59 protein-coding genes and 1 pseudogene (1 of these 60 cut by a window edge) are annotated in these 55,273 nt (G+C 67.1%); 41 read left to right on the forward strand and 19 right to left on the reverse strand.

What is annotated here, in order from left to right; all coding sequences use genetic code 11:
* Nucleotides 1–449: 449 nt before the first annotated feature.
* Genes HNO80_RS09315 through HNO80_RS09325 form a run of 3 tightly spaced genes read left to right on the forward strand, consistent with a single transcriptional unit; the run spans nt 450 to nt 1,452 of the window.
* A complete protein-coding gene (locus HNO80_RS09315; protein WP_175322577.1) occupies nt 450–782 on the forward strand; it encodes a hypothetical protein in 333 nt (110 codons plus the stop codon).
* The gene (locus tag HNO80_RS09320; RefSeq protein ID WP_349627302.1) at nt 763–1,071 is read left to right on the forward strand and encodes a hypothetical protein; all 309 of its coding nucleotides are present in this window, start codon (nt 763–765) and stop codon (nt 1,069–1,071) included. The genes HNO80_RS09315 and HNO80_RS09320 overlap by 20 nt, the downstream gene beginning before the upstream one ends.
* Before the next feature lie 6 nt (nt 1,072–1,077).
* Nucleotides 1,078–1,452, forward strand: a complete 375-nt coding sequence (locus tag HNO80_RS09325; protein ID WP_349627303.1) for a hypothetical protein — start codon at nt 1,078–1,080, stop codon at nt 1,450–1,452.
* A 101-nt stretch (nt 1,453–1,553) separates the two neighbouring features.
* Here HNO80_RS09325 and HNO80_RS18150 read toward each other — a convergent pair whose 3' ends face one another.
* Nucleotides 1,554–1,739, reverse strand: coding sequence for a YegP family protein (locus HNO80_RS18150; protein ID WP_175322578.1), 186 nt, complete (start codon nt 1,737–1,739; stop codon nt 1,554–1,556).
* Between the two features lie 769 nt (nt 1,740–2,508).
* Here HNO80_RS18150 and HNO80_RS09335 point away from each other — a divergent pair.
* Together HNO80_RS09335 and HNO80_RS09340 are read left to right on the forward strand one after the other, a co-directional pair.
* Complete coding sequence (locus tag HNO80_RS09335) at nt 2,509–3,450, forward strand: ParA family protein (RefSeq protein ID WP_175322579.1); 942 nt, start codon at nt 2,509–2,511, stop codon at nt 3,448–3,450.
* Nucleotides 3,447–4,178 carry a hypothetical protein gene (locus HNO80_RS09340; protein WP_175322580.1) on the forward strand — a complete coding sequence of 244 codons (732 nt, stop codon included), beginning with the start codon at nt 3,447–3,449 and terminating at the stop codon, nt 4,176–4,178. The genes HNO80_RS09335 and HNO80_RS09340 overlap by 4 nt, the downstream gene beginning before the upstream one ends.
* Nucleotides 4,179–4,310: 132 nt before the next feature.
* On the opposite strand, the gene HNO80_RS09345 is transcribed toward HNO80_RS09340, so the two are convergent.
* The gene (locus HNO80_RS09345; protein ID WP_502707835.1) at nt 4,311–6,164 is read right to left on the reverse strand and encodes a MarR family transcriptional regulator; all 1,854 of its coding nucleotides are present in this window, start codon (nt 6,162–6,164) and stop codon (nt 4,311–4,313) included.
* 193 nt (nt 6,165–6,357) lie between these two features.
* Nucleotides 6,358–6,591 (reverse strand): hypothetical protein, encoded by a 234-nt coding sequence (locus HNO80_RS09350; protein WP_011689691.1) that lies wholly within the window; start codon nt 6,589–6,591, stop codon nt 6,358–6,360.
* Nucleotides 6,592–6,953: 362 nt separating this feature from the next.
* On the opposite strand from HNO80_RS09350, the gene HNO80_RS09355 reads away from it, so the two are divergent.
* From HNO80_RS09355 to HNO80_RS09370, 4 genes are all read left to right on the forward strand, one after another.
* Nucleotides 6,954–7,430, forward strand: a complete 477-nt coding sequence (locus HNO80_RS09355; protein WP_175322582.1) for a hypothetical protein — start codon at nt 6,954–6,956, stop codon at nt 7,428–7,430.
* A complete protein-coding gene (locus HNO80_RS09360) occupies nt 7,427–8,428 on the forward strand; it encodes a hypothetical protein (protein WP_175322583.1) in 1,002 nt (333 codons plus the stop codon). The genes HNO80_RS09355 and HNO80_RS09360 overlap by 4 nt, the downstream gene beginning before the upstream one ends.
* The gene (locus HNO80_RS09365; RefSeq protein WP_175322584.1) at nt 8,425–9,048 is read left to right on the forward strand and encodes a phosphatase PAP2 family protein; all 624 of its coding nucleotides are present in this window, start codon (nt 8,425–8,427) and stop codon (nt 9,046–9,048) included. Before HNO80_RS09360 ends, HNO80_RS09365 begins: the two co-directional genes overlap by 4 nt.
* A gap of 149 nt (nt 9,049–9,197) precedes the next feature.
* Nucleotides 9,198–9,647 carry a hypothetical protein gene (locus HNO80_RS09370; protein ID WP_175322585.1) on the forward strand — a complete coding sequence of 150 codons (450 nt, stop codon included), beginning with the start codon at nt 9,198–9,200 and terminating at the stop codon, nt 9,645–9,647.
* Between the two features lie 272 nt (nt 9,648–9,919).
* Here the strand turns inward: HNO80_RS09370 and HNO80_RS09375 are convergent, their stop codons facing one another.
* Nucleotides 9,920–10,246: a helix-turn-helix domain-containing protein gene (locus tag HNO80_RS09375; RefSeq protein WP_175322586.1), complete on the reverse strand. Its 327-nt coding sequence runs from the start codon at nt 10,244–10,246 to the stop codon at nt 9,920–9,922.
* A 152-nt stretch (nt 10,247–10,398) separates the two neighbouring features.
* On the opposite strand from HNO80_RS09375, the gene HNO80_RS09380 reads away from it, so the two are divergent.
* Genes HNO80_RS09380 through HNO80_RS09435 form a run of 12 tightly spaced genes read left to right on the forward strand, consistent with a single transcriptional unit; the run spans nt 10,399 to nt 22,813 of the window.
* A complete protein-coding gene (locus HNO80_RS09380; RefSeq protein ID WP_249777262.1) occupies nt 10,399–11,457 on the forward strand; it encodes a CHAP domain-containing protein in 1,059 nt (352 codons plus the stop codon).
* Nucleotides 11,454–11,963 carry a hypothetical protein gene (locus HNO80_RS09385; protein ID WP_175322587.1) on the forward strand — a complete coding sequence of 170 codons (510 nt, stop codon included), beginning with the start codon at nt 11,454–11,456 and terminating at the stop codon, nt 11,961–11,963. The genes HNO80_RS09380 and HNO80_RS09385 overlap by 4 nt, the downstream gene beginning before the upstream one ends.
* A 43-nt stretch (nt 11,964–12,006) precedes the next feature.
* Nucleotides 12,007–13,443, forward strand: coding sequence for a chromosome partitioning protein ParA (locus HNO80_RS09390; RefSeq protein ID WP_175322588.1), 1,437 nt, complete (start codon nt 12,007–12,009; stop codon nt 13,441–13,443).
* 34 nt (nt 13,444–13,477) lie between these two features.
* Nucleotides 13,478–14,080: a DUF6668 family protein gene (locus HNO80_RS09395; RefSeq protein ID WP_175322589.1), complete on the forward strand. Its 603-nt coding sequence runs from the start codon at nt 13,478–13,480 to the stop codon at nt 14,078–14,080.
* An 11-nt stretch (nt 14,081–14,091) separates the two neighbouring features.
* Nucleotides 14,092–14,361 (forward strand): hypothetical protein, encoded by a 270-nt coding sequence (locus HNO80_RS09400; protein ID WP_011689681.1) that lies wholly within the window; start codon nt 14,092–14,094, stop codon nt 14,359–14,361.
* A gap of 25 nt (nt 14,362–14,386) precedes the next feature.
* On the forward strand, nt 14,387–15,139 hold the full coding sequence (locus tag HNO80_RS09405; protein WP_175322590.1) for a DUF8175 domain-containg protein: 753 nt from the start codon (nt 14,387–14,389) through the stop codon (nt 15,137–15,139).
* 1 nt (nt 15,140) lies between these two features.
* Nucleotides 15,141–16,436, forward strand: coding sequence for a TrbL/VirB6 family protein (locus HNO80_RS09410; protein ID WP_175322591.1), 1,296 nt, complete (start codon nt 15,141–15,143; stop codon nt 16,434–16,436).
* Nucleotides 16,423–17,931 carry an SCO6880 family protein gene (locus HNO80_RS09415; RefSeq protein WP_175322592.1) on the forward strand — a complete coding sequence of 503 codons (1,509 nt, stop codon included), beginning with the start codon at nt 16,423–16,425 and terminating at the stop codon, nt 17,929–17,931. The genes HNO80_RS09410 and HNO80_RS09415 overlap by 14 nt, the downstream gene beginning before the upstream one ends.
* On the forward strand, nt 17,931–19,517 hold the full coding sequence (locus tag HNO80_RS09420; RefSeq protein WP_175322593.1) for a putative type IV secretion/conjugal transfer ATPase: 1,587 nt from the start codon (nt 17,931–17,933) through the stop codon (nt 19,515–19,517). Before HNO80_RS09415 ends, HNO80_RS09420 begins: the two co-directional genes overlap by 1 nt.
* On the forward strand, nt 19,514–21,286 hold the full coding sequence (locus tag HNO80_RS09425; RefSeq protein WP_217500763.1) for a type IV secretory system conjugative DNA transfer family protein: 1,773 nt from the start codon (nt 19,514–19,516) through the stop codon (nt 21,284–21,286). The genes HNO80_RS09420 and HNO80_RS09425 overlap by 4 nt, the downstream gene beginning before the upstream one ends.
* The gene (locus tag HNO80_RS18070) at nt 21,279–21,719 is read left to right on the forward strand and encodes a DUF4913 domain-containing protein (RefSeq protein WP_349627309.1); all 441 of its coding nucleotides are present in this window, start codon (nt 21,279–21,281) and stop codon (nt 21,717–21,719) included. The genes HNO80_RS09425 and HNO80_RS18070 overlap by 8 nt, the downstream gene beginning before the upstream one ends.
* A gap of 47 nt (nt 21,720–21,766) precedes the next feature.
* On the forward strand, nt 21,767–22,813 hold the full coding sequence (locus HNO80_RS09435) for a PDDEXK nuclease domain-containing protein (protein ID WP_175322594.1): 1,047 nt from the start codon (nt 21,767–21,769) through the stop codon (nt 22,811–22,813).
* 201 nt (nt 22,814–23,014) lie between these two features.
* Here HNO80_RS09435 and HNO80_RS09440 read toward each other — a convergent pair whose 3' ends face one another.
* Genes HNO80_RS09440 through HNO80_RS09450 form a run of 3 tightly spaced genes read right to left on the reverse strand, consistent with a single transcriptional unit; the run spans nt 23,015 to nt 25,465 of the window.
* A complete protein-coding gene (locus HNO80_RS09440) occupies nt 23,015–24,007 on the reverse strand; it encodes a zinc-binding dehydrogenase (protein WP_175322595.1) in 993 nt (330 codons plus the stop codon).
* A 46-nt stretch (nt 24,008–24,053) separates the two neighbouring features.
* A complete protein-coding gene (locus tag HNO80_RS09445; RefSeq protein ID WP_175322596.1) occupies nt 24,054–24,599 on the reverse strand; it encodes an NAD(P)H-dependent oxidoreductase in 546 nt (181 codons plus the stop codon).
* Nucleotides 24,596–25,465: an SDR family NAD(P)-dependent oxidoreductase gene (locus HNO80_RS09450; protein ID WP_249777263.1), complete on the reverse strand. Its 870-nt coding sequence runs from the start codon at nt 25,463–25,465 to the stop codon at nt 24,596–24,598. Before HNO80_RS09450 ends, HNO80_RS09445 begins: the two co-directional genes overlap by 4 nt.
* A 200-nt stretch (nt 25,466–25,665) precedes the next feature.
* On the opposite strand from HNO80_RS09450, the gene HNO80_RS09455 reads away from it, so the two are divergent.
* The 3 genes from HNO80_RS09455 to HNO80_RS09465 all read left to right on the forward strand — a co-directional run bounded on the left by HNO80_RS09455 (nt 25,666) and on the right by HNO80_RS09465 (nt 27,700).
* Complete coding sequence (locus HNO80_RS09455) at nt 25,666–26,286, forward strand: L-threonylcarbamoyladenylate synthase (RefSeq protein ID WP_175322598.1); 621 nt, start codon at nt 25,666–25,668, stop codon at nt 26,284–26,286.
* Between the two features lie 160 nt (nt 26,287–26,446).
* A complete protein-coding gene (locus HNO80_RS09460; protein WP_175322599.1) occupies nt 26,447–27,064 on the forward strand; it encodes a hypothetical protein in 618 nt (205 codons plus the stop codon).
* 54 nt (nt 27,065–27,118) lie between these two features.
* Nucleotides 27,119–27,700, forward strand: coding sequence for a dihydrofolate reductase family protein (locus HNO80_RS09465; RefSeq protein ID WP_175322600.1), 582 nt, complete (start codon nt 27,119–27,121; stop codon nt 27,698–27,700).
* Between the two features lie 52 nt (nt 27,701–27,752).
* Here HNO80_RS09465 and HNO80_RS09470 read toward each other — a convergent pair whose 3' ends face one another.
* The 3 genes from HNO80_RS09470 to HNO80_RS17945 form a co-directional block, all read right to left on the reverse strand.
* Nucleotides 27,753–28,631 (reverse strand): hypothetical protein, encoded by an 879-nt coding sequence (locus HNO80_RS09470; protein WP_175322601.1) that lies wholly within the window; start codon nt 28,629–28,631, stop codon nt 27,753–27,755.
* Between the two features lie 87 nt (nt 28,632–28,718).
* Nucleotides 28,719–29,375 (reverse strand): response regulator, encoded by a 657-nt coding sequence (locus HNO80_RS09475; protein WP_349627310.1) that lies wholly within the window; start codon nt 29,373–29,375, stop codon nt 28,719–28,721.
* On the reverse strand, nt 29,372–30,631 hold the full coding sequence (locus HNO80_RS17945) for a sensor histidine kinase (protein ID WP_249777264.1): 1,260 nt from the start codon (nt 30,629–30,631) through the stop codon (nt 29,372–29,374). Before HNO80_RS17945 ends, HNO80_RS09475 begins: the two co-directional genes overlap by 4 nt.
* Nucleotides 30,632–30,907: 276 nt before the next feature.
* Here HNO80_RS17945 and HNO80_RS09480 point away from each other — a divergent pair, with 276 nt between their 5' ends.
* The 3 genes from HNO80_RS09480 (at nt 30,908) to HNO80_RS09490 (ending at nt 33,115) form a co-directional block, all read left to right on the forward strand.
* Nucleotides 30,908–31,207: a hypothetical protein gene (locus HNO80_RS09480; RefSeq protein ID WP_175322603.1), complete on the forward strand. Its 300-nt coding sequence runs from the start codon at nt 30,908–30,910 to the stop codon at nt 31,205–31,207.
* A 169-nt stretch (nt 31,208–31,376) separates the two neighbouring features.
* On the forward strand, nt 31,377–31,808 hold the full coding sequence (locus tag HNO80_RS09485) for a LexA family protein (RefSeq protein ID WP_175322604.1): 432 nt from the start codon (nt 31,377–31,379) through the stop codon (nt 31,806–31,808).
* A 17-nt stretch (nt 31,809–31,825) separates the two neighbouring features.
* The gene (locus tag HNO80_RS09490; RefSeq protein ID WP_175322605.1) at nt 31,826–33,115 is read left to right on the forward strand and encodes a Y-family DNA polymerase; all 1,290 of its coding nucleotides are present in this window, start codon (nt 31,826–31,828) and stop codon (nt 33,113–33,115) included.
* A gap of 82 nt (nt 33,116–33,197) precedes the next feature.
* Here HNO80_RS09490 and HNO80_RS09495 read toward each other — a convergent pair whose 3' ends face one another.
* A complete protein-coding gene (locus tag HNO80_RS09495) occupies nt 33,198–34,055 on the reverse strand; it encodes an AfsR/SARP family transcriptional regulator (RefSeq protein ID WP_349627312.1) in 858 nt (285 codons plus the stop codon).
* A gap of 495 nt (nt 34,056–34,550) precedes the next feature.
* Between HNO80_RS09495 and HNO80_RS09500 the strand changes: the two genes are divergently transcribed.
* Nucleotides 34,551–34,991, forward strand: a complete 441-nt coding sequence (locus HNO80_RS09500) for a cupredoxin domain-containing protein (RefSeq protein WP_217500764.1) — start codon at nt 34,551–34,553, stop codon at nt 34,989–34,991.
* Nucleotides 34,988–35,452 (forward strand): hypothetical protein, encoded by a 465-nt coding sequence (locus HNO80_RS09505; protein ID WP_349627314.1) that lies wholly within the window; start codon nt 34,988–34,990, stop codon nt 35,450–35,452. The genes HNO80_RS09500 and HNO80_RS09505 overlap by 4 nt, the downstream gene beginning before the upstream one ends.
* Before the next feature lie 49 nt (nt 35,453–35,501).
* Here the strand turns inward: HNO80_RS09505 and ligD are convergent, their stop codons facing one another.
* The 4 genes and pseudogenes from ligD to HNO80_RS09520 form a co-directional block, all read right to left on the reverse strand.
* The gene (ligD, locus tag HNO80_RS09510) at nt 35,502–36,524 is read right to left on the reverse strand and encodes a non-homologous end-joining DNA ligase (RefSeq protein WP_175322607.1); all 1,023 of its coding nucleotides are present in this window, start codon (nt 36,522–36,524) and stop codon (nt 35,502–35,504) included.
* Between the two features lie 46 nt (nt 36,525–36,570).
* Complete coding sequence (locus HNO80_RS18205; RefSeq protein ID WP_502707836.1) at nt 36,571–36,738, reverse strand: cation transporting ATPase C-terminal domain-containing protein; 168 nt, start codon at nt 36,736–36,738, stop codon at nt 36,571–36,573.
* Between the two features lie 61 nt (nt 36,739–36,799).
* Nucleotides 36,800–39,022: pseudogene (locus HNO80_RS09515) on the reverse strand (cation-translocating P-type ATPase); the annotation flags it as partial.
* Nucleotides 39,022–40,305 (reverse strand): SAM-dependent methyltransferase, encoded by a 1,284-nt coding sequence (locus HNO80_RS09520; RefSeq protein WP_175322608.1) that lies wholly within the window; start codon nt 40,303–40,305, stop codon nt 39,022–39,024. The gene HNO80_RS09520 and the pseudogene HNO80_RS09515, both read right to left, overlap by 1 nt.
* Nucleotides 40,306–40,459: 154 nt before the next feature.
* On the opposite strand from HNO80_RS09520, the gene HNO80_RS09525 reads away from it, so the two are divergent.
* The 5 genes from HNO80_RS09525 (at nt 40,460) to HNO80_RS09545 (ending at nt 43,130) form a co-directional block, all read left to right on the forward strand.
* Complete coding sequence (locus tag HNO80_RS09525) at nt 40,460–40,795, forward strand: hypothetical protein (protein WP_175322609.1); 336 nt, start codon at nt 40,460–40,462, stop codon at nt 40,793–40,795.
* Nucleotides 40,782–41,474, forward strand: a complete 693-nt coding sequence (locus HNO80_RS09530) for an alpha/beta hydrolase family protein (RefSeq protein ID WP_175322610.1) — start codon at nt 40,782–40,784, stop codon at nt 41,472–41,474. The genes HNO80_RS09525 and HNO80_RS09530 overlap by 14 nt, the downstream gene beginning before the upstream one ends.
* A complete protein-coding gene (locus HNO80_RS09535; protein WP_349627315.1) occupies nt 41,471–42,406 on the forward strand; it encodes an amidohydrolase family protein in 936 nt (311 codons plus the stop codon). Before HNO80_RS09530 ends, HNO80_RS09535 begins: the two co-directional genes overlap by 4 nt.
* 64 nt (nt 42,407–42,470) lie before the next feature.
* The gene (locus HNO80_RS09540; RefSeq protein ID WP_175322611.1) at nt 42,471–42,692 is read left to right on the forward strand and encodes a hypothetical protein; all 222 of its coding nucleotides are present in this window, start codon (nt 42,471–42,473) and stop codon (nt 42,690–42,692) included.
* A gap of 42 nt (nt 42,693–42,734) precedes the next feature.
* Entirely contained in the window at nt 42,735–43,130 is a 396-nt protein-coding gene (locus HNO80_RS09545; protein WP_175322612.1) for a VOC family protein, read from the forward strand.
* Nucleotides 43,131–43,159: 29 nt separating this feature from the next.
* Here the strand turns inward: HNO80_RS09545 and HNO80_RS09550 are convergent, their stop codons facing one another.
* Nucleotides 43,160–45,844 carry an ATP-dependent RNA helicase gene (locus tag HNO80_RS09550; RefSeq protein WP_349627316.1) on the reverse strand — a complete coding sequence of 895 codons (2,685 nt, stop codon included), beginning with the start codon at nt 45,842–45,844 and terminating at the stop codon, nt 43,160–43,162.
* Nucleotides 45,845–45,977: 133 nt separating this feature from the next.
* Here HNO80_RS09550 and HNO80_RS09555 point away from each other — a divergent pair, with 133 nt between their 5' ends.
* The 7 genes from HNO80_RS09555 to ggt all read left to right on the forward strand — a co-directional run bounded on the left by HNO80_RS09555 (nt 45,978) and on the right by ggt (nt 53,328).
* Nucleotides 45,978–46,244, forward strand: coding sequence for a hypothetical protein (locus HNO80_RS09555; RefSeq protein ID WP_175322613.1), 267 nt, complete (start codon nt 45,978–45,980; stop codon nt 46,242–46,244).
* Nucleotides 46,245–46,567: 323 nt separating this feature from the next.
* Nucleotides 46,568–47,611: an NAD(P)-dependent alcohol dehydrogenase gene (locus HNO80_RS09560; protein ID WP_175322614.1), complete on the forward strand. Its 1,044-nt coding sequence runs from the start codon at nt 46,568–46,570 to the stop codon at nt 47,609–47,611.
* Nucleotides 47,612–47,911: 300 nt separating this feature from the next.
* Complete coding sequence (locus HNO80_RS09565; RefSeq protein ID WP_175322615.1) at nt 47,912–48,952, forward strand: class I SAM-dependent methyltransferase; 1,041 nt, start codon at nt 47,912–47,914, stop codon at nt 48,950–48,952.
* A 155-nt stretch (nt 48,953–49,107) separates the two neighbouring features.
* Nucleotides 49,108–49,611 (forward strand): GNAT family N-acetyltransferase, encoded by a 504-nt coding sequence (locus HNO80_RS09570; RefSeq protein ID WP_175322616.1) that lies wholly within the window; start codon nt 49,108–49,110, stop codon nt 49,609–49,611.
* 68 nt (nt 49,612–49,679) lie between these two features.
* Entirely contained in the window at nt 49,680–50,615 is a 936-nt protein-coding gene (locus tag HNO80_RS09575) for a hypothetical protein (RefSeq protein ID WP_175322617.1), read from the forward strand.
* Between the two features lie 303 nt (nt 50,616–50,918).
* Entirely contained in the window at nt 50,919–51,392 is a 474-nt protein-coding gene (locus HNO80_RS09580) for an NUDIX hydrolase (RefSeq protein WP_175322618.1), read from the forward strand.
* Between the two features lie 109 nt (nt 51,393–51,501).
* Nucleotides 51,502–53,328: a gamma-glutamyltransferase gene (ggt, locus tag HNO80_RS09585; protein WP_175322619.1), complete on the forward strand. Its 1,827-nt coding sequence runs from the start codon at nt 51,502–51,504 to the stop codon at nt 53,326–53,328.
* Here ggt and HNO80_RS09590 read toward each other — a convergent pair.
* The 3 genes from HNO80_RS09590 to HNO80_RS09600 form a co-directional block, all read right to left on the reverse strand.
* Nucleotides 53,312–53,821, reverse strand: coding sequence for a mycothiol transferase (locus HNO80_RS09590; protein WP_175322620.1), 510 nt, complete (start codon nt 53,819–53,821; stop codon nt 53,312–53,314). The genes ggt and HNO80_RS09590 overlap by 17 nt on opposite strands.
* Nucleotides 53,822–53,974: 153 nt before the next feature.
* Complete coding sequence (locus HNO80_RS09595) at nt 53,975–55,261, reverse strand: FAD-dependent oxidoreductase (RefSeq protein WP_175322621.1); 1,287 nt, start codon at nt 55,259–55,261, stop codon at nt 53,975–53,977.
* On the reverse strand, nt 55,254–55,273 hold the final stretch of the coding sequence (locus HNO80_RS09600; RefSeq protein WP_175322622.1) for an MFS transporter. The gene runs 1,306 nt beyond the window's last position; 20 of the gene's 1,326 nt are visible here — the last part of the coding sequence; its start codon lies beyond the right edge, outside the window; the stop codon is at nt 55,254–55,256. The genes HNO80_RS09595 and HNO80_RS09600 overlap by 8 nt, the downstream gene beginning before the upstream one ends.

Here is a 55,273-nt window from a genome sequence, read left to right on the forward strand (position 1 = left end):
GACGCCGCACCCGGCTGGCGGGCCGGTCGGGGCCGCGGCCGCCCGGCCCGCCGGTGAACACGCCACCGTCCCGGAAACTCCCCCGTCCCGTCGTTCCCTGCCAGTAAACTCGTGAAGGCTCTCCAGTCCCCCCAGCGTGGAGAGCCGGGAGCCCCCACGCTTGAGTCCTTGGATTCGCGCGGGGGCTTCCTCATGCCCTGTCCCCCACCGCGGCCAGGTCATCCTGAGCACATTCCCCCACTGTCCTTGCGGGTTGTGCCCATTGGGGTCAGGTGGAGCCCTCCGCACAGCTCAAAGCTGTCCCCGCTGGCGTGCAACCCGGCAGCTGTCCCGGCCTTGCCGGGGACGGTGGCAGAAATGTCACAGGGGTAGCCCATACTTGATTCAGCGGCCGGAGAGGCCGCTTTTCTTTGGCGTGTCTATTCGAACATATGTTCTAAAGTGGTGGTATGGGACCGGAGCAGGCGAGCAGGCTGCAGGCGCAGTACGCGCGGCGGGCCGGCCCGATAGGGCTGACGGTGGAAGAGCTCGATTTCGAGCACTTTCCCGTCAAGAACGGCTTCCCCGGGATCCCTGTGAAGGCGTGGATCCGGTTCCCGAACTGCGCGGAGCTGGTGGACGGCGAGGTGTACGCCTGGACAGCGAAGGCCGCTGAAGTGACGTGGAAGGACGGGCCGGTGACGTACCGGACCTGGGTGTGGAACTCGGCAGTGACCCGCCGACAAGACATGATGACCAGAAATTTGGGAGAGCGCGTAGACCGTGACCGCAGTAGCGAATGAAACAACCCTGGACGTCGAGGTCGACCTCCGCTTTACCGCCGCCGACGCTCCCCTCGCCGTCCGGTTCGACGGACGCATTTGGGCCGTGGCTGCGGACCCGGTGCACTGGTTCGCCCGGGACGCCTGGTGGGACACCCGCCGGACCGCGGCCGTCGGCGCCGGTGACGTCGTCAGCGTCGAATACTGGCAGGTCCAGGTCCGCCTCGGATCCAACTCCGCACTGCGGACCTTCACCCTTCGCCGAAACCCCCTTTCGACCCAGTGGCTGCTGGAAAGCATCAGCGACTAAGCCACAGTGATCCATCAAACGATCAGCGATCAGACCTGGGCGGGAATCCGCACCGAGTTCACCTTGCCAACCCTCGCCCAGGTGCACCGCCGGCTCTCTGAACTCGGGGAAGACCCGGAACCGATCATGCGCCAGCTCGTCCGCGTCTTCATTGATGACGGGACCTTCTGCCCGGGATTCCAGTTCCTCCCCGGTGGCCAACTCCACCCAACAGTAACGCCCCTGTTCCGGCGCGCGATGGAACTGAAGCTCCCGCACAACTACTTCACGGTATGGATGGTCACCAAGTCCCGAGACCTGGCCGGAGCCAGGCCCGTGGACCGCTTGAACGCCGCCTCCACTCCCCTAATGAAGGCCCTTGAGTCGTTTCACTGCCAGTAGTCCCCTTTGAAAGCACGTGTGGAGTGCCCAGCTGGGCCTGGACGAGGAAGAACCCGGCCGCCCTTTGGGGCGGCCGGGTTCTTTAGAGACCTGGACTACGGTCAGGACTCTTCGGTCACGTCCACGACCGCGGCGTCTGCGTTCTTCTTCACGGACTCGACGCCGTTCAGAGCGCTGGCCTTGGACTTGTAGCTCTCCGATGAGGCGATCACTTCGCCGTTACCGGCCTTGAGGCGGAAACGGTATCCACCGGATTTGTCTTTGTAGACCTCGAACTTGCCTGCCACAGGTGCTCCTTCGGTTGATTTGCCGGCCGCCGGGGCCGCTGGGCCAAAGACTACCGCCCGGGGCGCGGCGAGTCCGGAACTTCGCGCGGCATGCCCTTCCAACCCAGGCAGATGGTGACTAGGTGGAAATTTTCGGCACAATCCAAGCACCCGACAGGAGTGAGGAGCGCGTGAGCGCCCAAGGTGCAACTTATGAAGATGCCCGCGAAGCTCTCAGTGGGAGCATGCCAGAGGGTCATAAGCTTCTCGTGATCCGAACCAGCGACTAGTCCGCTCCGGATAGCCCGTCCTAGAGAGGGGCCCCCTCCGCCATTCCTTTGACGTCAATGACGTCATTGACGTCTTTACTGTCAAGGCAGCATTGGCTGCGTCCGGACTGGATCTCACGTCCGGGACCAAGGTGATGGAGACCTCCGGGGAAACCCGGCCTCTCCCTGCGCCATAAGTAGTGCCATAAGCCACGTTGGAAATACCGCCTTACCTGCAATTGCGCGGCCTACCCGATAATTAGCGGGGTGCCACGCAGGTTCACCTGCCCATGGGCAAGCCCGAACCTGAGCCAGCGATTCAATGTGCTCGCGCATTGGCACTACCGCGTGATGCTCAGCGCTTCTTCCAACAGACCACGAGATGCGCCTTCCAGTGCTACGCCCGCCCGGAAGCACCGTGTAACTTCTTGTGCGTGTCACTGCCGGAAATCACGCAGCAGCGCACATAGCCTTAGAAGCAGGAACGTCCGCCTTCCAGCACGTAGGAGAATTACCGGCCGATGGCACGATCACTGCAAGCCCCAGCAAGCCCGAGAACCCGTGAAACACGGGCAATTGACCGGGTCATTTCCCTGGCGAACGGCAAGGGGGGAGTGGGGAAGACCACGACCGTAGCCAACGTTGGCGGGTACGTGGCGCTGGCCGGCTCCCGCGTCCTAATGGTGGACCTGGACCCACAGGGTGACTTGGCTCGGGACCTCGGCTATGAACGTCAGAGCGGACGGGAACTGTTCCAGGCTCTCATCGCCGGGACCGCGCCGATGATCCTCCGGAACGTCCGGGAGAACCTTGATGTCATCCCCGGCGGGCAGGACCTCGAGGACATCCAAGGAATTATGCTCTCGCGTTCCAGCCGCTCGGACGCCGGCGACTTCGGCGACATGCTGTACACCGTCCTGGCGCCCTTGGCTGACGATTACGACCTCATCCTGATCGACACCCCACCGGGGGAGCGGATCCTCGTTGAAGGTGCCTTCGCAATCTCCAGCGCCGTCGTCATTCCGACACGTTCCGATGACGCGAGCATCGACGGTGTGGAACGCATAGCCCGCCGATTCATGGCCGTCCGGGACCGGAACCCGAACCTGCAGCTGGCCGGCATCGTCCTGTTCGGTGTCGGACCGCGTTCGTTGCGCTTGGAACGCAGTGTCCGCGACACACTGGAGGAGATGCTGGGCACCGTCGCCCCGGTTTTCGAGACCCGGATCCGGAACCTGGAGAGCGCCAGCGCGGACGCACGCCGCAAGGGCCTGCTGTTCCACGAGCTGGAGGGCGCAGTCACTGACGCCCAAAAGAAGCGCCTGAAGGCCCTCCGGGCGGGGGAAAAGCCCGCCGAAGGGTTCTTCTCGCGCAACGCCGGAGGACTGGCTGAAGAGTACGAGCAGCTGACCGGGGAGATACTGGCCCGCCTCAACGAGATCGAGAGCGAGAACCAGGCATGAGCGGCCGCCCAAACCTTGCCGGGGCTTTCGCTCCTGCAGCAGCTCCCGTGCGCGGCGCAGCGCTGCAGGGCCTACTGGCACCGAAGAGGCGGGGGAGTGGCACCCAGGCGCCGGAACCCAAGGTACATGAGGAATCAGTTGGAGCGCCGACACGGGAAGCCTTCCAGGCTACCTCCCCGCCCGAGAGCGAACCCGAAATCGACCAGGACATCACCGTCGGGCAGGCACCCCCGGAGGTGGAGGAGCGGGGCGCTGAGGAGCCCGAGCCGGTTTTGGCGGCTGGGCAGGAGCAGATATCGACTCCATGGCAGAAACCGGCAGCCAAAATAACCGGAGCACCGGCAGTGAAGGCCTCCGAGACGGTGCCCGGGGCGCTGCGCAACGTCGGGGTCTATCTGCCGCCGGCCTTGCTCGCCGACGTCAAGGATGCGGTCTACCAGGGCCGGACGACGTACGCGGATCTGCTCATCGACGCCTTTGAGGCCGTCGACGAAGAGCAGATAGCGGGGCAGTTCACAGCCGAAACGGCGCTGACCAGCTCCGGCATGCCGCGGCGTGCACCTCGGAAGAGGGGAGAGGGCGGCATCCAGATCCAGCTGCGTCTCGACGGGCTACAGGTTGCTTGGCTAGATAACAAGGTCATAGAGTTCGGGGCTCCGTCACGCAGCGCCCTCGTCTCGGCCGTCTTCAAGCTGCACACCCAAGCGCGTAAGACCGCGGGGGAGTGAGAACCACAATGCTGCGGGTCGTCTGGCCTGAGTTCCTATAGTGCTTATGGCTTGGCTTATGGCGCGGACCATGAAGCCGTTGAATTCCAGCAGAGGAAATTGCTGATGAATGGCTGCCTTCGGCGTTGAACCCTACCCGGCTCTGCTGAATGCGACATCCGCAAGGGTCCATTCATCGGGTGGGCCCTCAAATGTCTCCCACGGGTAATCCTCACCGGGGGAGAGGAGCTCGGCGACAGTATTGACGTGCTTGGCCAGCCATTCTCGCCAGATAATCCGCTCGTTCTTGTAGCGCTGCAGCTGCGCGGCGACGACTTCGAGTACTCCGAGGTGTTCGGCGAGCTGCTTCAACGACGTCGACGCCACCACAGCCCAGGATTTCCCAGCGTTCCGTGCCACCAGGTTCCAAGCCGCAAGTACCTCCAGGGCCTCATTCACCGCGGACCTGGACAGCCGGGTGACCCGAACGATTTCGGCGATCGGCAATGCGGGGGAGTGCTCGAGTGCTTCGTAAACGAACGCCGCCGGCAGGCCCAGTTCCCGGAATACCGGGCGGAGTGCGTGGATTTTCCCCTTCTGCCAGGTTGCATCCTCGGCGGCGGACTTCAGCTCTTCGGGGACAGTCAGCATGTAGAGATCGCCTTTCGTCCCACGGGCCTCCTCAACCAAGGTAATGAGGGGATCCTTCTCCGACCTGAGCGCTTTAAGGTGCAAGGCCACCGTGGTGTGATCCAGGCCAGTGGCAACCGCAATAGACCGAACCCCGAATTCAACGAACCTCGAGGCCGTCATATGAGCGGCCTCCCCCAAGGACCTCAGCACCATTCTTCGCGCCATCCCTGTTCGAGACTCCCGGTAGCTCACCTCCCTAATCCGAAGTACATTCCGCCAGGTCCGGATGAACCGATGCTCAGCATGGGGATCGGACGAGATGAGATTCAAGCCCTTTGGTGCGGGGGGCTGTGTATTGGGCTGGCTTGTGGGGGATCTACGGACATTGTTATTCCCTTCTCCGGTGGAGAGGTTTTTGCTCAGGTAGCCGACCGCACTTATCCAGTCCCTGCGCAGTGCCGGCACCCGGTGGTGGGGCGCATAACGGGCGTAGAACGAAGCAAGCCCGGGCCAGGTCCCCTGCATCATGCGGCGTTCCACATCTACGAGTTGGAGGCCGGCGGCCGCGGCGCCGGTGACGATGGCCTGGCGGGCGTCCGAGTCGGTGGCGTACCGGCGGGAGTCGTAGAGTCCGGTTTGTGCCATGAGCTGCATGACCCGTGACATCCGCCCGACGGGATGCTTCACCGCCGGCATTTCCTCGGCCCCGGGGACAAAAGTCTGCTCGAGCCGCAAGTTCCGAACGGCGCGGATCTCCCCCGCCAGGTCAGCCGTTATGGCGGACCAGACGGCAGCGGAGTTGGGCCGACGCGCAACGTCGTAGGCCTTGGAGAGGCTCATCGCGAGCTCCTGGTGGCCACCACGCTTATGCGGGGAGCCGGGTGTGCGCATGCAGCCATGCAGAAGGTTTTGGTGCGGGGTCTTGTCCAGACTCCGGTACCGGGTGCCCAGCGCCTCGACAAGATCACGCGCTTCAGTGAAGGTGACCCGCTGCGCGAGCGGGATGTAGACGTGGCGGCCGCCGTTGGGGGAGTAGTCCTCAATCCAGCGGGCCCCGACACTGTGGAGCCAGGTCTGTACGGCGCGGACGTCGGCGAGGACCCAGTCGACGCCGGCTACCGAGGAGTCGAAGTCCAGGAAGATCGCGGCGCAGGTGCCGTCTTTCCCGAAGATCCGGACCGCGGCAGGGAAGGACGGGAGGGCCTCGGTGAGGGCGCGTTCGTGCTTCTGCGGGTAGGTCTTACCGGCATCCCGGGAAAGGCGAACTCGGGGCTGACCCGCGAGGATAGGCGCCAAGGCAGCCCAGGCCTGAGCGGGGCTGTGAGTTGAGGATGGCCCGTGCGACACGCCAGCGCCGTATGTGGCTGGCAGCACGCGGGCGTGCTGTTGTACGATGATGCTATTCCTGTCGAGGGAATGAATAAGGACCGATCTTGCAGGATCGGTTTTGCAACACAAATGAAGTCCTGTGAAGGTCTTCCATCCGATCTACGATCTGTTCGCCGGCAAGCTATCCGGATCGTGGATCTTCAGCTTCGAAGGCCCGCCTAGTGCGGGCCTTCTTCTGTTATGAGGCTATGCGGATCGGCAGTTCCTCCTGATGCGCGAAATGATCCAGCAATGCCAGATCTTCGCGCAGGGACCGATCTACGGCGGAGGAAACGTAGTCCGTGACAGTCATGCCCTTGGCGGCAGCGATCATCTGAACGTCCTCCGCAGTCTTAGCCTGGGTGCGGAAGCCAATGTATTTGCGAAGACCCTTGCTGGGCCGCCCGCCTCCACGATTGATTACTGCGCTCATGGTCATGTCCTTTGAATCTCGCACAACCCGCGGTTGTGACTGCTTCATCGCTGGTGCTACTTGCGGTCGCTCGCTATGACGTTTCTGTTTACAGCTATCGACTGAGTCGAAATTAGCACTGCTTTCGGAGGCATCCGGGGATTTGTTTACAGAAAACGGCCCCCGCGTGTCGCGCGCCTCGGTTTCATCAGCAACCATCTCGATCTGAAGCCATACCTGTCCCGTTCTCGCCGCCCTTCCGTGACAACTCCAATGTCGGGAACCTTGGTAGGGTGGCTCCTTGCCATGGCGCTTTCGACGCTAGACTTTCATAGTACACATTACTGAAATTTTTTCAGTTGGATCACCGGAGCCCTAGGAACATGGAACAGGCCACACTGACCACTGACGTCATCGCCACCTTGAACCTTCCCGCGTACCCGGATCTGAGTGACCTGGTGAATGCTGTTGAAGGGAAGTACGGCAAACGCTTGGTCTTCGAGGAAGGCACTGTAGACAACCTGGGGGAAGGTGTCACTGGGCAGTGGATCGATACTCCCAGTCAGGGCATTGTCCGTTACCTGAGGGGTGCCAGAGCTTGGACTGCTCACGTCGTGCTGCATGAACTTAGCCACATCCTCTTAGGCCACAAGGGGAAGCCCCTGGACGGGCTGATTGCAGGGTCTTTCTTTTCCGGTATCGGTAAGCGGAACGGTGTCAGCTGGATGTGCCGTGCAGTGGACGTCCCTCTCGACGAGGCTGAGGCCGCGGCTGAGAATCTGGCCTTTGGCCTGGCGCGCGTTTTGCACGCCACTCCCGTGAAGGAAGCCACGAAGGCCGAACGAGTGTTTGGCCTATGATTGCGGCCGCGTTTTGGATTCTGGCAGCAGTACTTGTCTCTCGCCTGTATTTCGTCGTTCGTTGGGGCGCCTCAAGCGCCTTTCTTGGCGCGATCGGAATCGGTGTTCTCGGTCTCTTTTCGACAGGTGTAGTCGTACCCGAGGCAATCCTTGATGCCGCCCTTGGGGGCGTGAACTTCCTTCACCTTGTTCGCAATTTGTGCGTCACGGCCGCAGTCTGGCTAATACGGGAAGGGATCTTCGCTGCCTACTCTAGGGACGAGAGCTACCGCTCACGTTTCAGCCACAGACCCCTTGCTGCGGTCCTCGGAGCAACCGCGATCACCGTTCCGTTCCTGTGTCAGCAGTTCGTCCCGACTTCGCTAAGTTTCGTACCGGAAAATATCCACCAGTTGCCCGTCTTCGTCTACGCCGGCATTTACATGGGCATTTTGGCCTTGTTGGCCGTCTCGGTCCTTCGGATCTGCCTCAGGCCTCAGGAAAGCTTGCCCGTCCGCGTGAGCTCCCGGGTTGTTGCGGCCGGCATGGCTCTGGTCGCAGTCGCGTCTGCCGAAGAGATCGCCTATATGAGCGCCATGCACATCGATGTGGGCAGTTCTTCTTTCCGCCAGGTTCTGTACGTCCTGTTCAGTCCCCTGTTCTACGGCGGGGTTCTGCTGACGTCTCTTGGGCTGGGAATTCCGCCGATCGTTAAGGCGTGGCGTCGCTTACAGCTTTGGGACCGGGCCGCATTGGTATTTCTTACGGCCACGCTGGGCAAAGCCTATTGGGGCCTCTCCCATTCGGCGTGGATCGCGGGCGTGATGAGAAGCGTCTGGGCGAAGCACCCTTCCGCGGGCCTGTACGAGTACGTTATTCGCTCCAGCGATCACAAGATTGCCCTGTCCGGGCGATCCACACCCCAACTTTCCGGCCGTGTCCTGGACGCGGTACAAGCTCGATTTGATGGCGGCGTCGGTTCCCTGGAATCGGTGTTGCCGGTAAAGGCACCTCAGTGACAACAGCAACCACGACCCTGACCGCAGAGCGGTCCTTAACGGCAGTCGGTCGCGTGGCCCGGTCTGCGACCGAGATCGCGCAGCCACCTCTGGTGTTATCCCTCCTGCTGATTTTGGCTTCTCTGCTGAGCGACCAGTGGATGGTCTCAGTTTGGTCGGGCATTGTTGCTGCACTTTTCATCTGCCTGGTGCCATTTGCGGTTGTCCTGATCTTGGCGAAAAGGGGCCGACTCACGGACCACCACGTTGGAGACAAGAAACAACGCCGGCCGGTCATGCTCTGGACTTTAGGTTCGGCGCTGCTGGGCTGCGCCATCCTCTCGTTGATGGGCGCACCCGAGCCTGTTTGGGGGCTAATTGGCGGCATTCTTTGCGGGATTGTGGCCCTCATTCTGGTCAGCCCGATCTGGAAAATATCAGGTCATGCCATGACGCTGGGTGGGGCGACCGTGTCTGCTGTACTGATGTTCGGCTGGCTGGGGCTTCCCTTCGTCGTGGCGGCCCCATTGGTCTGCTGGTCCAGGGTCTATCTCCGGGATCATTCAGCGCCTCAGGTCATTGCCGGGTTCATAACCGGCGTTGTCGCCTTCGGAGCCTCATATACTCTCATTGTCGGCTGATTTTCACGTGCTATCCCACACGGCCGCTGAGGCCGGACACATGGCCTTGACGATGACGGAATTAGAAGGAGGGCTTTGACCTCGCTACTGCTGGCAGAGCCCTGCACTCGGTACCTGGCCGCCCGCGCTGGCCTGGAGCAGGATCACGCGTGAAGTCGAACGACACCCCCATGGATCCTCGCAGCGATAAAGAGGTTCTTGCATCGAAAATCCAGCTTCTTCTGGACATCGTTCATGCCAAAGACGCGGACAGCTTCACATACGAAGATGTTCGACAGGGTCTGGCGGAGCAAGGACTCGCGCTCACGCGAACACGCTGGCATCGGCTACTGGCCGGCTCTCCCGATAACCGGTGGGACCCGGCGTTGCTGAAGGGTCTGGCGTACTTCTTTGACGTTGACGAGAACTACCTGCTTCAACGCAGTGGTCCCATTCCTGAACGGGTGGAAGCCGAACTTCGCCTCATAGAGGCTTACCGGATCGCCGAGGTCGAGCACTTCGCCGCACGGGTTCTTGGAGAAGTGAACATCGACGCACTCCGTGCGGTTACTGAAGCTCTCCGAAACCTTCCCCCCCGACCTGAGAAAAAGTCCGATTAACTGAAAAATTTTCACTACTGAATTTTTTTCAGTAGACTTTGAAGCATGACATGCTTCGGGTGCCCTCTACGGCCTGATCATGCACATTGAGTGGCATCTCAGGTGTGGCCCCTACGACAGCTTTGGGGGGTAGTAGGGGCTACACCCCCACAGTGCGTACGCCGCGGCGCTCGTGTCACACGGCCCAAGGTCGCCCAGCTTTTGCCACTTCTAACTTCGGCACGAAGGGCGGCGGCGCGAACAGCCTTCTCGGGCGTTGCGGCGCCCGGAAGTCATTCTCCCGCCAAGTACCTCATGTAGATGAGGCCCTGGTCCCGCAGCCTTCCCAGGTCGAGGGAGTACTGGACGCGATGCCCGCTTCGGACTCCGGACTCGCCCGCAGCCGACACCAGGCCTTCGGCTTCAAGGGTCTTTATGTGCGCGTAAACCTGCCGGTAGTCCACGCCGATGCGTTTTGCGATGCCTCCCGTGGTGTCGCCGCCCGGATGCTGTGCCAAGTCCCGGATCACAGCCGCACGCAAGGCGTTGGCGTTGAAGACGATCAGTGCCTTTCCAGCTTCTGGAGGCTGTCCTGGGAGCGGTTTATAGGTGCGGGGCATTCGTCAATTCTCACCCACCGCGGCGCCCGCAAGAAGCATCAACATATTTTCGGCGGTGGTAGCATCATTTTAAACATGATGCTTTTGACTTCGGGTGTTAGCCGAATAGGACGAGAGGGGGCATTGTCGTGAAACCGTCCAAGATGCTGAGCATGGGAACCGCAGTCGTGGTGCCAGTGGTGGTGCTTGGGTTGGTCTTCTCCATGCTCCTGCTGCTCGGTCCTGCGAGACCGGCTGCGGCTGACTGTGGCCCTGCTGTCTCCGTGTCCGTGGGCGCCAACACCAAGGTCGACGCCTACACCCAGGAACAGCTGAAGAATGCCGCCTCGATCATGGGCGCCGGGAAAGCGCTGAACCTGTCCACGAACGGTCAGATGATCAGCGTGATGGTTGCCTTGGGGGAGTCGGGTCTGCGCGTACTCGACACCGGCGACCCGGCAGGTCCGGACTCGCGGGGGTTGTTCCAGCAGCGCGGCAACGGCGCCTGGGGCTCGTACGCGGACCGCATGGACCCGACAAGGAGCGCGACGAACTTCATCAAGGCGCTGCAGGATGTGGCCGGATGGGAATTGCTCGAACCGACGATCGCGGCCAGCAGGGTCCAGCGCAACGCCGACCCGTACCACTACCAGAAGTACTGGCCCGGGGCCGTGAAAATCGTCCAGGCTCTCTCCACCTCGAAGTTCTCCCTGCAGGGAAGCGAGTGTGGGATCCCCGGCCAGGCTGGCGCGGGAAACGACTACCCGTGGAAGAACTCACCGACGTGGATGCAAGCCGGTGCCAACGCCGCCAGCACCTCACCGCTGGGCATGTACTACCGGGAGTGCGTCGACTTCGCCCTGTGGCGGGTCAACCAGCAGATGGGGTCCACGAGTGCACCGTTTAGGTTCCTCAACGGCACCTTCCGTCCCGACGGCCAGAAACTGGGTTCAGCCCTGACGTGGAAGGAAGGCTGGGACGCCAAAGGCTGGCCCACCGGCCGCGCCCCCAAGGTCGGCGCCGTGGTCTGGTACGCGCCAGGGGCCGGGGGAGCGGACCCCAACTTCGGCCACGTCGGCGTGGTGAAGGAAGTCAAGGACAACGGGACCTACGTCGAAGAGGGATACAACGGCAACCATGCCCCGGATGACCACAACTACTACACACGGACTGTGAGCAGCACGGTTCCCTCAGCCTTCCTGTACCTGCCCATCAAAGAGGAGACGAAGTGAAGAAGCCCCTGCCCCTGATCGCGGTCGCGCTGCTGTGCGCGGCCTGCGCCCCTGCCGCGTCCACCGGGACCACCCCGGCGTCCTCTTCCAGCGGCAGCCCCGCCCCGGTCTCGCTGAGCGCCAACAGCGGACCCCAGGCCCCCGGGGGCACCGTCCCGGCCACCATCGGCATCGCGTGGGACCAGGCCAGCAAGGACGCCGCCGTCGACGCGGCCGAAAACGCGATGACCGACTTCGCCCGGCCGACCCTGGATGAGACGCAGTGGGCAAACGACCTGGCCCGCTGGCTGACGCCTCAGGCCACGGCCGACTATTCCTCCGTGGACCCCTCCAATATCCCGGCCTCCCGCGTCACTGGAGCGGCCACCTTGTCCGTCGATGAGGCCAACGGCTACGGCACGACCGCCGCCGTCCCAACGAACGCCGGGACCTACACGCTGCAGCTGCTCCGCACGGGCAAGGACGCTCCGTGGAAGGTCAACCGCCTCACCCCGCCCGCGTCCTAAGCATCTCCACCTTTCCCCCTTCTCACACCTAAGGAACAAGCCGATGGGTACTTCACCAACGCAAGTTATGGCCTTCCCCAGCATCAAGGCCATCGTCCGCGACAACGGCACCGCCGAGGTCGTCGTCGCGGGTAACTCCCGCATCGTTCCCGCCGGGGAATCCCTGCAGGACCTCCGCAACAACGCCCTGGCCCTGGTCGTCGGTGAAGCGCAAACGCTCCAGCGCCCGGTCCGGGTCCAGATCGAGGACCCCGAGGGCCACGGCGAACTCATCGTCCACCCGGACAACAAGATCGAATCCGTCTCCTACGAACCCCGCACGGCCCGGCGCCGGGCCGAGGCCCCCGCCACCACCCCGGAGACCGCCGCCCCCGCCGTCATCGAAACCACGCCTCTTACGGCGCCGGAGCCCGCAGCCAAACCTGTCGAGACTGCCCCGACTCCCGCGGCCGTGTCCGATGCCCAGCCTTGGCCACCCGCAGCGTCAGAAGTGACCGAGACGGCAGTGGAAGAGCCAGCTCCGACGCGGCGCAGCCTGAAAGACACCTCCTTCCTCGTCAGCGCCCCGGTCCTTGAGCCTGCCACCCAGGGCTGGCGCGGTGTCCTCACGCGCCTGGGCATCCGTATGAACCCCTCCGACGAAGAGCTCTCCGAACGCGAGGACATCCGCACGGTCAGCCAGCACTGGCCCGGTCCGCGCACCATCGCCGTGGTCAACCGCAAGGGAGGGGCCAACAAGACCCCCACCGTCGTCATGCTCTCGGCAATCCTCGCCCGCTACAGCGGCGCTGCCACGGTCGCGTGGGATAACAACGAATCCCAGGGGACGCTGGGCTGGAGGACTGAAAAGGGCTCCCACGACCGCAGCGTCCTGGACCTGATTGATTCCTCGACCGAGCTGCTGTCCCCGTCCACGAACGCGGCCGAGATCGCCAAGTTCGTCCACCACCAGACGGCCGATAAGTTCGATGTCCTCCGCTCCGATGAGAACGAAGAAGGCGACCACGAAGTCACCGCGGAGGAAGTCGATATCGCCCACCAGGTCCTGACCCGGTACTACCGCCTGGTCGTCATGGACTCGGGCAACACCGCCCGCGCCGCGAACTGGCGGCGCATGATCGACCACACCAACCAGCTCGTCGTCCCCGTCACGGCCATCGAGGACCGCGCCGAAGCCGCCCGCCTGACGCTGCAGACCCTCGAATCCCGGGGCGGCCACGACGCGGAGCTGGCCCGCAATGCCGTCGTGATCGTCTCCGAGTCCACCGACGCGAAACGGTCCATGAGCGGGGACGCCCTGAAGCGGGCCAAGGACGAAGCAGAACGGATCGCCAAGGGCTTCGAACCCTTCGTCCGCGCCGTCGTCCGCATCCCCTACGACCCGGCCCTGGTCAACGGACCCATCCGGTACGAAGCCCTCCAGCCGGCCACCCAGCGGGCCTGGCTCGCCGCGGCCGCCGCCGTCGCCGCCGGCTTCTAACCACCCACCCAACGGATATTCGAAAGGAGGACCCATGCAGCAGACCCTGAACCCCTGGATCAGCCGCCCCGCCGTCGAGACGGAAACGCCCGAGCCGGAGGTGCACGCCCCGCCGGCGGCGGCCATCACCGCTCCGTTGCGGGGCATGGTCGAACCCGACGCCGCTGACCGTCTGGGTCACCGGACCGTCGCCGGAACCGCAGCGCTCTGGATCGCCGGCGCGCACGGCGGCTCCGGTGAAAGCCGGCTCGCTTACCTCCTGGACGGGGCACGCGCCACCGGACACTGTTGGCCTGTCCCGCAGGACGGGAGCACCCCGAAGCTGCTGCTGGTCTGCCGCGCCGATATGCGCGGCCTGACCGCGGCCCGCGGCGCCCTCACCCAGTGGGCCTCCGGGGCAGCTTCTGCCGTTGACCTCCTCGGCCTGGCCGTCCTGGCCGATGCCCCCGGCAAGACGCCCAAAGCCCTTCGCGACTTCACCGCCATCGTCGGCGGGGGAGCGCCCCGCCTCTGGGCCCTGCCCTGGGTCGAGGCCTGGCGGCACGAAGACACTCCTAGTGTCCCCGCTGCCCGCGAATACCAACGCTTCACCACCGACATAGCTGCACTCGTAGCTGACACCAGCACCACCAAATGAAAGGTCTCACCATGAACTCCCTGGCCCTCTTGGACTCAAGCGTCATCCCCAACCCGACCCCCGTTGTCCCGGCGCAGGCCGGCGGCCTGCTCACGATCCTGAACTGGGCCTCCGGCATCGGCCTGGTCCTCGGCGTTCTCGGCGTGATCATCGTCGGTATCGGCATGGTCATCCAGCTCCAGCGCGGCGAGGGAGCCCAGGCCATCGGCAAGCTCGGCTGGGTACTGCTGGGCTGCATCATCATCACCGGCGCCTCCGGCATCGTTCGCGCGTTCGTCTAAACCACCACCACACGGGAGGTTCACCATGAGCCAGTCCACCGAAAGCACCCCTGAGAGCAGCCCCTTCACCAAACCCGGGTTCATCATCGCTGCCGCGCTGGTCGTGGCGCTCCTCGCGGCCACCGTCGTCATCTTCCTGCTCCCCAAGGGCGACACCACCGCCCAGCCCGCCCCTGCTTCACCCGAGGGCAGTGCCTCAGCAACGCCGTCAGCTCCGGCGGACGCGGCGGGCAAGAGTGTTTGCGGGCTGCCTTCCAGCAATGACACAGCGCTGGGAACGGCACCGACGTCTAAGTGGGAACTCGTAGGAAAGATGGCTGTCCCCACCGACCCCAAGACGTTCGGCCCCGGGACGACCGACCCGGACGGATTCCGCTCCTGCTTCGCACACTCACCCACCGGAGCGCTCTACGCAGCTACCAACATCTTGGGGCTGGGCTCTTCGGGGAATCCGGTGCTCAACCGGAAGGCAACCGAGCACCTACTGATGCCCGGCCCGGGCAGAGATATTGCGATGGAAGACGCGGCGAAAGCTTCCCCTTCCACGTCCAACTCAACCGTTCAATTTCGGGGCTTTGTGATCAAGAGTTACACCCCGGCCTCCGCTAGCGTCGACGTTGCATTTCAGAGCGATAAAGGGGTGCTTGCGCATGCGGTCCTTCCTTTGCAGTGGGCCGACGGGGACTGGAAACTCTCAATCGCGGACGCGGGACAGCTGATCAACGAAATCTCTCAGCTGCGAGACTTGAGCGGCTTCATCGCGTGGTCGGGGGCCTGACATGGCGGAGAAGGCCTGCGGACTGATTGACGCTGGATGTGCAGTCGGCAACTGGGCTGCCGGCCTGGCAGACGACGCAATGGGGAACATGGCGAAGGCGATCATGGAGGGCATGAGTCAGATGGTGACGACTCTGTCGACCTTCTGGGTTTCGATGCCGACGGTGAACCTGACGAGCCAGGACGGCAGCTCGGCAAGCCCGGTCGTTTCCATGATCAACGGCGAGCTCATGGTCTGGACGGTCGCACTGGCCGTGCTTGCCGTCATTGTTGGCGGTATCCGCATGATCTGGGAGCAGCGCGGCGCGCCGCTAAAAGAACTCCTGCGGTCACTGGTCACGCTGACGCTGGTGTCCGGGCTGGGCCTGGGAGTCATTTCCATTCTGGTGGTCGCTGCGGATGCGTTTTCGGCCGCGATCATCAACCGCTCGACCGACGGTAAAGGCTTCGCGGATGCGATGAAGCTTCTGGTCATGACCAACCAGACCGGTGTTGGAGTCTTCATTCTCATCATCCTGGGCCTCATCGGATTGCTGGCCTCGCTGGTCCAAGTTGTTCTCATGGTCGTGCGGAGCGGGATGCTGGTGATCCTTGCCGGCATCCTGCCTACAACGGCCGCGTTCACGAACACGGAAATGGGCAAGCAGTGGTTCCAAAAGGCTGTGGGCTGGACGATCGCGTTCATCCTCTACAAGCCGGCTGCGGCCATCGTCTACTCCGTCGCGTTCCTGCTCATGGGCAGTAGCGGGAAGAACGCTCTGATCTGCTCGATCACGGGGTTAACGCTCATGGTTGTGGCACTGTTCGCCATGCCGGCGCTGATGCGCTTCGTGACCCCGATGGTGGGTGCGGTCGCATCCGGTGGCGGGGCGGGTGCCGGCGCCGCCGTCGGTGCGGTTGCCACCGGCGCCGTTTCCTTGGGCCGCGGCGGCAGCGGGCGAGGCAATGCCTCCCCAACGCCGGCTAGTTCCAAGGGGACCCAGGCCGGCGCGGCTCCGAAGGGAAGCGACGGGACCACCGGCCCCAAGGGCAGCGGCGGAAGGCCGACTGCCGGGCCGGCAGGAACGGCCGGCGCGCCGGGAGCTGCCGCAGCGGGAGCCGCAGGAGCTGCGGGCGCCGCCGGTACGGCAGGGGCCGGCACCGCTGGCGCTGCAGGTGCCGCTTCGGGTGCAACAGCAGCGGCTGGCCCGGCTGGTATGGCCGTGGCAGCAGGAACACAAATAGCGTCCCGGGTTTCCCAGGCCGCACAACAGACCGCACAGGACTCAACCGGGGAGGGCCCCAGTGGCAGCAATTAGCACCGAATACAAAGAACCGTCATACGGCAACTGGCGCGTGCCGCGTTCGGCCGGGCTAGGGAACCTCGGTGCCATCGGCACCGGCATCGTCATGGCCGGTCTGCTGCTGGGCATCACGAGCTTCGCTATCTGGGGCCTTCTCCCGGGCCTGGCGGTGCTGGCCGTCGCCGGTATCAGCGCTCTGTTGCTGACCGTCAAGGACAAGCACGGCCAGTCCGTTGTCGACCGGTTCGCGACCCGGATGAGCTTCCGGATTTCCAAGTCCTCGGGCACGAACCTCTACCGCTCCGGGCCGCTGGGCGTCACCCAGTGGGGCATGTACCAGCTGCCCGGACTTGCGGCGAAGTCCACGCTGTACGAATTCTCCGACTCCTACAAGCGTCCGTTCGCCCTCCTCCACGTCCCGGCCACGAACCACTTCACGGTGATCTTCTCCACCGAACCCGATGGAGCGTCCCTGGTCGACCCGGAACAGGTCGATGCGTGGGTGGCCAACTGGGGCGGCTGGCTCGCCGGCCTCGCCGACGAAGCCGGCCTGGACGCCGCAGCCGTCACGGTCGAAACCGCACCCGACTCCGGCTACCGTCTCCGCAACGAAGTCGAGATGAACATCGACCCCAACGCCCCGGCCTTCGCCCAGGCGATCCTGCGCGAAGTCGTGGACACCTACCCCAAAGGCTCCGCCACCGTGCGGGCCTGGGTTTCCCTGACGTTCAACGCCTCCCTCCGGTCGGGTTCAAAGAAGCGCACCCCCGAGGACGTCGCCCGCGACGTGGCCTCCCGCATTCCGGGCCTCTCGGCCCGGCTGCAGTCCACCGGCGCCGGCATCGCCCGGCCCATGTCCGCCCAGGAACTCTGCGAGGTCGTCCGGATCGCTTATGACCCGCCGGCGGCCCTGATCATTGATGAAGCCCACGCCGCCGGTTCCCCGGTCTCCCTGAGCTGGGGCGAAGTCGGCCCCACTGCGACCCAGGCCAGCTGGGACGACTACCGCCACGACAGCGCATTCTCAGCCTCCTGGACGATGACCGTCGCACCCCGCGGCTCCGTGAACTCCTCGGTGCTCTCCCGTCTCCTGGCCCCGCACGGGGACATCGACCGCAAGCGCATCTCCCTGCTGTACCGTCCGATGGACTCGGCCCGCGCCGCGGCCGTGGTCGAACGGGACCAGAACAACGCCAACGTCCGCATCACCTCCGGGACCCGCCCCTCGGCCCGCGCCCTGGTCGATGCCCGGTCCGCCGTGCAGACCGCCCAGGAAGAAGCCCAGGGCGCCGGTCTGGTGAACTTCGGCATGGTCGTCACCGCCACCGTCACCGATAAGGAACGCCTCGCTGACGCCGTCGCCGCCATCGAGCAGACCTCCGGCACCGCCCGGGTGCTGCTGCGCCGGGCCTACGGATCCCAGGACACCGCCTTCGCCGCGTCCCTGCCCCTGGGACTGGTCCTGCCCAAGCACAGCATGGTGCCCTCCGAGATTAAGGACGCCCTCTAATGGCCCGCATGCGCCGTTTGACTGCAAAGAAGTCAAAGACAGTAAAGGAACCTGCGGCACGTCCGGAGAAGCGCCCCGCCCGGGACGCGGGCCCGGGCGCGCGCGGTTGGACCGGACGCGGCGGCGGCATGGCCGCGCTCGTCCCCTCCGTCACCGAATACCGCGGCACCACTGTTCAGGTCTGCGGCCTGTGGCCGTTCTCCTCGGGCGCGTCCTCGCCCATGATCGGTGTGCCGCTGGGCCGGCACGAGGAAACCCAAGCCACCGTCTGCTGCGACCCGATCAGCTGGTTCCAGCGGGCACGCCTAATTTCCAACCCCTCCGCATTCATCCTCGGCAAGCCGGGCCTCGGCAAGTCCACACTGGTCCGCCGCATGTTCCTGGGCCTCTCCGCCCAAGGCGTCAACGCCCTCGTCCTGGGCGACCTGAAAGGTGAGCACGTCAAAGCGGTGCAGGCCCTCGGAGGACAGGTCATCAAGCTCGGCCGCGGCGTCGGATACCTGAACATCCTCGACCCTGGCCAGGCTGTCGAAGTCGCCCAGCGCCTCGAAGAGGCCGGCCACCACGACGCCGCCACCCGCGTCCGGGCAGACGCCCACGGCCGCCGGCTGAACATGGTCGTCTCCCTGATCACGATCAGCCGGAACAACCCGCCCACCGACCAGGAACAAACCATCCTCGACCGCGCCCTCCGCGTCCTCGATGACCGGTTCGACGGCGTCCCTGTCCTCAAAGACCTGTTCGACGTCATCGTCTCCGCCCCCGACGAACTGCGCCAGGTCGCGCTGGACCGCGGCGACATCAACGTCTATCTGAAGGAAACCCGCGCGTTGGAGGCAACGCTGCTGGGGCTGACCGGAGGCGGGAAGCTCGGCGAAATCTTCTCCCGCCAGACCACCAACCCCATGAGCCGGGACCGCGCCGTCGTTTTCGACGTCTCTACCATTGATGAGACCGAAACAGACCTTCAGGCGGCCGTGCTGCTGGCGTGCTGGTCCTACGGCTTTGGCACGGTCAACGTCGCCAACGCCCTCGCCGATGCCGGCCTGGAGCCGCGGCGGAACTACTTCGTCGTCCTGGACGAACTGTGGCGGGCGCTCCGGTCGGGCAAGGGCATGGTCGACCGGGTGGACGCCCTGACCCGGCTGAACCGCTCCGTGGGCGTTGGGCAGATCATGATCTCCCACACCATGTCCGACCTGCTCGCGCTGCCGGCAGAGGAGGACCGGATGAAAGCCCGCGGGTTCGTCGAACGCTCCGGCATGGTCATTTGCGGGGGCCTCCCGGCCTCCGAAATGCCGCTACTAACGCAGGCGATCCCGCTCTCACAGCAGGAACAGCAAAAGCTCATCTCCTGGCAGGACCCGCCCGCGTGGGACTCACGCGGTGCCGACGTCGAACCCCCGGGCCGTGGAAAGTTTCTGATCAAGGTCGGCGGCCGCCCGGGGATCCCGGTCCAGATCGGTTTGACCTCCATCGAACGGGCCGAGGGCCTGAACGACACCAACACCCGCTGGCACGAGCCAGCAGCCCCGTTGCTTGACCCGGCGGCCGCGGAGCTGCCAGCAACAGGAGACGCCTCATGAGCGCACCGAACCGTAAAGGCATGGGCCTGGGTGACGCCATCCTGGTCTGGCTGGCTATCGGCTTCATCGTCGTCTTCGGCGGCGGCGCGTACGCCGCCGTTCACATCGGCTCCTGGATGGCCGGCCTGCCAACACCGCCAAGACACCCGATCGACCTGATCGCCGGCCTCGTGAAGGGCCGGGTCATCTGGCCCGTCCAGTCGACCATCGTTGTGGCCGTGATCGCCGGGCTGATCCTGGCCCTGGCAATTGTTGTGTTGGTGGCCTGGCGGAAAGGGGCCGCCAAGCGCACCCGGGTGGACAGGGCCGCGGTCTACATGGGCCGCGGCAAAGACCTCGATCACCTGGGCACCAAGGGTGCCACGGCCACCGCTGTGCGTCTTGGAGTCGAGAACTCTACGGGGGTGAGCCTGGGCCGCAGCGTCGCCGGGAAACGCCCGCTGTGGGCGTCGTGGGAGGACATGCTGATTCTCATCGCCGGGCCCCGCACGATGAAGACCACCTCCTACGCCGTTCCGGCCATCCTGGACGCACCCGGCGCGGTGATCGCGACCTCGAACAAGCGCGACATCGTGGACGTGACACGCCCGATCCGGTCGGAGGCCGGCGCCGTGTGGGTCTTTGACCCGCAGGCAGTCGCCGAAGAGGAACCCACCTGGTGGTGGAACCCGCTGTCCTACGTGAAGAACGAAGCCACCGCCGGGAACATGGCCCAGCACTTCGCCAACGGCTCCCGTGAACCCGGGACCAAACCGGACGCCTACTTCGACCCTGCCGGGCAGAACCTGCTCAAAGCCTTCCTGCTCGCCGCCTCACTCGCCTCCGCCCCGGTCACGCAGGTCTACACCTGGCTTACCCGCCCGCACGACGAGGCCCCTGCTGAGCTGCTCAGGGCGGCCGGCTATGACCTGCTTTCGGACATGGTGCTGGGCCACATCCGCGAACCGGAAAAGCAGCGGGCCGGCGTCTACGGCACCGCCCGGCAGATGGTTTCCTGCCTGACCGACCGCGAGGTCAGCCAGTGGGTCACCCCGGCCCGGGGAACGACGGTGGACACGGACCAGCGGCCGCAGTTCGTCCCCGAGGAGTTCGTGCGCGGTAAAGGCACGCTTTACAGCCTCTCCCGCGAAGGTGTTGGCACAGCCGGGCCCCTCGTCACCGCCCTGACGGTCGCTGTGGTGGAAGCGGCCGAGAAGTACGCCACCTCCCAGCCCGGCGGCCGGCTCGCCACCCCGCTGCTGGGGATCCTCGACGAGGCAGCGAACGTCTGCCGATGGAAGGCCCTCCCGGACCAGTACAGCCACTACGGCTCCCGCGGCATCATCCTCATGACCATCCTGCAGTCCTGGTCCCAGGGCGTGGAAGTCTGGTCCCTAGAAGGAATGCGAAAACTCTGGTCCGCGTCGAACGTGAAGATCTACGGCGGCGGCGTTTCCGAAGTCGGCTACCTCGATGAGCTGTCCCGCCTGATCGGCCAATACAGCTACATCAACATCTCCCGCAGCCACAGCAAACACGGCGCGTCCTCCTCCCGGCAGGAGAACAAGGACGAGATCCTGTCCGTGGCCGACCTGACGGCACTGCCCCGGTTCCGGGCCATCCTGCTGGCCTCCGGCGCCCCGGCTACCTTGATCGAAACGATCCCCTGGATGAACGGCCCTCACGCGCAAAGAGTCAAAGAATCCCTGAGCGCACAAAAGACGCGCGATCGTAAGCCGGTTGCCGTTCCGGCTCACAATCCGTGGGCGGACGGTGAGCCGGGTGAGTGAGGAGTTCGGGAATGCCTTCGACGACGACGAAGACCCGGGGCCGACCCATGGGCGATATCACCCGGGGGAGCCGGAACCCGAACCGGAGCTGGTGTACTCCAACGCGGTCGAGTTCTTCGCCGACCTGATGGCCCAGTCCTACGTCCGGGAAGTCAATGAAGGCGCCACGTTCGCCTGGTGCCCCGAGTGGTACAAACACCCCGAAGCCCTCATCCGGATGGAAGCCCTCTGGCGGGCCTGGGAACACCTCCGCCTGGAACCCGCCCTCGGCGTCAGCACCTGGTGGCTGAACCACGCCGACCCGCACATGCGCGTCCTCATGGACAAAGAAGGTCCCTTCAAGAAATGCGCCTACGACGGCCACAAAACCTCACGCGGCCCCGGCCTCGCAGCGCTCCCTCACACGGAACCCGAGGCCGGCATCTTCGACTGAGCCGGTAAGTCCAGGTAATAAGCCACATGCTCCATAGGATGGAACCTATGACCGAACCGCGTGACCTCGCCCTCCCGACCGGCTACACCGACCTTCTCGGCGAGCTCAAGAACCGGGTCAGGTCCGCGCGCACTGAAGCGCTTCGGACGGTCAACACCCAGCTGATCGAGCTGTACTGGTCCATCGGAAATACGATTCTGGAACGACAGGCCATCGACGGCTGGGGGAGTGGAGTCATCAGCAGGCTGGCGCAGGATCTTCGCGCGGAGTTCCCTGACATGACAGGTCTCTCGAGGTCCAATCTGCAGTACATGCGCAGCTTCGCGGAAGCGTGGCCTGGGTTCGATGCAAATGTCCCACAGCCTGTGGGACATTTGCCCTGGGGCCACATCCGCACGATGCTGGACAAGCGGCTGGAGCCGGAGGTCCGGGAGTGGTACGCCGCGGCCGCAGCTGAGCACGGCTGGTCCCGCAATGTGCTCATGAACATGATCATGAACAAGACCCTGGAACGCACCGGGGCCGCGCCGTCGAACTTTAAGCATCAGCTTGTCGCGCCTGATTCAGAACTTGCCCAGCAGATCGCAAAGGATCCCTACAACTTCGAGTTCCTCGGCCTCTCGGGAGAAGTCGCTGAACGCGACCTCGAGAACGCCCTGACCAGCAGGATCACCGAAACCCTCCGCGAACTCGGCCCAGGCTTCTCCTTCGTAGGGCGGCAGGTCCACTTCGAGGTGGACGGCGACGACTTCTACGTCGATCTGCTCTTCTTTCACATTGAACAATCCCGCTACGTCGTCATTGAACTCAAGACCGGCAAGTTCCAGCCCGAATACGCCGGCAAGCTCAACTTCTACGTCGCGCTCGTTGACGACATGCTCCGACGCCGCCACCACAACGAAACGATAGGAATCCTCATCTGCGGCAGCAAGAACGACCGCAGTGTCCGGTACAGCCTGGGCCGCACGACGTCACCGTTGGCCGTAGCCTCCTATACCTACGACGCACTGCCCGATAACGTGCGGCAGGGACTTCCCGACGCGGAGCACCTGGCTGCGGCTCTCGAGTGGACAGAGACTGAAGAAGGGATCTGACCATGTGCCTGGTCGCCGTTCGGCCCACGGGCCGGTGCCGATCGAACCGGCACCTTTTCAGTGACTCGTCCCGGAACAAATCGAATGCGTCGAGTGAAGGGTGATTAGCCGGTCCACCGGCGCTGAAAGAGCTCGACAGCCTAGGACCGACTTGTCAACCCGGTAGGAGTGGAGATGCGTGGAGGAAAGGACCATCTCCGGCTATGAACCCTCCAGCTGCACCACGATCTTCCCTCGAACGTGGCGCCGGGCCAGGCGCTCAAGGGCCTCAGGAGCGTCCTCCAGCCGGACGTTTTCGATCGGCAGCGGGCTCAGCGTACCCTCGGCTACGAGCCGCAGCAGCTCCGTCAGCATGAGCGCCAGGTCGGCACGGCTGCGCGCGTCCCCGTGCGTGTAGGCCGCCCCCAAAGCGATCTCGTGCAGGCTGGGGGCAATGCCAAACGGTGGCACGGAATCCAGCGACGGCCGCCCGGCAACCGAAGCCAGACCGCCGGCGTGGCGGAGCAGGAGCAGGCCCTCCGCTGCCGACTCGGGCGAGACCGTGTCCACCACGGCGTCGAACCCCCGCTGTCCGGTGGCGGCACGCAAGGCAGCCGGTAGATCCGCACGGCGGTAGTCCAGTACCACGTCGGCTCCGAGGCTGCGCACGTAAGCGTGATTGGGCGGGGATGCGGTGGCGATGACGGTGGCCCCGGCGGCGGCCAGGAGCTGTACCGCAAAGCCGCCGACACCGCCGGCGGCGCCGTGCACCAGCGCGTACTGGCCCCGCTCGGCCCGAAGCCTGCGCACGACGGCCTGATACGCCGTCATGCCGGCGCACGGCAGGCTGGCGGCGACGGTCATGCCGACTTCCGCCGGCACCACTGCCAGAACGGCGGCCGGAACAGTGACAAAGTCGGCCAGGCCGCCCGGTCGCCGCAGGTCCTGATGCCAGGCGACCCGGGTGCCCACGGGCAAGCGCGGGCCCGGCTCCGGTCCGGCGTCGTGCACCACTCCTGCGATGTCCAGGCCAGGGATGTGGGGGTACACCCAGTCCGCGTGGCCGCCGGAGGCCACTTGATAGTCAACCGGGTTAAGGCCCACCGCGTCGACCCGCACCAGTACCTCGCCGATGGCGGGAACCGGTCGGGCTGCCTCGCCCACGCGCAGGGACGACGGCGGGCCGGGCCGGTCCAGCAGGAGTGCTCGCATCATTCCACCAATCCTAGGCGGGCGGCTTCCGGCGGGATCTCCACACCGATCAACGTGCGGCTGCAGGGACGGCCAAAAGCAGCTCCCGGTAGCGCGCGGCGTGCGCCGCCAGTTCCTCCGGCGTCACCCGGGGCGCCGCGTGCAGGACAAGCGGTTCTGCCATGTCCAGGCCGCAAAGGTGCGCGGTGGCCTCCAGGGGACGCAGCAGCTCGGCCATGGTGAAGCGGTTGTGCCCCGTCGGCGTATACGAGGATTCGGGGCCGCCGGTCGAGATGACCAGTTGCAGCCGCTTGCCGTGCAGGGCGTCCCCGCCGGCGCCGTAGGCGAAACCGTACGTGAGCACCTGGTCCATCCACTCCTTCAGAACGCCGGGAACGGAGTACCAGTGCCACGGGAACTGCAGGACGATGGTGTCATGCTCGCGCAGGAGTTCCTGCTCCCAGCCGGCGTCGACCCGCCGGTCCAGGTAAGCGGTTGCGAGTTCCCGGACGGTCACGCCGTCGAGGTCCCTGATGGCGGCGGTAAGCTGCGCGGTGATCCGGGACGCCGCCAGGTCAGGGTGGGCAACGACGACGAGGGTGCGGTGTGCGGTCATGGAAGGTTTGTGCTTCTTTCGGAATCGGATTCGAGGCCTACCAGGGCGCTGCTGAGCTGCCAGAGGAGCTCGGCGTCGGCCTGGTTGTAACTGCGTTTTGATGATTTCTTGGCTGTACTGTTGGCAAAGTATTGGCCGGTGACATTTTCAAGTTCGGGCGCAGAGGCGAGATGGATGGAGGTCCGGGCGCCTTGCTCCGGCGTCTTCATCCAGCGCTGGATCAGCGGGGTCAGGAACGCCTGCATCCGGCCCGGATCTTCCGCGCCGAACGCTGTCGCCACCACACCGGGGTGCAGCGCGTTCGCCGTGACCCTGGTGCCGGCGAGCCGGGCGGCAAGGCCGTAGCTGAACAGGACATTCGCCAGTTTTGATTGGTTGTACGCCCGCTGGCCCGAGTAGGAGTGTTCGCCCTGCAGGTCCGCGAAGTCCATGCGGCCCATGGCCTGGGCCCCGGAGGAGACTGTCACGACCCGGGCCGGCCCGCCCTCCTTCAACCGCTCCAGGAGCAGGTTGGTGAGCAGGAACGGCGCGAGGTGGTTAAGCGCGAAGGTGTGTTCGAGTCCGTCAACGGTGGTGCGGCGGCTGTTCCAGAATCCGCCCACATTGTTGACCAGGACGTCGAGGCGGTCCAGGGTCTGCAGCACGTCGCCGGCCAGGCGGCGGACCTCCTGCTGGGAGGACAGGTCTGCGGTGAGCACCTCGACAGGGGCCGAAGCCACCGCGCGGATGTCCTCCGCTGCCCGCGCCGCCCGGTCAGCGTCGCGTCCCGTGATGGCCACCCGGGCGCCCCGGGCCGCCAGTCCCAGCGCTGTGGCCTTCCCGATTCCGCCGGTGCCGCCGGTGATCAGGACCGTCTTTCCTGCCATGGATTGCATTCGGGGCTCGCTCTCGGTGCTCGTTCGCCGGACCACGCTTCCGTCAGCGGGCCTAGCGTCGGCGGATCTAGACAGGATTGTCTATGCCGGAAACGAAGCTACCAGACAGAATTGTCTGTGCACAAGCGGCGGCTGCCGACGGCCGGAGCTGCCAACGCGCCGCTGGCCGGCGCCGGGCGTAAGCTCGTGCCATGGCGAGATATTTCGATGTGCACCCCGACAACCCGCAGCCGCGATCCATCACGCAGGTGGTGGAGATGATCAAAGCCGGCGGCCTGATCGCCTACCCGACCGACTCGTGCTACGCCCTTGGCGCGCAACTGGGCAACCGGGAGGCGCTGGACCGAATCCGCGCCATCCGGCACCTGGACGACAAGCACCACTTCACTCTGGTCTGCAAGGACTTCGCCCAACTCGGCCAGTTTGTCCAGATCGACAACGACGTGTTCCGCAGCATCAAGGCCGTGACGCCGGGCAGCTACACCTTCATCCTTCCCGCTACCAAGGAGGTGCCGAAGCGGCTGCTGCACCCGAAGAAAAAGACCGTCGGCGTGCGCATCCCGGACAACAAGGTGGTCCAGGCGTTGCTGGCCGAACTCGGCGAGCCGCTCCTTTCCAGTACCCTGCTGCTCCCGGACGAAGAAGAGCCGCTGACCCAGGGCTGGGAAATCAAGGAACGGCTGGACCATGTGGTGGACGCAGTGATTGATTCCGGCGACTGCGGTGCCGAGCCGACGACGGTCATCGATTTCTCCAGCGGCGTCGCCGAGGTCACTCGCCACGGCATGGGCGACCCGTCGAGGTTCGAATAGGGCATAGCACCAGCGCGCACGCTGGTTGTACAAATACGCCTCGTCCGCCCGGCCGGGGCGGTACTTGCGGCGACAACCCCGGACCCCTAGTGTTCGGATCATGGCTGCGCCCGGGGGACCTGCTCGACATCGAAAACGCACGACGCCGACACTGCTGTCTGTGGCGTGCCTCGTCATTGGTGCGGTAACTGCCGGCTGCGGCTCGGTTACCCCGCTGGGCGCGTCGGCCGGCAATCAATCAGTCACCAAACCGCCGGCGGCCTCGGCCGCACCGTCGAGTGCGGCCGGACTCTCGCCAGGCATGACCCTGGCGCCGGCTCCGCCCGTTCCGCCAGCCCCCGCCGGGCACGGTGCAGATGAATGCCTGCCACAGCATGCCGGGGACGCCGCGGCCGCCGCGGCCAAGGGAACGCTGGAGTGCCAATACTTCACTTCGGGCTCGATGATGCCTGCGTCTATGCCCCGTGGTCCGGGACTGGGTTCCGGCGACTACGCCGTGCGGTTCAGCAGCGTGGGAGGCCACGCACTGATGACAGTGCGGATCCGTTGCGCGTCGTACGCGGTCAGTGTCGACCTTGCCGGCGAAACAATCACACCGGATCCCCGGACGCTTGAAAGCTTCGTGGGCACGTGCAACTTCCCGTGGGACCGGGAACAAGTCCTGATGAAGCGATATCTTCAGGCTCCGCTGCAATTTGCGCGCCGGGAAAGTGGAATTGTGCTGCACAACCCGGAGTGGGGCGTTACCCTCTTCAGTACCCCCTATGAGGCAGCCTGATCGGTCCGTCAAGGTTCGCTACTCAGGGGGCACCCCCGCGCAGAGGAGAGCCCCATGGGCAAGGTGGTCATGTACAGCTCGGTGTCGGTGGACGGCTTCATCGCGGACGAGAATAACCAGCCCGGACCCCTGTTCGACTGGTTGTCCAGCGGTGACGTTCCGTTGGACGAGAGCGGCGAATTGAAGGTCTCCCAGACGTCCTACGACTACACCCGGCCGTACTGGGACCAGATCGGGGCGACCGTCGTCGGCCGCCATGTCTTCGATATGACGGACGGCTGGGACGGGGTGCCTCCGGGCGGGGTCGGCCACGTGGTCGTCGTGACGCACCGGCCGGCGCCGGAGGGCTGGGACCCGGCGGCGCCGTTTCACTTCGTCGACGGCATCCAGGCCGCCGTAGCCAAGGCGCAGGAGCTTGCGGGCGACCGCCTGGTCGAGGTCGCTGCCGGCGACGTCGGCGGCCAGGTGCTTGCCGCAGGCCTGGTCGACGAGGTGCGCATGGACGTCATCCCCGTCGTGTTCGGGTCCGGCAAGCGCTACTTCGGGTCGGTCCACGCGCAACACCTGTTGGAGGATCCTGACGTGGTGATTCAGGGCAACCGGGTGCTTCACCTGCGCTATCGGGCGCGCCGGTGACCGATCCCCAGGGTTGGAGTCAGGACGCCGCCGGCCGTTTCGCCGTGCCGCGCTATTTTGACGCAGCGCCACCCAGAGCAGCCGCGTTGACGTCGGCTGTCCGGCGAATCTCTTTGACCTTCGCAATCTGCGGGGCCAGTTCCTGCATGCGGGTCGTCAGGTACTTGTCCAGGACCTTGTCCAGGGCTGCGTGGAAACCGGTCTTATCCCGGCAGACCGCGTCGGTGACGGCGATTCTGAATTCTTCCTGGCCGCCTGCAGCTTTCCCCGCGTCTGCTGCCTGCTGCGGGTTCACAAACGAGGCGTAGGGGGTGTCTTTCATGCAGGCCGCCCAGCCTGCGACTGCTTTGGTAATTCCTGAGTCACCTGAGGCGGACAGGCTGGCCGGGAGGACTGAGTTGTAGGCGATACCGGTGGCAAGCAGGTAATTTTCCGCGCTGCCGTAGATCCGAGTCATGGCTTCGCCTCGGCATCCGCCGGAGGACGTTCCCATGCCGCCCACCGTGGCCATTGGCGCGTTGTCCACCGGGCCGGCGAGCGCCTTGGTGAACGCCGGATTGGCGAAGAGTTTGCCGTCCGCGGACCCGGGAGCCGGCTCGCGGGGTCCTTGCGGCCCGGTGCTGGCGTAGCCGCTGGCCTTGGCTGCCTCGACCGTGAGCCGTTTGAATCCGATGGCTCCGTTCAGGTCCATCGTCATCCTGGAGCTGGGCGGCGTGTAGTCGAAGCCGGCCTTGGCCATGCAGAGCCGGACGGCCTCCTGCATGCCCTTTTCGGCGATCGGATCGGCTGCGGCGTAGGCCTCTGCCTGGCGGATGATCCCCGGGACAGGCTCCGGGGACGCGGTGACCGACGCGGCCGGGATGGCGGCAGCGGCCAGGGCCGCGCCGGTGCCTACGATCAGCACGGCGGCGCCGAAGGTCTTCTTTTTCATGGTGGCTCCTTCTGTTTTGGGCAATGCGGTGGCTGGCCTTTCCTAAGAGCGAAGGCCTCGGCGGATGGTTCGGTGCTGCTGTGGGGGTTAGTTGAGGACGTTGTTTTCGTAGGCGAAGGCGACGAGCTGGATGCGGTTTTTCAGCCTCAGTTTCGCCAGGATGCTGCCGACGTGGGACTTCACGGTCGCCTCACTCAGCACCAGTGAAGCCGCGATCTCGGCGTTGCCGAGCCCTTTGGCGGTCAGGAGAAACACGTCACGTTCTCTTCCCGACAGTTCTGCAAGAGCAGCGTCGTTCCCGGCAGAGGGCGTGGTGTAGTCGCGCAGCAGTTCGTTGGTGATGGCCGGGGCGATGACTGAGTGCCCTGAGTGAACCGTTCGGATGGCGGCCAGCAGGAAGTCCGGTGTGGTGTCTTTGGTCAGGAAACCGGCGGCGCCGGCCTGGATGGCCCGGACGACGGCCTCGTCGTGCTGGATCGTGGTCAAAACGATGACCTTGGTGGCAGTTCCACTGGCCTTATCCAGGATCGTCCGTGTGGCCGTGATGCCGTCCATGACAGGCATCCGAATGTCCATCAGGAGCACATCGGGTGCGGTCTCCCGCACGAGGTCGATGGCGTCCGCTCCGTTGACGGCTTCGCCGACAAGGTCCATGTCCGCCTGGCTGCGGAGGATCATTTTGAGCCCGGCACTGAACAGCGGCTGGTCATCAGCCAGGGCAATCCGGATCGGTGTGGTTGTCACTGTTGTGCTCCCTCCAGTGAGCGCAGGCGGGGCCGCTTGGCGGCGGTCGCAGCCTGCTGGCCAGGTCCGGCCGACGGGAGGAAGGCCAGTACTTCGAAGGTCGCTTCGCCCCGGACTGCTTCCACCCATCCGCCGACGGCTGCGGCGCGGGCTTTCATTCCTGCTAGACCAAGACCGGATGGGGGCGGCGTCGGCGTCGTCGACGGGTTTGTGATCAGTGAAGATCTGCTGCGGAGTTCCAGGGATGCCGCGGTCCAGACCAAGTGCAGGTGCGCGCCCTGGTTCCGGTCTCCGTGTTTGAACGCATTGGTCAAGCTTTCCTGCGCCAGGCGGTAGACCGTCAGCTCCTGGGCCGCGGTCATGCGCCATGGCTCGCCCGTCGTTTCGATCGTGACCGGCATGCCGCTGGCGCTCAGACGGTCGGCAAGAGCCACCAGGTCATCAACCTTGTGAGTCGGTTGGTTGCTTAGCTCTGTGGAGAAGCCTTCGATCAGCCGGCGCGTTTCGACCAGTGCGGTCCTCGCTGATTCGGCGATGACACTTGAGGCTTCCTCGACGGAGTCCGGCTCTGCGCGGTGAATGAAGCGTATTCCGTCAGCCTGCGCCACGATGACCGTCAGTGAATGGGCCAGAACGTCGTGCAGCTCCCTGGCGATCCTGTTGCGTTCCTGTTCGACGGCGAGTTCCGTCGCGGTTTCCCGGAGTCGGGTTTCAGCCGCGAGCTGCGCCTTGCGGCTCCTTGAGGCGTTGTTTACTGCCACACCCACGGCCCAGGCGGCGAGATTCAGGGCGGCGAACGCTCCAAAAATCAGAAAAGCATAGGTGAGGGATCGCAGTAATCCTCTGCCGTAGATCTGGTTGCCGAAGATGAAGTTGATCCACGTCGGGTCAGTGAACCAGTTGACGGTAATGATGCCGGCAAATAGGACAGCAGCAACGGGGAGGACCCACCCGTTCCGGGCTTTCCAGCCGATGACGACGAAGAAGATGACCACCGGTACGACGGCGTAGCTCAGCACACCCGACAGCAGGACCACCGGGAGGCACTTGACGCCCTGCAGGACTAAGGCGAAGAAGACCAGCCCCAGGGCGGCCGCCGGCAGAATCTCGGCCACAGCGACACCCGTCACGAGCGCCAGCAGCAGGGCGCTCTTCTGGTCGAAATGGCGCTCCTCCAGGATAAAGAGCGCCCCCGCAAGCAGCACGGCAGTGGCCGGTGCCGCGAGGGGCCTCAGAGACTGGATCGTTTTGAACATGCCTTCACCCTAAACGGGCTCTCAGAACACAGCGCCCCATTTCGAGTGAGTTCCAACCCGATGATGAACAAGTTCCACCTCCCGGATGACTGATCCGCCGACCGAGCTTGCGGAGTAGCTTTTGAACGAATAGCTCTCGACGGCGGCAGGTGAAAGGTCCTCGCCACTCCTCGAAGTGCGAATCCGTGTGAGCGGCCGCGAGACTCTGGCAACGATATGGGGACGAATTTCGTGGTGGGTGTATTCGCTCGACGTCAACCCGCCAATAATGAGGAAATGGCGCTCACTCCCAGGTATCGAGTTCGCAATCACAGCATGCGTTACCCGGTTATCGTTGCGGTCGGCGCCGTCCTGCTAGCGGGGGGCTGCATCCGGATGCGCTTCTTCCTCAGGAAACAGCGAACCGCCATGTCTTCCCCCCAAGTGACCGTCAACGACGTTGCCAGCATGAAGCTCACCGACGCAACTAGCCCAATGAATGACGGCGGGGGGTTCACTTACACCTTTGAGGTCCCATCTAACATGGCCGTCGGCGATGCGGCCGTCACGGCTGTGCCGTTCAACATCACCCGTTAGGGGTACTTCGGCAGGAACCATCCGCCAGCAAGGCCTACGAGTCCCGAATACACATCGTTCGTCCGTGCGGAGATCAGGTCCTGCCTCGACCGCAGTTGGGTAAAGAAGGTCAAATGTCGCCCCCCGGGGCTACACTTTAATTCGAACATATATTCTAAAAGGGTGTGTTGTGGGCGTAATCATCGGGCCCCGCGTGATAGACGCGGGCACTTCCCTGCTGTCGGTTCTAATCTCGCCGGTGCCGGTCGCCGCCGGCTATCCGTCGCCGGCGCAGGACTACTTTGATGGCAGGATCGACCTCAACGAGCACCTGATCAAGGACATCACCAGCACCTACGTCGTGCGGGTGTCAGGGGACTCGATGGAGGGCGCCGGCATCAGCGACGGGGACGAGCTGATCGTCAACCGGGCGCTCGAGCCGCGCGACGGGTGCGTCGTCGTCGCCGTCCTCGACGGCGAACTCACCGTCAAGCGCCTCCGCGTCACCCCGTCCGGGGTGATCCTGCAGGCGGACAATCCGCGCTACCCCGACATCCGGGTTCCCGCCCTCTCCGACCTGGTCATCTGGGGCGTCGCCACCCGGTGCCTGCACCATGTCTAAACCCAGGTATGAGCCCCATGTCTGAGCCCCGGGCCAGCGGCAGTATTGCCCTGGTGGACGTGAACTGCTTCTATGCCAGCGCCGAACGCGCGTTTGATCCCTCACTGGAGGGCCGGCCGGTGGTGGTGCTGTCCAACAACGACGGCTGCGCCGTCACCCGCTCGCCCGAGGCAAAGGCCCTGGGCATCCCGCTCGGCGAACCGTGGTTCAAACTCGCCGCGCGGGCCAGGGAGTGGGGGCTCGTGGCCAGATCCAGCAATTACGAGCTCTATGGGGACATCAGCGCGCGGGTGATGGAACTCCTGGGCCGGTACTCAGCCTGGCTGGAGGTCTACAGCATTGACGAGGCCTTCCTGGGCGTGCGCGGAAGCCCGGAAGAGCTGCTGCGGCTGGGGCAAGCCATGAAGACGGCGGTCCGGCGGAACGTCGGCGTTCCCGTGTGCGTCGGCATCGCCGCCACCAAGACCCTGGCGAAACTGGCCAACAAGTGGGCCAAACACAACCCGACGTTCGACGGCGTCTGCCACTGGGATTCCGTTCCCGCCGACCGGCAGGAACTGCTCATGGCCGGCCTGTCCGTGATTGAGCTCTGGGGCGTCTCCACGCGCCTGACCAAACGGCTGAACGGGCTGGGGATCCATACCGTGCTTGACCTGGCCAGGGCGGACCCGGTCCGGATCAGGGACCGTTTCTCGGTGGTGCTGATGCGCACGGTCCTGGAACTGCGGGGCACGCCCTGCATCCCGCTCGAAGAGGAACGCATCGGCCGCGACCAGCTGATCTTCAGCCGGTCCTTCGCCACTCCGATCAGCACACCGGCCGCGATGCGCCAGGTCCTCGGGATCTACGCGCAGCAGGCCAGCGCCCGGCTCGCCCGGCACGGCCTACAGGCCAAAGTCCTTACTGCTTTCGCCGCCACATCCCACTACAATCCCCGGGACAGCTCGCATCCCTCGGTGTGCGTTTCGCTGCCGATGCCCACCGCCGACCCGGTGCTGCTGGCCAGGGCGGCCTACGCCCTGCTCCCCCGGATCGACGACGGCGTCAAGTATGCGCGGGCCGGCGTCATGGTCACCGACCTGCGCCCGACAGCCAACCAGGCCCCGCTGGCCGTGTTCGAGAACGCGCATGAGGAGCGCGGCATCGGCCCGTTGCTGGAGGAAGTCAGCCGGAAGTACGGCCGGGGCTCCATCGGTCTGGGCCACGCCGGAATCCGCGCCGGCCCCGACTGGACCATGAAGCGCGACATGCTCTCCCCGCGCTACACAACCCACTGGGACGAACTCCCCGTGGTCAAGGCCGCCTGACGGCGCCGGCACGAAGGCCGGACCGGAGCACGGGAGCACGCCATGCCGCCCGGACTCCCCCGCGGAGTGCCACCCTGATCGGTCAGGCCGTGGTCCGGACCCGCTGAAGGAAGGAATCAAGGATCCGTCCGGCGTTCTCACCGAGCCGGTCATCGACCGCCGGACTCTGCGGTCCCGCCACGTGCAGCCGGTCCCAAAGCAACAGGAGGGCCGCCAGCACTTCGGAGAGCCCCGTATCTGCCTCCGCACGCCGCCGCAGCAGCCTGAGGTGCGCCGCCTGCAGGGCCGGTCCCGGCAAGCAGGCCAGGTCGCGGCTGAAGAGTCGGCGGCAACGGTCATAGGCGGACAGGCCCTCGACCGGGAGACCCGCGAGTTCATATGCCGTCACCAGGCCCATCCAGGCCCGTTCATTCAGCGGCTCCAGCCGGACGGCCGACTGCGCCCATCGGATCCCGTCGTCGTGACGGCCCAGGAGCGTTGCCACCTCGGCGGCGGAGATCATGGCCGCCACGCGTTCGGCGGCGTGACGGGTACGGGCCTCGTCAGCCCAGTCGGCGACGAGTTCGAAGCCGAGGAGAGGCTCGGCGGAAAGTTCCAGCGCTTCGACCAGGAACCGATAGGCCCTGGCCGGCGCGGCAAGGTCCGCTGCGCTGAGCAGGCGGCGGAAGCGCGAGAGGTCCAGGTCCACGAGGCCGGGGTCGAGCACGTATCCGCTGTTGGCGGTCCGGAGCGGTCCCGTCTTGGTCTGTCCCGGCTGGATTGCCCGGCGGATGCCGCTGACATAGCTCTCCAGCGTGGCCACTGCCCCGTCGCTGGCACTTGGCCCCCAGAGGATTTCGATCAGCCGGGTCTTGGAGATCGGCGTGCCCAGGTTCAGCAGGAGAATTTCCAGAATGTGCCGCGGCTTGCACCCGCCCAGATCCGCGGCCGTGAGTGCCACACCCTCACGTCGGACTTCCAGTGATCCAAAAAGTTGCACCGATATGGCTGGTGCTGCTGCCGGCAAGTTGTGCATGATGTTCTCCGATTCCCCGGGCCCCGTTGCAATCGCGTTGGTCAAAGACATGCCGCCTCCCGGAGCCACCGTGACACGGTGGCTCCGAGGCAGCAAGCGTAGGAAACTACCCGATTTTCGGGATGCCAAGAGTCGGGTAGGGGCATCCGTGCGTCGAGTACGCACCACCGAGGAAATACACGTAGCCGGCATCCTGGCCGAGTAGCTCCCGGGGGAAGCAGGGCTCCGCCAAGTAGCCCTGCAACCTCACCCGGGTCTTTCGCACCGGGCCACCGTTCGGTTCACGGGCCCCTTCGGGGCGCCCGGGATTTTCGGCTGAAGACCCCGCCGGCGCACCGGCGCCATGTGCCCGTAACGGGAGCAGAATTGAAGCAGGCAACTTCACTTCCCCAGCCGCGTCAAGGTCTAAGAGGGTGCGCCATGAACACCGGGAATGCTCGCGTCACGCTGCTGCTGGCAGCGGTCCTGCTGGGTGCCGCGGGATGCGCCCCGGGAGGCGGGACCACGGCTCCGGCGAGCGCATCCGCGACGGAGGGCATGCAGATGGGCTCCGGAGCCTCCGGCGGGCCGCCCGGCAGTTCGGCGACGGCGACGTCGACGGCGACGAGTTCGACGGCGACGATCACCGTGCGCGACTTTGCGTACGGCACGCCGCTGGTGGTCGCCGCCGGGGCGCAAGTCACCGTGACGAACATGGACAGCGCCGAGCACACCGTCACCGCGGACGACGGCTCCGCGTTCGACGTCGACGTCAAGGGCAGCGGCGGCACCGCCACCTTCACCGCGCCGTCAAAGCCGGGAACGTACGCCTATCACTGCACCTTCCACCCCGGCATGCACGGAACGCTGACGGTCAAGTGAACGTCCCGGTCCGCAGTGGCGCACGGGGACGTAGCCTGGCCCTGCGGTCGCTGACGGCTGTGGCCCTGCTGATCGACGCCGGGGTCCACCTCCATCTTGCTCCCGGCTACCAGGCCGGGTCCCCGCAGGGTATCGGCCAGGGGACCCTCTTCCTGCTCGAATCCGCGGCGGCGGCGCTCGCCGCGCTGGCCGTGTTAGTGCGCGGCAGCAGGACCGCCTACGCTTTCGCCTTGCTCGTGGCGTTGAGCGCCTTCGCGGCCGTCGTCTTCTACCGCTACGTGGACCTGCCCGCGTTCGGCCCGTTTCCGGCCATGTACGAACCCGTCTGGTACTTCGAGAAGACGGTCAGCGCCATTGCGGAGGGTGCCGGAGTTGTGCTGGCCGGCATCGGCCTGGCTTGGACCCGGCGCGCCGGGCAACGCTCGCCGGCCGGCCCGGCGGTCGGCCGCCGCCCTGCCTGACCCCGAACTGCAGAGTGCGTTGTTGGCATGGGGGCGAGGTGACCCCGCCCTAGTCCTTGCTCCGGGCCCGGCTGGGCTGCACCCGCGGCGGTTCGCCGGGCATTTTCGGGAAGTCCGGCGGGAAGGGAAGTTCGCCGAGGCCCGCGGCCAGGTCCCGTTCCCACCACCCGAGCAGGGCCTCGATGGAGCCGGGGCGCGAATGCATGTCTGCCCAGGGATCCCCGGTGGCCTTGAGCCGGCCGGGAACGGTGGCGACGGTGAAGTCCTTGGGGTCCGCGCCGTCCAGCTCATCCCACTCCAGCGGGCAGGATACGGTGGCGGCGGGCAGCGCGCGCGGGCTGTAGGCCCCGGCCATCGTGCGGTCACGGTTGGCCTGGTTGAAGTCGACGAACACCCGCGTGCCGCGCTCCTCCTTCCACCACGCGGTGGTGACCTGCTCCGGCATCCGGCGCTCAAGTTCGCGCGCGGCCGCGATGACGGCGTGCCGCACCTCGAGGAACTCATGCGCGGGCTCGATCGGTGCGAAGACGTGGAGCCCGCGGTTGCCGGAAGTCTTGATGAAGGCTGTCAGCCCCGCTTCGGCCAGCACCTTGCGCAGCTCCTGGGCCGCCGGCACAGCGTCGCGGAAGCTGGTGCCCGGCTGCGGGTCAAGGTCGATCCGCAGCTGGTCCGGGTTGTCCGGGTTCGCAGCCCGCGAGGCCCACGGGTGGAAGACCACCGTGTTCATCTGCACCGCCCACACCGCGGCGGCTATCTCGTCGATTACCAGCTGGGGATGCGACCGGCCGCTCGGATAGACCACGTCCACGGCCCGCACGAAGTCCGGGGCACCCTTGGGCGGGTTCTTCGAGAAGAACTGCTCGCCGTCGACATCGCCGGAGAACCGCTGCAGCGTGATGGGGCGGCCGCCGTTGGCGGCCAGGAAGGCGTCCCCGACGGCGACCATGTAGTGGGCCAGGTCCAGCTTGCTCAGGCCCGCTTCGGGCCACAGCAGCCTGCCGGGACTGGAGATCCTGACTTCCCTGCTGCCGTCGGGTCCCGCAACGGAGACCGTGGTTTCTTCCCGCGCCATGAGGATCAAGCTACCCCGGGGCGCTGTCCGAGGAAAGGAGGCAGCGTCAGGGCCGGCGGACGGTCTTGTAGATTTCGAACCAGACCACTCCGGCGGCTCCGGCCACGAGCGCCAGCAGCCAGTCCCCCGGCGCCAGCGGCCCCAGGTCGAAGGCGCCGCGCAGCCCCGGGACGCTCAGCAGCACCACCAGGAACAGGGCCGCACCGCCGACCACCCATTTCAACGTCCGGTTCCGGCGCTCGCGGAACGTCCGCCTTCCCGCTGCTGATGCTCCAGAGGTAGACGCCGACGACGGCCGCCAGCACGGCGAGCCCCTGGCAGGCGGCGATGACCAGGACCCGGCGGCCGAAGATGCCCTGGCCGGCCTTGCGCGGCGGCTGGTCCATGATCGCCGGGTCGATCTCCTCGGCTTCGAAGACCACGGAGCACGCCGGGTCGATGATGAGTTCCAGGAACGCGATCTGGACCGGCAGCAGCACCAGCGGCCACTCGCTGACGAAGACCGGCAGCAGGGACATGCCGACGATCGGGACGTGGACGGCGATGGTGTACGCCAGGGCCTTGCGCAGGTTGTCGAAGATGCCGCGGCCCTGGCGGATGCCGCCCGCGATGGAACTGAAATCGTCGTCGGTGATGACCAGGTCGGCGGATTCGCGGGCCACATCGGTGCCGCGCGCGCCCATCGCGATACCAATGTCCGCCGCGCGCAGGGCCGGAGCGTCGTTGACGCCGTCGCCAGTCATGCCGACGACCTCGCCGTTGACCTTGAGGGCGCGGATCAGCCGGAGTTTCTGCTCCGGCACCATCCGTGCGAACACGCTGACGGTCCGGATGCGCCGGGCCAGCTCATCGTCGGCGATGGCCTCAAGCTGGGGGCCCGTGATGACGCCCGCGCCGTGGTCCAGGCCGATCTCGCGGGCGATCGCCAAAGCCGTTCCGGGATAGTCCCCCGTGATCATCACGGTCCGGACCCCCGCCCGCGCGCAGGCCGCGACGGCGTCGGCCGCGCCGGGCCGCAACGGGTCGTGCAGGCCCACGAGGCCGAGGTACTCGAAGTCGAAATCGCGCTGGAATTCCGGCAGGCTCCCGGCCCGGTCGAACTCGGCGCGCGCCACGGCGAGGACCCGTTGGCCGCCGGCGGTGGCTGCCTCCACTTCGGCGGTCAGGACCGCGAGCTGGGCCGGGTTCAGGCGGCACAGCCTGGCAATCGCTTCCGGGGCGCCCTTGGCGGCCACGACGTAGCGGCTTCCGTCGGGGGCGCGCCAGACGTGCGAGAGGGCCAGCAGGCTTTCGGAGAGCGGGTACTCCCTCACCAGTTCCCAGTCGGCGTGCAGGTGCTCGGTGTCGCCGAGGTACTTCGCGCCCACCGCTTTGAACGCCTTGTCCATCGGATCGAAGGGATCCACCGGGGAGGCGAGCACGCCAAACTCCGCGATCGTGTGGAAGGCCTCCGGCAGCGGCCGGTCGTCGACGGTGAAGCTCCGGGCGCCGACCACCAGTCGGCGCACGGTCATGCTGTTCAGGGTCAGGGTGCCGGTCTTGTCCACACAGATGACGGTCGCCGCACCCAGGGCTTCGATCACCGGCGAGCGCCGGGTCAGCACGTGCTTTTGCGACATCCGCCACGCACCGAGGGCCAGGAACACGGTCAGCACCACCGGGAACTCCTCGGGCAGCATCGCCATCGCGGTCGCGATGCCGGCCAGCAGTCCCTCCAGCCAGTTCCCCCGGGTCAGCCCGTACACCACCACGACGACGGCGGCGGCCGCCAGGCCGAACACGGCCACGTACCGGACCAGCCGGTCAATCTCCCGTTGCAGCGGGGTCGGTTCCTGTTCGATGGAGCGCAGGGCCGAGCCGATCCGGCCCAGTTCCGTGCCCGCCCCCGTCGCCTTGACCAGCGCCAGACCGTGGCCCTTCACCACCAGGGTGCCGGAGAAGATCCAGGGCGTCGCGTCCCCGCCCGGCCGGCCCATCGCCTCCGCCGCGGCAAGGGCCGCGTCCGGTACCTTGCGGACCGGGACCGACTCCCCGGTCAGGGCGGATTCGTCCGCCGCGAAGTTACGGGCCTCCAGCAGCACCGCGTCGGCCGGCACCCGGTCCCCTTCGGCGAGCACGGCGAGGTCCCCGCGCACCACCTCGCGCCCGGGGATGCGAATCTGGTCCCCGTCGCGGACCACGAGCGCGCGCGGGGAGGACAGGTCCCGGAGGGCTGCGAGGGCGTTCTCGGTCTTGCGCTCCTGGTAGATGGAAATGCCGATCACCACGACGACGAAGGACATCAGCAGCACGCCGTCAAGCAGTTCGGCCAGCAGGAAGTTCACGGTCCCGGCGACCAGCAGCAGGAGCAGCATGGGTTGGCGGATCACGGCCCAGCTCTGCTGCAGGAGGTTGCGCGGCTTCGCCGTCGGAAGCTCGTTCGGCCCCTCGGCCGCCAGCCGCCGGGCTGCCTCCGCCGCGGAGAGCCCCTCCGCGACGGCGGCGGGTGCCGGCTTCATCAGAGCCAGGCGGTCCGGCGCAGCGGGGGTTCGGCGCCGCCGGCGCGCTGCACCAGGACCTGGTTCACCCCGGTGGTTCCGGCCTCGAATCCCAGCGCACTGGCGGCCATGTAGAGCCGCCAGACCCGGGCCCGGCCCGGGCTGCTGGCCCGCACGGCCTCGTCCCAGTGGCGTTCCAGGTTCTGCACCCACGCCCGCAGGGTCAGCGCGTAGTGCTGGCGCAGCGCCTCGACGTCGAGCACTTCCAGGCCGCCGCCCTCCAGGGCTCCGATCATCTCCGCCAGGCTGAGCATCTCCCCGTCCGGGAAGACGTAGCGCGGGATGAAGGAATTCGGATCCGGGTCGGTCGGTCCGGCATTCCAGGAAATGGCGTGGTTCAACAGCCGGCCGCCGGGACGCAGCAGCCCGTACAGCCGGGAGACGTAGAGGCCCATCTGTTCGCGGCCCACATGCTCGGACATGCCGATGGAGCTGATCGCGTCGAAGGGGCCGTCCGCCACATCGCGGTAGTCCTGGATCCGGATGTCCACCCGGTCCGTCAGCCCCGCTTCCGCCACCCGCTTCCGCGCCAGCTCCGCCTGCTCGGCGGACAGGGTGACCCCGACGACGTCGGCCCCGTAGCGTTCGGCGGCGTGGATGGCGAAGCTGCCCCAGCCGCAGCCAACATCCAGCACCCGCATGCCGGGGCGGAGCCCGAGCTTGCGGCAGACCAGGTCAAGTTTCGCTTCCTGCGCCGCGTCCAGGCCCGTCCCGGGGGTGTCCCAGACCGCGCAGGAGTAAACCAGGGACGGGCCGAGCACGAGGGCGTAGAAGCTGTTGCCGACGTCGTAGTGGTGCGAGATGGCGGCGGCGTCGCGCTTCCGGGAGTGCCGCCGGCCCTTGCGCGCCACGCGGGCCTCCTCGGGGGGCGGAGCGGGGTTGGGCCCCAGCGCGCCGAGCCGCACCGCCGCCGCGGCCAGGATCCCCAGTTCCCGGACGGTGGGCCGCCGGAACGGCCCGGGCTCGGCGAACTTGCCTGCCGAACTGAGCGCGGCGAAACTGGCAAAAATGTCACCGGGTGCCTCAATCTCGCCGGCGACGTAGGCCCGGCTCAGGCCGAGCTGGCCGGGCGAGAAGAGGATCCGCCGCAGCGCCCGGCGTGAGTGGAACACCAGCAGCGGGGCGCCCTCCGGTCCGGCTTCCGAGCCGTCCCAGGCGCGCAGCCGGAGCGGGATGTCCTGGGTACCGAGCACAATGGCCAGCGCTGCGGCCAGCCGCGACGCGGCTCCAGCAGTGGTCGACATGGTTCTTTCCTCTCAGCCGGTGGCTTGCCCCAGCCCCAATCTATTGGCAACCGGGACGCCGGAACAGGGGCCGGACGTCCCGGAAACGCGCGCTTCGGCAACGGTCGGCGGGCCGCTCTGGTGCTCGCCGCAGCCGGTGATTAGGGTGGCTGACATGGCTGAGGCATTTTCGTCCCTCGTGGACGCGTTCAAGAACGTGGGGGTGTCCCGCGCGTACGGCGCTCCCGTGCAGCTCGACGGCGAGGAACTCATCCCCGTGGCGCTGGTGTCGTTCGGGTTCGGCGGCGGGAGCGCCCCGGCCTCCGAGGACGCCCCGGCGGGGTCCGGCGGCGGGGGCGGCGGCTTCGTCCTGCCCCTTGGCGTCTATGCCCGCAGCCGGGGTGGCTGCGTCGTGTTCCGGCCCAACCCGGTCGCGGTGCTGCTCGGCCTGGCCCCGGTGGTCTGCGCTGTTGGTCTAACGCTGCGGGGACTCCTGCATGGCCGCCGCTGAACTCCCGCTGACCATCGACGTCGACGGCACGGCAGTTTCCGGTGTTTACGCCCGGCCGGCGAGCCCCGCCGCGACTGTTGTTCTCGCCCACGGCGCAGGCGCCGGGATGGAGCACCCGTTCCTTCGGGGTTTCACCGCGGCCTTGAACGACGACGGCGTCGCCACGCTGCGGTTCAACTTCCCGTACCGCGAGGCGGGCCGGAAGTTCCCGGACCGGCCGCCGGTGGCCATCGCGGCCTGGCGGGCGGCGATGGACGCGGCCGCTGCCCGTTCCGAGGGCGAACCGCTCTGGGCCGCCGGGAAGTCCTTCGGCGGCCGGATGGCGTCGATGGCGGTCGCGGAGGGCATGCCGGCCGCGGGTCTGGTGTACCTCGGCTATCCGCTGCATCCACCGGGCAAACCGGAGAAGTTGCGTGACGGGCACCTCTACGGGCTCACCCTGCCGATGCTGTTCCTCCAGGGCACCAGGGACACCTTCGCCACCCGCGGGCTGCTGGAGTCCGTGGTGGAGCGCATCGGCCCGGCCGCGACGCTGCAGTGGCGTGAGGGCGGGGACCATTCCTTCGCCGTGGCCGGGGCGAAGCGGGCGCCGGAAGAGATCGGGGCCGGCCTCGCGGCGGCCGTGGCGGAGTTCATCCGGCTGCACAGCGAAGGCCGGGCCGGCGAGGGCGCACGGTGAAAGAGGCGGAGGTGCCGGGGACCCGCACCGGCCGGCCGGGAGCACTGGGCGACGGCGACGTCCCGGCCTGGTGGCAGCGGCTGGGGTTGCCGGGGCTGATCGACATCCACACGCATTTCCTCCCCGAGCGGATGCTGCGGCGGGTCTGGGCGCATTTCGATGAGGCCGGACCGCTGGTGGGCAGGCCCTGGCCAATCACCTACCGCACGGACCAGGACAGCAGGCTGGCTCGGCTCCGGCAGCTGGGGGTCCGCCGCTTCACCGCACTCGCCTACGCGCACCGGCCCGGAATGGCGGCAGACCTCACGGACTTTGCCCTGGACCTCGCCGCGGCCGAGCCGGACTGCGTGCCCAGCGCCACGTTCTACCCGGAGGACGGCGTGCTGGGGCAGGTCGAGTCGGCCCTCCACCGCGGCGCGCGCGTCTTCAAGATCCACGCCCAGGTGGGCGGTTTCGACCTGCGCGAGCCGGTCCTGGACCCGGTATGGGGACTCCTCGCTGACGCGGCCGTTCCCGTGGTGGTGCATGTGGGCAGCGGCCCGGTACCGAGGGCCGGGTTCACCGGCCCGGACAAGCTTGAGGGCGTGCTGCGCCGGCATCCCGGGCTCACCGCCGTCGTCGCGCATCTGGGCACGCCGGAATACGGGGAGTTCCTGGCCCTGGCCGAAAAGTTCCCGCGCGTCCACCTCGACACCACGATGGCGTTTACCGACTTCTTCGAAGAGGTGGCCCCGTTCCCGGCCAGGCTGCTGCCGAGGCTCGCGGAATTTACGGACCGGATCGTGCTCGGCAGCGACTTCCCGAATATCCCGTACCCCTACGCGCACCAGCTTGAGGCGCTCGAACGGCTCCGCTACAAGGAGCCACGGCTCGACGACGACTGGCTGCGGGCAGTCTGCTGGGCCAACGGCGAACGGCTGATCGGCACCTGAGCCCAGGTGTTCCGGTTGCTGGCGGTGGTTCCCATAACGGCTCCGAGGCTGAATGATGGTGCCCATGAGCAAACCATATGAAGCGTCCCGGCGCGTCGAATCCGACAATCCCGAGGCAGTAGTAACAGCGGTCCGTGAGGCCACCCACGAACTCCGCGACGAGCTTCAGCGCGACGGGATCGAGGTCAGCTTCCAGGACCTGGCCCTGCTGGGCCATTCGGAATCCTGGGACGGCGAGGGCCAGCGCTGGGTCCACGTTTCCTGGGAGGGCGCCGAGGCCGGGTAGCAGGGGTACCCACCAGCAGCATCCCGGTAATACCATCCGCTCATGATCACCAAGCTCTTCGCCTACCTCAGCTACCAGGACGCCCCCGCCGCGCTCGACTGGATGGAGCGGGTCGGGTTTGAAGTCATCCGTCGCGAGGACGGGCCCGCGGGCCGGGTCGTCCACGCGGAAGTCCGCCTCGGCGAGGCCGTGCTGATGGTCGCGAGCGATGACGCCGGCTACCAGCGGCCTGCCCTGCAGGGACAGTCGACGGGCCAAGGCCTCTACCTGCTCGTCGACGACGTCGACCGCTTTTACCGGAATGCCATTGCCTCCGGGGCAACCAGCGTGATCGAGCCCGAAAGCACGGAGTGGGGCGCCAGGCGTGCGCGGGTGCTCGACCCGCAAGGACAGGAGTGGAGCGCGGGGACGTATGAACCCGGCCATTCCGGGACCTGACGGAGCTGCGGCGTTCGGCCCTCCGGCCGTCACATCCTGCTTTTGACCCTGGCCGTCGCGGGCGCCGTCCAGGGATCCTCCGGCCAGGGATGCTTCGGGTAGCGGCCGCGCATCTCCGCCCGGACCTGCGCGTAGGGCCCGGACCAGAAGGATGCCAGATCGTCGGTCACCGCGAGCGGCCGCCTGGCGGGCGAGAGCAGGTGGAACAGCACCGGCACGCGGCCATCCACCAGCCGCGGCGTCTGATCCCAGCCGAAGCACTCCTGCAGCTTGACCGCGACCACCGGCCGGCCGCCGTCGTCATCCACCTCGGGGTAATCGATCCGCACCCGCGAGCCGCTGGGTACCTCCAGCGTCTCCGGAGCCAGCTCTCCCAGCCGGCCCGCTTCGGGCCAAGGCAGCAGCCGCCGCAGCGGTTCAGCCAGGCCGATGCCGCTCGTTGCGGCACCGGCGGCCAGGGCCTCGAGCTCCGGCGCCAGCCACTCGTCCAGCCGGGCCAGCAGGGCGGGCTCGGACATATCCGGCCAGGGTTCGCCGAGTTCGCGGTGCAGCAGGGCCAGCCGCCGGCGCAGGGCGTCCGCCGCCGCCGACCAGCCGATCGTCGGCAGCCCCGCCTGCGCCAGGGCGCGGGCCACCGCGGCGCGGCCTTCCTCCGCGGACGGACGCACCGGCGTCGAGGAGAGCACGATCGCGCCAAGGCGGCGTTCCCGGCGTGCGGTGACCCGGCCCTGGCCGAATCCTGCTTCCACCGTGTCGCTGAGCAAATGCCGCGCGGCAGCCTCCGCGGCCTCCGCCGTCAGCGGGGCGGCTGACCGGATGACCGCCCCGGTTCCGGCCGCGTCCCGCCCGTCGGCGCGCGAAACCTCCGCAACGGCGAGCCACTCGTGGCTGGCCAGGCGGCTGCCGCCCGGGAGCCCGGCCCGGGTCCCGGAGGACAGCAAATAGCGCTCCCCCGGTCCCGGGACCCGGCGCGCCACCCGGTCCGGGAACGCGAGGGCGACGACGAATCCGGTGCCGTCCGCGCCGGCTGCGGGCGCCGACGGCTGCGACGCCACGCTGCCGGACTGCGGCTGGCGGGCAATGGACTCCATCCGCCGGACGTCGTCCGCCCAGCGGCGGGACCCCGGGTCCTTGCCTGAGCGCAGGGCGCTCAGCAGTCCGGGCAGGTCGGCGCCGGGGGCGCGTTGTCCGCCGGCGACGACGGCGACGGCCTCCGCCGCGGTGCGGTGCCCCACGGCGGAGGCACCGTCCAGCAGGGCGCGGGCCAGCCGCGGATCCGCCGGGATCCGGGCCAGCGTCTTGCCGAGCTCCGTGGCCAGGCCCCCGGGTCCCACCGCCCCCAGTTCGCGCAGCACTTCAACGGCCTCGTCCATCGCAGCCCTGGGCGGGGCGTCCGGGAGTGCCAGCCCGCGGCCGCCCGGCGAGCCCCAGCAGGCCAGCACCAGGGCCGCGCCCGTCAGGTCGGCGACGGCAATCTCCGGAGTCTGATGGGCCGGGGCGGCTCCGTAGCTTTTCTGGTCATAACAGCGGACCACGCGTCCGGGGCCCAGCCGGGCGGCCCGGCCGGCGCGCTGTTCGGCGGAGGCCCGGGAGCAGGACACGGTCACCAGGCCCGTCATGCCGCGCCCCGCGTCCCGCCGCGGTTCGCGGGAGAGGCCGGAATCGACCACCAGGCGGACCCCCGGCACCGTCAGGGAGGACTCGGCGAGCGCGGTGGAGACGATGATCCGGGCGGGTTCGCCGGGGCTGCGGCCGGATACGGCCCGGTCCTGCATGGCCGGGCCGACCTGGCCGTGCAGCTCCAGCACCTCTGCCGTCACCCGGCCGCGCAGCCGGGCGGCGACGTGGGTGACCTCCCGCGCACCCGGGACGAAGACCAGGGCATCGATGTCCTCTCCGGCGGCGAGCGCTGCGGCGTGGGCGTCCGCGGCCGTGTCCGCCACATGGTCCAGGAACACGCGCGTCACGCCCCGGGCGTCCAGGCGGGCGGCCGCCGCGGGCGCCCATTGGACCTCGAGCGGGTACAGCGCGGAAGGACAGCCGACGACGGGAGCCGCGCCGCCGCCGTCGTGCCCGCCGGACCCTGCGCCGCGCCCCTCCGGCGGTGTGCCCGACAGCGGCGTCGTGTCCCCCAGCAGGGCGGCGAAGCGCGGCGCGTCGAGGGTGGCTGACATGGCGACGAGCGTGAGGTCCCCGCGCAGCTGGCGGACCTCGGCGAGCATGCCGAGGAGCAGGTCGGTCTCCAGTCCCCGTTCGTGGACTTCATCGAGCACCACCGCATCGGTGCCCTCCAGCCCGGGATCGGCGAGGAGGCGGCGCAGCAGGATGCCGGGAGTGACGAACTCGATCCGGGTGCCGGGCCCGGCCTGCCGGTCGCCGCGGACGGTATAGCCGACCCGCCCGCCCAGCGGACTGCCGTCCAGCGCGGCGAGGCGCCGGGCCGCGGAACGCGCGGCGACGCGGCGCGGCTGGGTCACCACGATGCGCGGGGCGTGCCCGCCGGCGCCGTGGGCAAGGTTGGCCAGCAGCGGGGGCACCAAGGTGGTCTTACCCGTACCCGGGGGCGCCTCCACCACCGCGGCACCCGCCGGGGATCCCGCCTGCAGGACCTCCGCGAGCTTACCCAAGGAACCGGCAAAGACCAGACCGGTTCCGATGGAGCCAAGGTCGAAGGGCGTGTCCGCCGGGTTGGGGGCGGTGGGCGTTGGAGTCACGCCTCCATTGTCCCCCGCCGATCCTGCCGGCCGGTCCTGCCCGCCCGGCATCGCTTCAACGCGCAAGATGCGGCGCGGAGGGAGTGAAAACTACGGAAGACTGGGACTTCTCAATAACAAAGGTGGCACCCCATTGATTAATCTCCAGCAGGACGCCGAGGGCTTCATCCGGATGAACCGGCACTTCCCCGCCAGCACGCCCATCACCATCACCTTCGCCGACGGCTCCACCGAAGAAGTCACCGGCCGGCAGCTGAACGAGGCCTACGACGACGCACTCGCCGAATACCGCGCCCAGAACCACTTGGACGCCAAGGGCTTTTCCCGGGCGCCCAAAAAGAGAGTCGATCCGGGCAACAAGATCGAATTCGTACGCGTCCACCCCGGCATGGCCGGCTAGCAGTGCCGGGGAGGGAGTCCCTGCCAGTACCTGTACCAGTAGGGACTCCCCCGCCGCCGCAGGCACTTGAATGGAACCATGAGCCCGCGCCTCGCCGCTGGGGCACTCACCGGGTCCGGCGGCGAAAGGCGGCCCCGAAAAAAGGTCTCCCGCTTCGGAACAATCCAACCCGGCAAGGTGTTGGCTCATACTGTGGCCCGGGACGGCATGCCGTCCTGCCACCGCGCCATCGTGGGCCGAAGGTTCCGAGGCGCCCCTGCCCCTTGAAACCTAACCCTCTCCCCCACGACCGCGACTTTCGAACCGACTCTTACTGGAGAAGAATGCTTACCGTAAACGCTTACGCTGCCCCGTCCGCCACCGAGGACCTCGTCCCCACCACCATCGAGCGCCGCGACGTTGGCCCGCACGACGTCCTGATCGAGATCAAGTTCGCCGGCATCTGCCATTCGGACATCCACACGGTCCGCGGCGACTGGGGACCGCAGTCCTACCCGCTCGCTCCCGGCCACGAGATCGCCGGCATCGTGACCGAGGTCGGCTCGGCCGTCACCAAGCACGCCGTCGGTGACCGCGTCGGCGTCGGCTGCATGGTGAACTCCTGCGGCGAGTGCGCCAACTGCCAGGCCGGCGAGGAACAGTACTGCCTCAAGGGCAACACCGGCACCTACGGCGCCGTGGACCGCGACGGCACCATCACCCAGGGCGGCTATTCCACCCACGTCGTCGTGACCGAAGACTTCGTGGTGCGGATCCCCGAGGGCATCGAGCTCGACGTCGCCGCACCCCTGCTGTGCGCCGGCATCACCACCTACTCGCCGCTGCGCCACTGGAACGCCGGCCCCGGCAAGAAGGTCGCCGTCGTCGGGCTCGGCGGGCTCGGACACATGGCCGTCAAGATCGCCCACGCCATGGGCGCCGAGGTCACGGTCCTCTCGCAGTCGCTCAAGAAGCAGGAAGACGGCTTGCGCCTCGGCGCGGACCACTACTTCGCCACGAGCGACGAGAATACCTTCACCGAGCTCGCAGGCACCTTTGACCTGATCATCAACACCGTGAGCGCCTCGATCGACATCAGCTCCTACCTGCAGCTGCTGCGCCTCGACGGCACCATGGTCAACGTGGGCGCCCCGGCCGAGCCGCTGCCGGTCAACGCGTTCGCCCTGATTGGCGGCCGGCGCTCCTTCGCCGGCTCGATGATCGGCGGCATCCGCCAGACCCAGGAAATGCTGGACTTCTGCGCCGAACACCACCTCGGCGCCGAGATCGAGGTCATCCCGGCGGAGAAGATCAACGAGGCCTACGAGCGCGTGCTGGCTTCCGACGTGCGCTACCGCTTCGTGATCGACACCGCGACCCTGGTCTAGTTCCGCGGAGCGGTTCCGGACGAACCACGCGCAAACGGTCCGGCACTACGGGGATTCCCGTAGCGCCGGACCGTTTCCGTATCACCGGACCGTTTCCGCCGCGGAAACCACCACGGAGTTCCCCGCGGAATCCCCCGCCTCGGCAGCGGTTCAGCCCGCACTCTCCGGAAGCCCGGCCCGCCACCCCTTGCCGGTTAGGGCCCGTGGGAGGAGGATGTCGGGCACACCAGGGAGGCCTGCCATGATCCAGCTCGGCAAGTTTGAGAGACTCCGCGGCGCACTAGCCGGCATGTACGTCTGATGGTCCGTCGCGGAACGCACGACGGCCTGCAACCGGCCCCGCCTGGGGGACCGATCCAGGGGCCCGCGGCGGCGGCCCTCTTCCGCCTGATCCAGCTGGCGCTCCTCCCTGTCGGGGCCGCCGGCTATCTGTGGGCACTGCCCCGGCTCCTCCTGTACAGCCGGCGGACGGGGGTCTCGGCCACCCTGCTGGCCTCGCTCTATACGCGCTTCATGCAGCACCGGCTCGGCACCAGGGCCGACGAGCCGGCCAGCCGGCTCATGATGGTCATGCCCAATGTGTCCCGGACCGGCTTCGGTTTGGTGGCCTGCCCGACGATCGCCGGCCACCGGGCGACCGGCTATGTTCCCCGGGTCTACCGGTACCCCTACGAGGGTGAGGCTCCGTTGAGCCATCAGGACTCCGCGCGGACAAGCTTCTTCGATGCTGCCCTCCGACGGCATCTTCCCGGCGTCGACCAGCTGGTCATCCTCGGCGCGGGCTTCGACACGCGCGCCTTCCGGCTCGCCGGAGCCGAGCACGTGCGCTGCTTCGAGGTGGACAAGCCCCGCACCCAGGCCCTCAAGCTCGGCATGCTGAACCGGGCGGGGCTGCCAACGCAGCAGGCAAGCTACGTGGCTGCCGACCTTCGGGCGGAGGATTGGTGGAACAAGCTCGTGGCCGCCGGTTTCGATCCGGACCGGCCGGCATTCTTCCTCTGGGAAGCTGTCACCATGTACCTGGACCGCGGTTCCGTCGAGTCGACACTCGGCCGGATTGCCGGCGCGGCTCCCGGCAGCGTGGTCAGCTTCGACTATTTCGCCGCCCAGACCCTTGCGTCCCGCTCGCCCTACATGCGCTACGCCCGTGCCGCCACAGCCTTTGCAGGCGAACCCCTCGACTTCGGAATCGACAACACTCCCCCGGCACGGGATCGTGCCGTGGAATTCCTCCGGCCCTTCGGCCTGGCCGTGGAGGAACACCGAAATTTCGGCAAAGAGACCCGACGGCGGTGCGCGGCGGCCGGTTTCGTCACCGCCGTCGTCGGCCAGGCAGGGTGACCCCCGGCCGGCAATGAACTGTTCACTTATCCCAGGCCTTCCGGACGTCTGGATATCACCATCCGGAAACGCCGCCGCAATAATGCGGGTGCAAGCTGGAAGGGACTCCCGAAGGTGTCGCGTTGTAAGAGGTCGTAAGAGAGAGCAGGGTTGCTGTGAATCCCCTAATCATCCTGACCGCAGTCACCGGTCCACGCGATGGCGCCCACCCGGGCGCCGCAATAAGGCCGATCCAGGCCGCCGACCTCCCTGAGCTCTCCGTCATGTACCGGGACTCCTATGCGGACAGCCTGCCGCAACCCAAGGACCGCGCGGTCGGCTGGATCGACGCCCTGCTCGACGGAGCCCACGGCCGGCACGTTCCGGAAGCGTCCGCGGTCAAAGCAGCCCCCGACGGGCAACTTGCCGCCGCCATCATCGTCACCGAGCCGGCCCCGGGCAGCGAGGGCGACTGGGACAGCGAGATCGCCGAACTGTTCACCCACCCCGACCATCGCCGGCAGGGTCTGGCGGAGGAACTGCTGGGCCACTGCCTGCACGTGCTGCACACCCTGGGCCGCAACCGGGTGGCGGTCACGGTGGACAGCGGAAATTCGGCGGCGCTGGCGCTCTACCTGTCCAGGGATTTCCGCCGGCTGTCCACCGACGACGGCGACTGAGGTCCCCGCCGGTTTCCTTCCCGCCGGGTTCCTTCCCCGCCGGATGGCGGTGGTGCTAGCTTGTCCGGATGAACGTCCTCGACTGGCTGCTCGATTCCGACCCCGCCATCCGCTGGCAGGTCCTGCGCCACCTCACGGACACCGACGAGGACGAACTCTCCGCCGAGCGGGCCCGCGTCGCTGCGCAGGGGTGGGGCGCCCGCCTGCTCGGGCTGCAGGGTGACGACGGGCAGTGGGACGGCGGCACGTACTTCCCGGCGCCGTTCGACGAATCCGAGCCCGGCCAGCCTTGGACCGCCACGACCTACACTCTGCTGCTGCTCCGCGAGTTCGGGCTCGACCCCGGCAGCGAGGCAGCGCGCAACGCCGTCGCGCGCGTCCGGCAGAACAGCCGCTGGGAGGAAGCCGGCCAGCCGTTCTTCGAGGGCGAAGTGGAGCCCTGCATCAACGGGATGGCCGCCGCGCTCGGGGCCTACTTCGGCGAGAACGTCGACGGCATCGTGGCGCGGCTGCTTGAAGAACAGCTCGACGACGGCGGCTGGAACTGTGAGGCGGAACGGGGGTCCACGCGTTCCTCGTTCGACACCACCATCAACGTCCTCGAGGGGCTGCTGGAATACGGGCACGCAACCGGCGGCACTCCCGAGGTCACCGCAGCGCGGCAGCGCGGCGAGGAATACCTGCTCGAACGCGGCCTCCTCCGCCGCAAGAGCACGGGCGAGCTGATCGACCCGGCGTGGTTGCAGTTCTCCCACCCGGTCCGTTGGCACTACGACGTGCTCCGCGGCCTGGACTACTTCCGGGCCGCCGGGGCTGCTCCGGACGGGCGGACCGGGGAAGCCCTGGCGCTGGCGCGGTCCAAGCGGCAGCCCGACGGGACCTGGCACCTGGAGAACAGCCATCCGGGGCGGATCCACTTCCCGCTGGACGAGGGTGACGGCCGCCCGAGCCGCTGGAACACCCTGCGCGCCCTGCGGGTCCTGGACTGGGCCGAGCGCTCCTAGGGTGTTTGTAACTTCGATGGAATTATGGCTAAATTTCCCTGTAGGCATCGAAGTTTTTTGGGGGAAGCATGAACAAGGCGCAACGACGCGCTCATATGGAGCCACCCTGCCCGGCGTGCGGTTCACGGGTGGTTCCGATCTGGAAAGACGTACGTCCCGTGGCGGCGCGCCAGCCGGACTGGCAGGTCAGCGCGAGGCAGTGCAGCAGCCAGGGCTGCCGCATGAACGATCCACAGAACTGGTAAAACCTTCCACGCGGACGCCTCGGCGAAGAAACTGCGGGGACGAAGGGCCGGAGGCCGCATGAGCGTTCGGAGCGCCGGCCTGCTGCTGTTCCGGCGGGGTCCGCAGTCACAGCTGGAAGTCTGGATCGGCCACATGGGCGGGCCGTTCTGGGCGCGGAAGGATGCCGCGGCCTGGTCCATCCCCAAGGGTGAATACGCCGAAGACGAAGACGCCCTGGCGGCCGCGCGCCGCGAGTTTGCCGAGGAAATCGGCACCGCCCCGCCCGACGTCGACTACTTCCCGCTGGGCAGCTTCCGGCAGGGCTCGGGCAAGATCGTCACCGTCTTCGCCGCCGAATGTGACTTCCGGCCGGAGCGGATCGAGAGCAACACCTTCTCGCTGGAATGGCCGAAAGGATCCGGCATCGTCCGCAGCTACCCGGAGATCGACGACGCCGCGTGGTTCAGCGAGTCCGAGGCCCGCACGAAGCTGGTGCGCGGCCAGCTTCCGGTCCTGGAAGCGCTCCTGGCGCACCTGCGCGAGGCAGGCTAGCCGCGGCGGCGATTCACCAGTGTGACAAGATGCTGCATTGAATGTCACAAAGGGCGCGGGTAGTGTGACAGAAACTGTCAGCTCACACGACGCTAGCCCGGGAGCAGCCATGCAACATGTAGGACGTCGACTGTCCGCCGTCACCGCGGCACTGGCCCTGAGCGTGGCGGGCGCCGCCGTCGCCAGCCCCGCATCCGCGGATCCGCGCGAAACCGAGAAGACAGCCACCGCCACCGGCTACGGCGGCGCGGTGAGCACGGTGGACCCGGAAGCCTCGGCCGCTGCGATCGAGGTGCTCCACAAGGGCGGCAACGCGGCAGACGCCGCCGTCGCCGCGGCCGCGACCCTGGGCGTGACCGAGCCTTACAGCGCCGGGATCGGCGGCGGCGGCTACTTCGTCTACTACGACGCAAAGACCGGCATGGTCGGCACGGTCGACGGACGCGAAACTGCGCCGGCCGGGATGCCGCACGATGCGTTCATCGACCCGGCAACGGGCCAGCCCTACCGCTTCACCCCCGAGCTCGTCACCAGCGGCGTCGCCGTGGGCGTCCCCGGCACCCCCGCCACCTGGGAACGGGCACTCAAGCGCTGGGGAAGCCTCGACCTCGGCGAGGCCCTCAAGCCGGCCATCAAGGTAGCCACCCGAGGATTCGTGGTGGACGGAACGTTCCGGCAGCAGACCCTCGACAACAAGGCCCGCTTCGCTGCGTTCCCCGCGACCAGCAGCCTCTACCTCCCCGGCGGCGACGCTCCCGCCGTCGGGAGCATTTTCCAGAACCACGACCTGGCCGCCACGTACCGGCTCCTCGCGAAGCAGGGCACGCGCGGTTTCTACAGCGGGCCGCTCGCAACGGAAATCGCGGCCACCGTCCAGGCTCCGGCGAAGGCTGCCGGCACCACGCTGCCCGTCCCGGCCGGATTCATGACGACGGCGGATCTCGCCGCCTACCGTGCGCTGGACCAGGATCCCACCCACGTGGACTACCGCGGCCTGGACGTCTACGGTATGGCGCCCTCCAGCAGCGGGGGCACCACGGTCGGCGAGGCGTTGAACATCCTGGCCCCGTCCACGCTCTCCGGGATGTCCCGGGCCGGCGCCTTGCACCACTACCTGGAAGCCAGCGCCCTGGCGTTCGCCGACCGCGGCAAGTACGTGGGCGACCCGGCGCAGGTCAATGTGCCCACGGCCGCTCTCACCGACCCGCTCTTCGGCAAGGAACGCGCCTGCCAGATCGACCCGCAGCACGCCGCGGCCAAGCCGGTGGCACCGGGAAATGTGTCAGCGTACGACGGCGTGTGCCCGACTGCCGCAGTGGCACCCGCCGACGAGAAGGACACCGAGAACATCTCGACGACGAATCTGACGGTCGCGGACAAGTGGGGCAACGTGGCGGAGTACACCCTCACGATCGAGCAGACCGGCGGATCCGGCATGGTGGTGCCCGGCCGCGGGTTCCTGCTCAACAATGAAATGACCGACTTCTCCACCGTGTACGACCCCAAGGATCCGAACCGGATCGAGCCGGGCAAGCGTCCCCGCTCCTCGATGGCACCGACCATCATCCTCAAGGACGGGGACCCCTTCCTCGCCCTGGGCTCCCCCGGCGGATCGACCATCATCACGACGGTTCTGCAGACCATCCTGAACCGGGTGGACCTGGGCATGACGATTTCCGAGGCGATTGCGGCACCGCGCGCGGCACAGCGGAACACGGCCAAGGTCACGGCCGAGCCGTCGTTCATCGCCGCGTACGGCAGCGAGCTGGCTCCGTTCGGCCATGAGTTCACACCGTCCGGGGATGCGTTCACCTCGGCGGCGGAGATCGGCGCGGCAACCGCGATCGAGTTCGGTCCGGGCGGGCGCCTGGTCGCGGCGGCCGAGCCGGTCCGGCGCGGCGGCGGTTCGGCGATGGTGCTCAACCGGTCGCGGTAACGGCGCCTTTCACGTACGCGGCCTGTCCCGCGTGCTGGAGGCAATCGGCGAGAATGCTGACCAGCCGCACCCCGAGCGTGACCGGCGGCTTCCAGCGGGTGTCGACGACGCGGTCGAGCTCCTCGTCGCTGAGGGATTCCAGGAACCCAACGGTCTGCCGGTGGACGGCGTCGTAATAGGCGAGCAGCAACTCAGGCGTGGCCTGTACCGCGTCGACCTGGTCGGATGTGTGACCGTAGCCGGTGTCCTGGACGGGCAGCGAAAGACCAAACCGTCCGGCGAACCCCTGGGACGTCCACACCTGCTCCACGCCGGCGGCCGGGGCGACCTGGGCATCCTCCCCGCGGCTGAGGTGCCAGACCAGCCACGCAATCGGGTTTGCCTGGTCCGCCACCCGCCGGACAAGCAGATCCGGGTCTATGTCTTCGAGGGTTGCGGTCACGATCTCGTGGATCCTGCCGAACCCGTCGAGCAGCAGTTCGTTGGCTTTCATTACAGTGCCTCCCGGTGCATAGTCGCTGCGCCCCATGCTGGCACGGCCGCAACCGGTTGCGCTATCACTTTTGGTTGTTCTGGGCGTTGCAGAGGGACCATAAGTGATAGAGCAACCGGCTGGTTGTGGGGAGATCAGCCGGGGCTGGCCGGCCTAGGCGGAAATACGGTCCGTCAGGCGGACAAGGGGCTCGCGGACCGCGGGCACGCCGTCGCCGTCCTGGCCGTACAGCCAGTCGTTGTACTGGAAATCGTTGTCCTTCCGGCTCTTGAAGAGCAGGTTGCGCAGCGTCCGGGCCAGTCCGGAGACGTGCCAGGATTCGCCCCAGACGCGGGCGGTGCGCTGGACCCGGGCCGTGCGGCCGGCGCGGAGGTTGTTGAACTCCTTGAGCGCGCCGTCCCAGGCTTCCGGATTCACGCCGTCGTCGGTGAAGACCGTGCCCACGGTGGCGTCCTGCAGCGCGGCAGCATCCTCGAGCGCCTGGCAGGCACCCTGGGCGAGGTACTGGAGCATCGGGTGCGCAGCGTCGCCCATCAGTACCATCCGGCCGGCGACCCAGTTCTCGATCGGGTCGCGGTCGTACATGGGCCAGCGGATGCCGGTGGCCAGATTCTTCAGCGCTTCCTGGACGGCCGGGACGCAGTCCTTGTACGCGGCCTCGAGCTCGTCCACGCCGCCGTACTGCTCTTCGCCGCGCTCGAAGGAGGGCGACTTGAAGACGGCCACGGTGTTCAGCAGCTCGCCCTTGCGCAGCGGGTACTGCACCAGGTGGCAGTCCGGTCCGAGGTAGACAATGACATCCTCGAGGTCGGCCTTGGGGGTGTTTTCGGTGATCGGGACGGTGCCGCGGTAGGCCACGTAGGCCGAGGACACGGGCTCGTCGTTGCTCACGAGCGGGCGCAGGGTGGACCGGAGTCCGTCGGCGCCGATCACGACGTCGGCCTCGTAATCCACTCCGGCGGCGGTGTGGGCCACGCCGCGGCCGTTGACGGTTTCAACGCTCTCCACCATGACGTCGTTGACGAGCTTGACGCCGGCGGCTTCGCAGCCTTCGAGCAGGACCCGGTGCAGGTCGCTGCGGTGAATCACGACGTAGGGTGCACCATAGCGCTCCGCGAATTCCCCGCCGAGGGTCTGGCGGGTGAGCTCCTCGCCTGTGACGGCGTCGCGGAACACCAGGTGCTTGGGCTGGACACCGATTTCCAGCGCCTTTTCCAGCAGGCCCCAGCGCTTCAGGACGCGGGAGGCGTTGGGGGCCATCTGCAGCCCGGCGCCGACCTCGCCGAATTCGGGGGCCCGCTCCACGAGGGTGACGTTGGCGCCGTTTTCACGCAGCGCGAGGGCTCCGGCCAGTCCGGCCATTCCCCCTCCGATGACCAGGACGTCGGTGGACGGGCCGTCGGTGGACAGGAAACTGGTGGACGGGGCGTGCTCAGACATTGCTTGCTCCTT

It is taken from the genome of Arthrobacter sp. C9C5 (assembly GCF_013359735.1).
Lineage (GTDB): Bacteria > Actinomycetota > Actinomycetes > Actinomycetales > Micrococcaceae > Arthrobacter.

Bases quoted from the DNA above. Each gene is read 5' to 3' on its own strand.
- HNO80_RS09530 (WP_175322610.1), top strand. From the start codon at position 40,782: ATGGCCGCCGCTGAACTCCCGCTGACCATCGACGTCGACGGCACGGCA.
- HNO80_RS09470 (WP_175322601.1), bottom strand. From the start codon at position 28,631: ATGAAAAAGAAGACCTTCGGCGCCGCCGTGCTGATCGTAGGCACCGGC.
- HNO80_RS09335 (WP_175322579.1), top strand. From the start codon at position 2,509: ATGGCACGATCACTGCAAGCCCCAGCAAGCCCGAGAACCCGTGAAACA.
- HNO80_RS09565 (WP_175322615.1), top strand. From the start codon at position 47,912: ATGGTCCGTCGCGGAACGCACGACGGCCTGCAACCGGCCCCGCCTGGG.
- HNO80_RS09590 (WP_175322620.1), bottom strand. From the start codon at position 53,821: ATGAAAGCCAACGAACTGCTGCTCGACGGGTTCGGCAGGATCCACGAG.
- HNO80_RS09395 (WP_175322589.1), top strand. From the start codon at position 13,478: ATGCAGCAGACCCTGAACCCCTGGATCAGCCGCCCCGCCGTCGAGACG.
- HNO80_RS09410 (WP_175322591.1), top strand. From the start codon at position 15,141: ATGGCGGAGAAGGCCTGCGGACTGATTGACGCTGGATGTGCAGTCGGC.
- HNO80_RS09540 (WP_175322611.1), top strand. From the start codon at position 42,471: ATGAGCAAACCATATGAAGCGTCCCGGCGCGTCGAATCCGACAATCCC.
- HNO80_RS09525 (WP_175322609.1), top strand. From the start codon at position 40,460: ATGGCTGAGGCATTTTCGTCCCTCGTGGACGCGTTCAAGAACGTGGGG.
- HNO80_RS09420 (WP_175322593.1), top strand. From the start codon at position 17,931: ATGGCCCGCATGCGCCGTTTGACTGCAAAGAAGTCAAAGACAGTAAAG.
- ggt (WP_175322619.1), top strand. From the start codon at position 51,502: ATGCAACATGTAGGACGTCGACTGTCCGCCGTCACCGCGGCACTGGCC.
- HNO80_RS09315 (WP_175322577.1), top strand. From the start codon at position 450: ATGGGACCGGAGCAGGCGAGCAGGCTGCAGGCGCAGTACGCGCGGCGG.
- HNO80_RS09465 (WP_175322600.1), top strand. From the start codon at position 27,119: ATGGGCAAGGTGGTCATGTACAGCTCGGTGTCGGTGGACGGCTTCATC.
- HNO80_RS09455 (WP_175322598.1), top strand. From the start codon at position 25,666: ATGGCGAGATATTTCGATGTGCACCCCGACAACCCGCAGCCGCGATCC.
- HNO80_RS09350 (WP_011689691.1), bottom strand. From the start codon at position 6,591: ATGAGCGCAGTAATCAATCGTGGAGGCGGGCGGCCCAGCAAGGGTCTT.
- HNO80_RS09390 (WP_175322588.1), top strand. From the start codon at position 12,007: ATGGGTACTTCACCAACGCAAGTTATGGCCTTCCCCAGCATCAAGGCC.
- HNO80_RS09500 (WP_217500764.1), top strand. From the start codon at position 34,551: ATGAACACCGGGAATGCTCGCGTCACGCTGCTGCTGGCAGCGGTCCTG.
- HNO80_RS09480 (WP_175322603.1), top strand. From the start codon at position 30,908: ATGGCGCTCACTCCCAGGTATCGAGTTCGCAATCACAGCATGCGTTAC.
- HNO80_RS09580 (WP_175322618.1), top strand. From the start codon at position 50,919: ATGAGCGTTCGGAGCGCCGGCCTGCTGCTGTTCCGGCGGGGTCCGCAG.
- ligD (WP_175322607.1), bottom strand. From the start codon at position 36,524: ATGGCGCGGGAAGAAACCACGGTCTCCGTTGCGGGACCCGACGGCAGC.
- HNO80_RS09450 (WP_249777263.1), bottom strand. From the start codon at position 25,465: ATGGCAGGAAAGACGGTCCTGATCACCGGCGGCACCGGCGGAATCGGG.
- HNO80_RS09360 (WP_175322583.1), top strand. From the start codon at position 7,427: ATGATTGCGGCCGCGTTTTGGATTCTGGCAGCAGTACTTGTCTCTCGC.
- HNO80_RS09575 (WP_175322617.1), top strand. From the start codon at position 49,680: ATGAACGTCCTCGACTGGCTGCTCGATTCCGACCCCGCCATCCGCTGG.
- HNO80_RS09425 (WP_217500763.1), top strand. From the start codon at position 19,514: ATGAGCGCACCGAACCGTAAAGGCATGGGCCTGGGTGACGCCATCCTG.
- HNO80_RS09405 (WP_175322590.1), top strand. From the start codon at position 14,387: ATGAGCCAGTCCACCGAAAGCACCCCTGAGAGCAGCCCCTTCACCAAA.
- HNO80_RS09380 (WP_249777262.1), top strand. From the start codon at position 10,399: ATGGGAACCGCAGTCGTGGTGCCAGTGGTGGTGCTTGGGTTGGTCTTC.
- HNO80_RS09545 (WP_175322612.1), top strand. From the start codon at position 42,735: ATGATCACCAAGCTCTTCGCCTACCTCAGCTACCAGGACGCCCCCGCC.
- HNO80_RS09355 (WP_175322582.1), top strand. From the start codon at position 6,954: ATGGAACAGGCCACACTGACCACTGACGTCATCGCCACCTTGAACCTT.
- HNO80_RS09560 (WP_175322614.1), top strand. From the start codon at position 46,568: ATGCTTACCGTAAACGCTTACGCTGCCCCGTCCGCCACCGAGGACCTC.
- HNO80_RS09440 (WP_175322595.1), bottom strand. From the start codon at position 24,007: ATGATGCGAGCACTCCTGCTGGACCGGCCCGGCCCGCCGTCGTCCCTG.
- HNO80_RS09435 (WP_175322594.1), top strand. From the start codon at position 21,767: ATGACCGAACCGCGTGACCTCGCCCTCCCGACCGGCTACACCGACCTT.
- HNO80_RS09400 (WP_011689681.1), top strand. From the start codon at position 14,092: ATGAACTCCCTGGCCCTCTTGGACTCAAGCGTCATCCCCAACCCGACC.
- HNO80_RS09490 (WP_175322605.1), top strand. From the start codon at position 31,826: ATGTCTGAGCCCCGGGCCAGCGGCAGTATTGCCCTGGTGGACGTGAAC.
- HNO80_RS17945 (WP_249777264.1), bottom strand. From the start codon at position 30,631: ATGTTCAAAACGATCCAGTCTCTGAGGCCCCTCGCGGCACCGGCCACT.
- HNO80_RS09520 (WP_175322608.1), bottom strand. From the start codon at position 40,305: ATGTCGACCACTGCTGGAGCCGCGTCGCGGCTGGCCGCAGCGCTGGCC.
- HNO80_RS09340 (WP_175322580.1), top strand. From the start codon at position 3,447: ATGAGCGGCCGCCCAAACCTTGCCGGGGCTTTCGCTCCTGCAGCAGCT.
- HNO80_RS09445 (WP_175322596.1), bottom strand. From the start codon at position 24,599: ATGACCGCACACCGCACCCTCGTCGTCGTTGCCCACCCTGACCTGGCG.
- HNO80_RS09375 (WP_175322586.1), bottom strand. From the start codon at position 10,246: ATGCCCCGCACCTATAAACCGCTCCCAGGACAGCCTCCAGAAGCTGGA.
- HNO80_RS09595 (WP_175322621.1), bottom strand. From the start codon at position 55,261: ATGTCTGAGCACGCCCCGTCCACCAGTTTCCTGTCCACCGACGGCCCG.